We start from the raw sequence: 44,987 nt of genomic DNA, 5'->3' as shown, positions 1-44,987 counted from the left end.
GTTACAGGATCGGCCAGGTTCAAGAAGCTGATCATGGAAGACCGCTATGAAGAGGCGGTCGAGGTCGCGCGCCAGCAGGTCGAGAACGGCGCGCAGATCATCGACATCAACATGGACGAAGGCCTGCTCGACGCGCATGCCGCGATGACGCGCTATCTCAAGCTGATCGCCGCCGAACCCGATATCGCGCGCGTGCCGTTCATGATCGATTCGTCCAAATGGTCGGTGATCGAGGCGGGGCTGAAATGCGTCTCGGGCAAGCCGATCGTCAATTCGATCAGCATGAAGGAAGGCGAGGAAGAATTCCTCAAGCACGCGCGCATCTGCATGGACTATGGCGCGGCGGTCGTGGTCATGGCGTTCGACGAGGTCGGCCAGGCCGACACCAAGGACCGCAAGGTCGAGATCTGCGAGCGCGCCTACAGGCTGCTCACCGGAATCGGCTTTCCGCCCGAGGACATCATCTTCGACCCCAATATCTTTGCGGTCGCCACCGGCATCGACGAGCATCGCCGCTATGCGATCGACTTTATCGAGGCGTGCCGCGAGATCAAGCAGCGCTGCCCGCACGTGCATATCTCGGGCGGCGTCTCCAACCTGTCGTTCAGCTTCCGCGGCAACGAGCCGGTGCGCCGCGCGATGCACAGCGTGTTCCTGTACCACGCGATCAAGGCGGGCATGGACATGGGCATCGTCAATGCCGGCCAGCTCGACATCTATGACGATATCGACCCCGTGCTGCGCGAAGCGTGCGAGGACGTGATCTGGGACCGCACCGAGGACGCGACCGAAAAGCTGATCACGCTCGCCGAGACCTTCCGCGGCAAGGACGAGAAGGCCGAGAAGGAAGCCGCCGAATGGCGCAGCTGGCCGGTGGTCAAGCGGCTCGAACACGCGCTGGTCAAGGGTATCGACGCGCATATCGTCGAGGATACCGAGGAAGCCCGGCTCGCCGCCACACGCCCGATCGAGGTGATCGAAGGTCCGCTGATGGACGGCATGAACGTCGTTGGCGACCTGTTCGGCGAGGGCAAGATGTTCCTGCCGCAGGTGGTGAAATCGGCGCGCGTGATGAAAAAGGCGGTCGCGCACCTTTTCCCCTATATCGAGGCCGAGAAGGACCCCAATGCCAAGGGCAAGGGCCGGATCATCATGGCGACGGTGAAGGGCGATGTGCACGATATCGGCAAGAACATCGTCGGCGTGGTGCTGCAGTGCAATGGCTATGAGGTCGTCGATCTGGGCGTGATGGTGCCATGGCACGACATCCTCAAGGCCGCGAACGACAACCAGGCCGACATCATCGGCCTGTCGGGCCTGATCACCCCCTCGCTCGACGAGATGGTGACCGTGGCCGAGGAAATGCAGAAGGCCGGGATGCGCATTCCGCTGCTGATCGGCGGCGCGACCACCTCCAAGGTGCACACCGCTTTGCGCATCGCACCCGCCTATGAAGGCCCGGTGGTGCACGTGCTCGACGCGAGCCGCGCGGTCGGCGTCGCCTCCAACCTGGTCAGCGGCACGCTCGCCGAGCCGTTCATCGCCAAGGTGGCCGAGGAATATGAAGCGGTACGCCTCGCGCGTGCGAACAAGGGCCAGAACGACCTGTCGCCGATCGATGTCGCGCGCGCCAATGCGTTCGTCGCCGACATGAGCCAGAAGCCGCCCGCCCCGGTGCAGCCGGGAAGCCACGTGTTCGAGGACTGGGACCTGGCGGACCTGCGCGAATGCATCGACTGGACGCCCTTCTTCCGCGCCTGGGAGCTGGCGGGCAATTTCCCCGCGATCCTCGAGGACGAAATCGTCGGCGAGAGCGCGACCTCGCTGTTTGCCGATGCCAATGCGATGCTCGACCGGATCATCGAGGAAAAATGGCTCACCGCCAAGGGCGTGGTAGGCCTGTGGCCGTGCCAGCGCGACGGCGATGACGTGTTCATCCATGCCGATGGCCAGGAAATCCGCATGCCCTTCCTGCGCCAGCAGATCGCCAAGCGCGAGGGCCGCGCGAACATGTGCCTGGCCGATTTCATCGATCCGGCGGGCGACTGGATCGGCGGCTTCGCGGTCACCGCGGGCCATGGCATCGAGGAGCATCTGGCGCGCTTCAAGGCGGCGCACGACGATTATAACGACATCCTGCTGAAAGCGCTCGCCGACCGCCTGGCCGAAGCCTTTGCCGAACGGCTGCATCAATATGTCCGCACCACCCTGTGGGGCTATGCGGCGGGCGAGCAGCTGACCAACGAGGCGCTGATCAAGGAACAGTATCGCGGCATCCGCCCCGCGCCGGGCTATCCCGCCTGTCCCGATCACAGCCAGAAGCCGGTATTGTTCGACCTGCTCAAGGCGACCGACGCCACCGGCATCACGCTGACCGAGAGCTTCGCGATGCTGCCCACCGCGGCGGTGAGCGGCTTCTATTTCGGGCACCCCGAAAGCGCCTATTTCGGCGTCGCGCGGATCGGCGAGGACCAGCTTGCCGACTATGCCGAGCGGCGCGGGGTCGATCTCGATACCGCGCGGCGCTGGCTACGTCCCAATCTGGATTGATCGCAAGCGATTGACTCTGGACCGCTAAACCGCAAACTCCCACCGCAAGCCCGGCTGCGAGGGGTTTGCGGGAGGGGCATCGGCGCGTGACACCGTCTGAACTCAGCGCATATTTCTTCGTGCAGATGGCGCTGATCATCGGCACCTGCCGGCTTGTCGGCTATGCGGTGCGGCGCTGGCTGGGCCAGCCCCAGGTGGTGGGCGAGATGATGGCGGGCGTGCTGCTCGGCCCGTCCCTTTTCGGCTATGTCCTGCCCGATCTGCAGGCCGCGCTGTTCCCGCCCGAAACCAAGAACGTGCTGTTTGTCTGCGCGCAGCTCGGCGTGGGGCTGTACATGTTCCTCGTGGGACTGGGCTTTCGCTCCGATCATTTCCGCGCGCAGATCGGCAGCGCGGCGGCGGTCTCGTTCACCGGCATGGCGGTGCCGTTCATCGTCGCGATCCTGCTTGCCCCCCGGTTGCAGAATGTCCCCGGCCTGTTCGCCAGCGACGTCAACCAGTTCCAGGCGACATTGTTCCTGGGCGCGTGCATCGCGATCACCGCCTTTCCGATGCTCGCGCGGATCATCCACGAGCGCGGGCTGACCGACACGAAGCTCGGCAGCCTCACCCTGTCCGCCGGCGCGATCGACGATGCCGCCGCCTGGACGGTGCTGGCGATCGTGCTCGCAAGCTTTGGCGACGGGCCGGGCGTCGCGATCAAGGCGATCGTCGGCGGGGCGAGCTTTGCCGCGTTCATGCTGATCTTCGGCCGCAGGCTGCTCGCGCCGCTGGGCCGCATCACCGAGCGCAACGGCAAGGTGACGCACTCGATGCTGGCCGCCGTGCTGGTGCTGTTCATGCTTGCCGCCTTTGCCATGGACTATATCGGCATTCACGCGGTGCTGGGCGGCTTTCTGCTCGGCATCTGCATGCCGCGCGGGCTGCTGTCGAACGAGCTCCAGCGCCAGCTCGAGCCGATCATCATGGTGCTGCTGATCCCGATGTTCTTCACCTATTCGGGCCTCAACACGCAGCTGACCGTGGTCAACAATGCCGAGCTGTTCGCGATCGCCATGGGCATTCTCGCGGCGTCGATCCTCGCCAAGGGCGTTGCCTGCTACGCCGCCGCGCGGATCACGGGCCAGGACAATGCCACCGCGATGGCGATCGGCGCGCTGATGAACGCACGCGGGATGATGGAGCTGATCATCATCAATATCGGCCTTCAGCGCGGCATCATCGGCCCGGCCCTGTTCTCGATGCTGGTCATCATGGCGATCGTCACCACCTTCATGGCCTCGCCGCTGTTCGATCTGGTCTATGGCCGCAGGCACAAGACGGGCGCGGAGCCGGTAACCGAAGACCCCGCGCCTGTGCCGTGACGGGACGGCACCCACGTTAACCCTCTAAAATCCGGCATTTCCCAGCGAGCATGGTATGACATTGGGCATGACCACGCTTCGCATCATCCTTGTCGCCGCGCTGGCCCTGATCAGTGCCCTGCCCCTGTTCGCGCAGCAGCAGCGTCCCATGCCCTATCGCATCGCCGAGACCGGCAAGACCTATCGCTCGCTCTCCGAGGCGGTGAACAGGATCGGCGGTGGCACCGGCACGATCGAGGTCGCGCCCGGTATCTGGCGCGACTGCGCGGTGCAGGAAGCGGGCCAGATAACCTATCGCGCAGTCACGCCGGGCACCGCGATCCTTGACGGCGGCGTGTGCGAGGACAAGGCGACGCTGGTGCTGCGCGGCCGCAGCGCGCGCGTCGAGGGGCTAATCTTCCAGAACATCGCGGTGCGCGACGAGAATGGCGCGGGCATCAGGCTCGAGCGCGGCGACCTTGCGGTCTTCAACAGCCTGTTCCGCAACAGCCAGCAGGGCATCCTGACCGGCGAGGATCGCAACGGCCAGATCGTCATCGACAAGTCGAGCTTCTCGGGGCTCGGCCTGTGCGCATCGGACTGCGCGCATTCGATCTATATCGGCGATTACGGATCGCTCACTGTCACCCGCTCGCGCTTCGAGAAGGGCCAGGGCGGCCATTACGTCAAGAGCCGGGCGGGCCAGGTGTCGATCACCGATTCGAGCTTCGACGACAGCCAGGGCAATGGCAGCAACTACATGATCGACCTGCCCGGCGGCGCGAGCGGCGAGATCACCCGCAACATCTTCGTCCAGGGGCAGAACAAGGAAAACTGGTCCGCCTTCATCGCGGTGGCCGCCGAGGGCCGCGCGTACAGTTCGGCGGGCCTGCAGATCCATGGCAATGACGCCAGCCTCGCCCCCGGCGTCGAGCGCGCCACCTGGTTCGTCGCCAACTGGAGCCGCGACCGCATCCCGCTCGGCGAGAACCGGCTGGGCCGCGGATTGAGCGCTTACGACCAGCGGTAAGCCGAACGCTTCTCGCCCTCACCCTTCCCACACCGCTGCGCGGCGTGGGCCCCTTCCCTCTCCCGCCGGGAGAGGGAGGGAGGCGCAAAGCGCCGGAAGGGTGAGGGCGAGCAAGCTTTCGCCATTGGCGAGCGCTTCGAAACGCACTACATCCCGCCGCATGGTATCGGCCCTGCTCCGCGCGTTTCTGGCCCTGTTGGTGGCAAGCCTGGCCCTGCCCGCCAGCGCGCAGCCGCTCCAGCGCGGACCCAATAATATCGCCGCAGCCTTGGTCGCCGAAAGCGCCGCACCTGCCCCCGGCAGCACGGTCGATCTCGCCTTTGCCATGACGCCGAAGGCTGGCTGGCACGGATACTGGGAAAATCCGGGCGACGCGGGGCTGGGCATGACGCTCGAATGGTCCTTGCCCAGGGGCGTGACCGTTGGTCCCTTGCGCTATCCCGTACCGCAGACGCTGATCATCGCCGGGTTGATGAACCATGTCTACGAAGGCCCCTATGCGCCGCTGGTCGCGCTGAGGCTCGATCCCGCGCTCGCCCCCGGCACGGTGCTGCCGATCCGCGTCAAGGCCGATTGGCTGGCGTGCACCGACGAGATCTGCGTGCCCGAAAGCGCGACGCTGACCACCCGCCTGACCGTGGGCCAGGGCGGCATCGACAAGGCCGCGCGCGCCCGCTTCGACGCGTGGCGGCAGCGATTGCCCGCGCCGCTCGGGTCCGAGGCGACCTTTGCACGCGACGGCAAGATCCTGCGCATCGCCATCCCCTTCCCCGCTGCCGGCGCGATCGACACACCGCATTTCTTCGCGCGCACCGACAAGGCGCTCCGCTACGGAGCGCCGCAAGCCTTTTTCCGCGATGGCGACCGGCTGATCGTCGAGACCGAAGTCGCGGGCACTGACGCTGCGGAAATCGGCGGCCTGCTTCGCATCGGCGAGAATCTGGGGCTCGATCTGGTGGCCAGGCCTGGCGCCGTGGCCCCCGGTGGCACGCGGATCGACACTGCATCCGCCGCAGCGCCTGTGCAGGGCGATATGCTCGTTCTTCTCGCTACCGCACTGGGCGGCGCGCTGCTCGGCGGGCTGCTGCTCAACGTCATGCCCTGCGTCTTCCCGATCCTCAGCCTCAAGGCGATCAGCCTCGCCAAAGCGGGCGGCGACGAGCGTGCGGCGCGGCACGATGCTTTGGCCTATACCGCAGGGATCGTGCTGGTGTGCCTGGGGCTGGGCGGGCTGCTGCTCGCGCTCCGCGCAGGCGGAGAGCAGATCGGCTGGGCGTTCCAGCTGCAGGACCCGCGCATCACCCTGGGCCTGCTGCTGCTCGTCACCGCGATTGCGTTCAACCTGGCCGGGCTGTTCGAATTCGCGACCGTCTCGGCGGGCGGCAGCCTGACGCAGAAACAGGGCGCCGCGGGATCGTTCTGGACCGGTGCGCTCGCCGCGTTCGTCGCGACGCCGTGCACCGCACCGTTCATGGCCGCCGCGATGGGCACCGCGCTGATCCTGCCCTGGCCTGCCGCGCTGCTGGTCTTTGCCGGGCTCGGCCTGGGCCTGGCCCTACCCTTTCTGGCGATCGGTTTCATCCCCGCGCTCCGCCGGATGATGCCGCGTCCGGGTGCGTGGATGGGGACGTTCCGCCGGATCATGGCGGTGCCGATGTTCTTGACGGCCCTGGCCCTGGTCTGGCTGCTCGGCCAGCAGACCGGCAATAATGGCGTTCTCTTCGGTCTCGCCGCCGCGATGGCGCTGGCGCTGCTGCTCTGGTGGCTGGGCGCGCGGCAGAGCGCTGGCAAGAGCGGGTGGATCACACTCGCCCCCTCGCTGGCGGTAGCGGTCGCGGCGATCGTTGCGCTGCCGATCAATGCCGCGCCGTCAGCCTCGGCCCGCACTGCCGACGCGACGCTCCCCGCCCAACCGTTCAGCGAGGCGAAGCTCGCCGAATTGCGCGCTGCCAACAAACCCGTCTTTGCCTATTTCACCGCCGACTGGTGCATCACCTGCAAGGCGAACGAGGCCGCCGCGATCCAGCGCGAGGCGACCGCAGCGGCGTTCAGGAAAGCGGGCGTCGTGGTGCTCGAGGGCGACTGGACCCGGCGCGATGCCGAGATCAGCCGCTATCTCGAAGCGCAGGGCCGCTCGGGCGTGCCGCTCTATGTCTGGTATGCGCCGGGCCAGGAGCCGGTGATCCTGCCGCAGGTGCTCACCGTCGATACGCTCACCGCGCTGCCCGGTTGAAACAGCGCGTTATTCGCCCGCGCGCGCCAGCACTTCGGGCAGATACTGTTCGCCCAGCGTGCCGCAATTGTCGGCCAGCCCTTCGAGATCCTTGGCCATCGCCTTGTCATCGGAGATCATCGCGACCGCAAAGACCTGCGCCTGCTCCTCGAGCGCCTTTTCCGCTTTGGCGCTGTCGCCGCCCGGTGCCAGCAGCACCGCGCCGGTCATGAACGCGGTCGCGAGTTCGGTCGCCTCGCCGCTGGTCTTCTTGTCGTCCTCGGTCACCGCCGCTGCGGCGGAAAAGAACGCGGCGCAGCTCAGCAGCGAATCATAGCCGTCCTTGTCGGACAGGGTCTGGGCATGCGCCGGGGCAGCCAGCGCGCCAAGGGCGGCGGCACCGGCAAGGAGGCGGGACAGATAACGAGTAACCATGCAGGACGTCCGATCAGTCTTGCCCCGCCGGAATGCACGAGGCCACGGTGCGACCCGCTCGAACGATGCGTGCCGCGTTTCGCCGGCGATGGCAAGGGGTCAAGCAGCGTCGCGCGTGACCGTCAGGCGTAACCCCAGCGCCGAAAGTACAGCCAAAAGAGTTTCCAAGGTCGGATTACCGTGTTCTGACAGCGCAGTGTAGAGCGCCTGTCGGCCCAGGCCGGTGCGGCGGGCAATCTCGGTCATGCCTTTGGAACGGGCGACATGGCCAAGCGCGCGCGCAATATGCGCGGCATCGTTGCCCTCCATGGCGGCTTCCAGAAAGAAGACAACATCATCCTCTGTGTTCAGAAATTCGGCGGGATCAAAGGGGGTTATGTCCGCCATCCTGCTTCAACTCCATCGCCATACGCTTTGCCTGAGGGATATCCCGTTTCTGGCTAGATTTGTCTCCGCCCAGCAACAGAATGATCAGACGACCGTACATAATGAAGAACCTGATCTCCATTTTTGCGAGAATAGCAAATAGTTGTATCGCCACCCACATTGCCATGGCGTAGATTAAGACCGACACAGATCATCGTTGGAAGCTCAACCACCACCGGACTCACTTCACGCAAAAACTGATCACGTGGAATTTTTCCATTGCCGGAATAAATTGCCAGTGCGCGATCAACATACGGTTGATGTGACATCCGATAATCTATCGATATTTCCTCGTCTTCATCAGGCGGCGTAATCGTCGCGCTACGCGATCCACAAGCCGCAAGGAGCGTAGCGCAAAGCAAACAAGACGATAATTGACGTCGCATCACTGTAATCTACAAAAGTCAATCAGTATACCAACAAAGACGTCGTGATCTGTCCTCGATGACATCTGCGGGTCTGTGTTTTTTCCGAGTTTCGGTAATCGGCCACACGGCGGCGCCGTCGGTTAAGGAGGCAATTCGGGGTTCGGCGACGGCCGAGGGACAATCGTAACGACCCAACTAAAAAAGCCCCGGACATCGCTGCCCGGGGCTTTCTTTTTCGCTCAGGTCACCACCCGCTCACTGCACATCGAACCGGTCGGCGTTCATCACCTTCACCCAGGCGGCGATGAAGTCCTGCACGAACTTCAGCTCGTTGCCGCGTTCGGCATAGACTTCGGACACCGCGCGCAGCTGCGAATTCGAGCCGAAGACCAGGTCGGTGCGCGTCGCGTGCCAGCGGGTTTCGCCGGTGGCGCGGTCGGTGCCGATGAACTCCTCGTCGCCGCTCTCGTCGACGGTCTTCCAGGCCGTGCGCATATCGAGCAGGTTGACGAAGAAGTCGTTGGTCAGCAGGCCCGGACGGTCGGTGAGCACGCCCTTGCTGCTGTTGCCGGCATTGGCCCCCAGCACGCGCAGGCCCGCCACCAGCACCGCCATTTGCGGGATCGACAGACCGAGCAGATGCGCGCGGTCGAGCATGATCTCCTCGGTCTTCACCGTCTGCTTGGTCGCCAGATAGTTGCGGAAGGCATCGGCGCGCGGTTCGAGCGGCTCGAAGCTATCGGCATCGGTCTGCTCTGCGCTCGCATCGCCGCGACCGCCGAGGAACGGCACCGATACGTCGAACCCGGCGTCCCGCGCGGCCTTCTCGACCGCCGCGCTGCCCGCCAGCACGATGGCATCGGCCACCGACAGGGCCCCACGCAGCTCCTCGATCTTGCCGAGCACCGTCGCCAGCTCCGCCGGATCGTTCACCGCCCAGTCTTTTTGCGGGGCCAGGCGGACGCGCGCGCCATTGGCGCCGCCGCGGTGATCGCTGCGGCGATAGGTCGAGGCCGACGCCCAGGCCGCCTTGATCAGCGCGCTCATCGGCAGGCCGCTCGCCAGGATGGCCGCTTTGAACGCTTCGACGGCCGCGTCCGAAGGCATGGTGCCCGCAGGAACAGGGTCCTGCCAGATCAGGTCCTCTGCCGGGACTTCGGGGCCGAGATAGCGGACCTTCGGCCCCATGTCGCGATGCGTCAGCTTGAACCAGGCGCGGGCGAAGGCGTCGTCGAGCGCTGCCTGATCGTCGCGGAAGCGTTCGGAGATCTTGCGATATTCCGGGTCCATCTTCAGCGCCATGTCGGCGGTGGTCATCATCGTCGGCACCTTTTTCGAAGGATCGCGCGCGTCGGGCGCCATGTCTTCGGGGTCCGGGTTGATCGGCTGCCATTGCTGCGCACCCGCAGGGCTGCGCACCAGCTCATAGTCATACTTGAACAGCAACCGGAAATAGTCGCCGCCCCATTGCGTGGGGTTGGGCGTCCAGGCGCCTTCAATTCCGGAGGTGGTGATATGGCCACGCTCGATCTGCTCGGCATCGGTCGCCCAGCCGAAGCCCATCAGCTGCATCGCCTCTGATTCGGGCGCGCCGCTCAGCTGGTCGGGCGGCACCGCGCCATGCGCCTTGCCGAAAGCATGGCCACCGGCGGTGAGCGCGACAGTTTCCTCGTCGTTCATCGCCATGCGCTCGAAGGTGATGCGCATGTCGCGCGCCGATTGCAGCGGATCGGGCACGCCGCCAGGCCCTTCGGGATTGACGTAAATGAGGCCCATCTGGATCGCGGCGAGCGGCGCTTCGAGCTCCCATCCCTTGTCGGGCTGGATGCGGGTTTCCGCGCCGGTATCGACCCAGGCTTCCTCGGTGCCCCAATAGACGTCGCGCTCGGGCTCGAACACGTCGGCGCGGCCGCCGCCGAAGCCGAAGACGGGTCCACCCATCGATTCGATCGCGACATTGCCGGTGAGGATGAACAGGTCCGCCCAGCTGATATGCTTGCCGTATTTCTGCTTGATCGGCCAGAGCAGGCGGCGCGCCTTGTCGAGATTGCCGTTGTCGGGCCAGCTGTTGAGCGGGGCAAAGCGCTGCTGCCCGCTGCTCGATCCGCCGCGTCCATCGGCGGTGCGATAAGTGCCCGCGCTATGCCAGGCCATGCGGATGAAGAACGGGCCGTAATGACCGTAATCGGCGGGCCACCAGGGCTGCGAGTCGGTCATCAGCGCGTGCAGATCCGCCTTGAGCGCCTGGTAGTCCAGCTGCTTGAATGCCTCGGCATAATCATAATCCGGCCCCATCGGGTCGGGCGAGGTGCCGTTCTGCGTCAATATGTCGAGCTGCAGCGCATCGGGCCACCAGTCGCGATTGGTCCGCCCCAGCAGCGCGCGAACGCCGCCATCCTTGCCGGAAAACGGGCAATTGCCGCCGATGCCGCTTGTTTTCATGTCCATGGCTCGTCTCCTTCATCGAACGAATGACGCTAACATAGGAAAGTTCCGTAACCGACGGAAACGATCAAAGTGGGTTAGCTTAATCGAACTTGTCGATGAATTGGCGACGCGCCCTGGTCCTTGGCGGCGGGGTCAGGCGACGGCGGGAAGGGGGGCGGCTTCCAGCAGGATCGGGTCACCGATCTGCTCGCCGGCCGAATAGACCGAAATCTCGAGCCGGACCGAGAGCTGCGTCAGCGCCCGCACCATCCGATCGGACGTGAACTGGCTGAACTGGCCACGAAGCAGGCGCGACAGGTCGGGTTGGCTGATTCCGGTGATGGCGGCGGCCCGAACCTGCGTCAGGCCGAGGCGCTTGATCTGGTCGTGAAGATGCATTGCCAGCCCCGCCTTCAGCGCCATGCCATTGGGGTCTTCGACGCCGAGATCGGCATAGACATTGCCGGTACCGTGTTCGACGACGATCTCGTCTTCCCGGCCTTCTGGCCCGGTCCTGTGTTCAGACATTTTCATGAACCTTTCTTGAGTCGCCATTGCGATGAACGGCCCAGCCGCGCCTTGACGAGTTCGATCTCTCGCTTGGGGGTGGCAATGCCCCGCAGCGACTTTTTCTGGAAAACATGAAGCACATAGATCGCTTCGGGAAACTGGACCGTGAAGATGATCCGAAAGGCATTGCCGTCTTCGGAAATGGCCAGTTCCTGCACGGAGATGCCGGGGAAACCCTTCAGCACCTTTGCGTCCTCGTGCATCACGCCGTGCGCTGCCTGGGTCAGCGCATATGCAGCGGTCACTTTTACGTCATCGGGCAATTCCTTCAGAAGCTTGAGACACGGCGGAAGGTAATGGACCACCTTCGCAACCTGACGAGCGGGACTATATGGTGATTTTACCATAGACGTGCAAGTCCTAATTTTTGGCTAACGCAAGGGGTTCAGTCGGCCTCACCGCGATCGGATCGCGGCGTTGAGGCCTGCGGTTTCAGCGAAACCTCCCAGAGATGCGTGACATGGGCAGGATCGGACGGGCCCTTGCGGACGAGCGCCCTGCCGGCGGAATCGGCCTCGAGCCCCACCGCCTCTGCGGGCACGGGCGCCAGCACGTAATCGCTGCCCTGATGGTCACCATTGGCGATTTCCAGCATGCGCGTGCGAAACGAATCGTCGATCAGGATGGTGTCCGGCTCGGCCAGAGGCTCGATCCGGGCCGCGTATCGCAGTGGCAGCCCCATCGGGATATCGATGACGTAGGTGTCGTTCTCGCGCCTGCGGCTTGCGGTGTGGAACAGGATCGGCCCGGCCGAACCGCCGAAGCGGATCGAGATGCCCTTGTCGACGAATTCGTTCGCGCTCGAGATGAACTGCATGGCCATGTCGATCAGCCGGAAGGGGTTCCGGTCGACCAGAAGCAGCGAATCACCCCCCGACAGTTCGTAGAAATGGATATGTGTCGCGATGGTCTGCGCCCAGTGCTCGAGCCGCCCGATCAGCAGCGGATAATTGTCCGAGTCCATGATCTCGCTGAACTTGCAGACATCGCCCTTGATCACGAAGAACGACTTGAGCGGCTCGGCCCAGGGCAGATCGTCGCCGATCATGTTGCGAACTTCGAAATTGCGGTCGTAGCGGCTGCCGGAACGATCGAGGATGAACTGGTCGAGACAGGGGTGAATGAGGAAGAACTCTTCGGTTGGCGCAATTTCGGTGCCGTCCTCGAACCTCACCTGGAACGGCTTGCGAAAATGCTGGTGCGGCAGAAGCTGGCGCAGCCCGCGCTTGATGACACCCAGCAGCCCGATCCTGAACAGCACGGCCATCGGCGCGTGATCGAGCAGCCCCGGCCGGGGTTCGATCTTCTTGACCGCAAGATAATCGGAATTGATATCCTCGATCTCCTGCGCGGTCAGGGCATTCTTGGGAATCAACCGTGCCAGCGCTTCAATGTCGGGGATCGGGAAGAAGGGCCGCATCTCGCCGAGCAGGGCTTGGACCACGGTATCGGTCGCGCCGGCAATCGCGTTGTGCAATTCCATGGCAGTGCGCTGCTCGGGACGGATATTGGCGATCGCCTGACCAATCAGCATCAGGTCCCGGGGCCGGTAGACCGTATGCCGCAGGATGAAGTCGAAGGTCGGTTGTGGCGATCGCATCACCCGGTGCTTCAACTGGCAATTCTTCGATCCCACGAACCGCGCGATGGGATCGCTGGCCTTGGGTTCGACCAGCTCCGCGGCGGGCATCAGTTCGATATTCTTCTCGAATATCCGCTTGTAATCCTGGTACTTGTAGATGATCTGCAGCGTCGACCCGTGGATCTTCTGCAGCCTGTTGTCGAACTTGCCGATTTCCAGAAAGGCTTCATGACGGATCGTGCAGAATACCTTGACGTGGCGACTGGCATCGTTGAGTTCGAGCGCGGCGCTGACCAGGGTGCATTGCGCCATCGCCCATAGCCGGTTGCTGCCGATACTGTAGAACCGGCTGCCGAAGCTGTTCCGGTCTTCGGGTGCGGCTTCCGCCGCATAGTCCTGGAGCAGCGGCTGGAAATACTCCTCGACATTGTCGATGAACAGGTTGATCGGGCGGTTGATGGCGTTGAAATAGGCGCTCAATGCCCCGGTATTCTGGGTAATTCGCATCTGTTCGCGCGGCTTCTGGTTCATCAGGAACACGAAGAACTCGCAGGTCGACATGAAGACATTGGGGTTGCACAGCGCATCGTCGAGCAGCTTGTCGCACCCGATCTCCTGCGGTTGCAGCGGCGTCCCCGAACCCTTGGCATGGTGCTTGACGCAGGCAGCCTGGATGGCAATTCGCCAGAGCGTTCGCCAATAGTCGGCGTCGTCCTTCAGCGCTTCCACCCTGTCCAGCGACCAGTTGGGAAACTGATCGCTGGGCTTGTCGATGAACTGTCCGCCCGCGCCCGGGAAGATCGTGCCGGTGCGCTCTCGCACCTCGGCGCATTTCGCCAGCAGCAGCAACGTCTTGCCGAAACCACGCGGTGCCGAAATCACGAAGAATTCGCCGCGTGTGTCGTCGAGAAATCGCTGGATCGCCGTAGTTTCGTGGATCAGTTCGTTACGATAGGACTCGAATTTCAAGTCGGCCACGGTATCGGCCTGAAATCGCCATGCTTTCTGCTGGGGTTTTGTGCTGGACATCCCGACGCCCTCCTGTTTTCCAGGGGCATCTGCAAATATTGTCAGCAAGCCTGCAAATACAGATGTGTCCGAATTGCTCCGGACAGGCCGGTCCAATTCGGATCAGTCTCTGGTTGCAAACGGGCGATTGCGCTTCCGGCGCGGCAGGCCGTCGCGCTGGCAAGCCGCGGCGCCGCCTGTGCGTTCGCGATTTAGGAAATGGTCGGGGAGAGAGGATTCGAACCTCCGGCCCCTGCCTCCCGAAGACAGTGCTCTACCAGGCTGAGCTACTCCCCGACCCAGACTTTATGGTGCCTTGCGGCGCCTGGGAGGCAGGGGCGTGCCTATAGCCACGGGTTTCGCAGACTGCAAGCGGCGTTTTGACCTTTTCTTGAGGACCATGCGTTGGCGGCGATCGTATGCCCGTGCTAGGCAAGATGCATGGAAACAGCAGTGCAGAGTCGCCCGGCGGATATGGCCGCAGAAGATCATTTCGAGTGGCAGTATCTCGACCTGATGCGGCAGGTCTGGACGCGCGGGCACGAACGCTCCGACCGCACTGGGGTCGGCACGCGCTCATTGTTCGGTGCCACGATGCGCTTCGATCTTTCGGACGAGGCGATTCCGCTGCTCACCACCAAGCGCGTCTACTGGAAGGCGGCCGCGCGCGAGATGCTGTGGTTCCTCACCGGCGAGACCAACATCCGCCCGCTGGTCGAGCAGGGGGTGCATATCTGGACCGACTGGCCGCTCGATGCGTATCGCAAGGCCACGGGCGAGGCGATCGACCGCGACGCGTTCGAGGCGCGAATCATCGCCGACGCGGAGTTCGCCGAGCGCTGGGGCGATCTCGGCCCGGTCTATGGCAAGCAATGGGTCGACTGGCCGGTCTACGAACCGGTGGGCGAGGGGCTGTTCCGAAAGCGCGAACGGGGCATCAACCAGATCGCACCGGTGCGGAATTCGATGACAGCCGGTGGCAGCAGGTCAGCCTGCCGCACAGCTGGAACCGCATGGGCAATTACGCGCCTCAGCGTGCCCCGGAAACGGACGTGCGGCAGGGCAAGGGCTGGTATCGGCTGCGGCTCGACAAGCCTGCGCTGCCCAAAGGCAAGCGGGCAGTGCTGCAATTCGATGGCGTCGGCGCGATTGCCGATCTCTGGGTCAACGGCCAGCATGTCGGCCAGCACAAGGGCGCATTCTCGCGCTTCCGGTTCGATATCACCGATCATCTGAAGCCCGGCCAGGCGAACATCATCGTCGTGCGCGCGGACAACAGCAAGCCCGAGCCGGGCAGCAGCACCGAGCATGTCATCCCCCTGGGCGGTGACTTCTTCGTCCATGGTGGGCTGTACCGCGGCGTTTCGCTGATCGAGGTTGATGCGGCATCGATCGACCTGATGGATCATGGCGGTCCCGGCATCTACGTGTCGACGCCCAGCGTGACGCCCGAAAAGGCCGAGGTTGCGGTGCTGACCCGGCTGCGCAATTCAGGGAACAAGGCGCGCAAGCTCGCGGTAGTCGCGCGCATCGGCGATGCCGATGGCCGCACCGTCGCCAGCGCGACAGCGCCCGTGCGCCTCGCCGCTGGCCAGGCGAGCGAGCTGACCACGCCGCTCGCGCTGACCAACCCCCGTCTCTGGCAGGGCCGCGCCGACCCCTATCTCTATTCGGTCACGGTCGAGCTTCGCGAAGGGAACCGCGTGATCGACAGCGTGACCGAGCCGCTCGGCGTGCGCAGCTTTGCCTGGGACGCGGACAAGGGCTTCATCCTCAACGGCAACCCGATGCGGCTGCACGGCGCCTCGCGCCATCAGGACTGGCAGGACAAGGGATGGGCGCTCAGCGCCGAGGATCACGCCACCGACATGGCGATCATGGCCGAAATGGGGGTCAACACCGTCCGCCACGCGCATTACCAGCACGCGCAGGAATGGAGCGATCTGGCCGATCGCAATGGCATGGTGGTGAAGGCCGAATTGCCCTTCGTCCACCAGTCCGCCTTCGACGAATCGCTGCCCGCGCCCGAACTTGTCGCCAATGCACGCGCGCAGCTGCTCGAACTGATCCGGCAGAACACCAACCACCCCTCGATCATGCTGTGGTCGGTGGGCAACGAGATCGATATCGGCGCGGCGATCATGGCATTGATGAAGGGTGGCAAGGGCGCGCCCGCCAAGTCGCGCGACATGCTGGTCGAACTGAATGCGTTGGCGAAGCAGGAAGACCCCAGTCGCCCGACGCTCTATGCCGATTGCTGCGAAGGCACGCCTTCGCCGCTCGCCCGGCCCGGCGCGCAGGTGCTCAACGATGTCACCGACGTGGTTGGGCTCAACCGCTATTTCGGCTGGTATTACGGCCAGCCCCAGGACCTGACCCGCGCGCTGACCGGCTTGCACGCGCGCTATCCAGGCCGGGCGATCACGGTGACCGAATATGGCGCGGGCGGGGCGTTCACCCAGCATACCGACAATCCGCTCGGCGGTCCGGTCAATGCGAATGGCCGCCCGCATCCCGAGGAGTTCCAGGCCTGGGTGCACGAGGAGAACTGGAAGGCTTTGCAAAAGGCCCCGTTCCTTTCGGCAAGCTGGATCTGGAACATGTTCGACTTCGCTTCGACCTCGCGCGAGGAGGGCGAAGCCTATGACCTCAACGACAAGGGGCTGGTCAGCTATGACCGCAAGACCCGCAAGGACGCGTTCTATTTCTACAAGGCGCAATGGTCCGAGGAGCCGGTGCTGTATCTGACCGGCCGGCGTTATGTCGACCGCGCCTATCCGGTGGTCGATGTGCGTGCCTATAGCAATGCGCCGCGCGCGAGCCTCACGGTGAACGGCGAGGCGGTCGGAACGGTGGATTGCCCCGATCGCATCTGCGTCTGGCCCGGCGTGCGGTTGCGCGCCGGCGACAATCGGGTCGCCGCCTCGGCCGAGCGCGACGGCAAGGCGCTGACCGACAGTGTCAGCTGGACCGCGCCCGATGCCGCCGAGGGCCTGCATGTCCGCGCCGGGCATCTCACCGGCCTGACGACGTCTGCCGGGCTGCGCTTCGGTTCGGACAATTTCTTCACCGGCGGCAAGGCATCCGAGTTGCGCATGGGGGGGCGGACGAAGGTCGCGCCGAGCAACGTCACCGGCACCAGCGATCCGGAGCTCTACGCCTCCTATCGCCAGGGAGCTTTCACCTACGATCTGCCGCTGCCCGATGGTCGCTGGACGGTAACGCTGCACATGTTCGAGCCCGAAACCGATGCGGCCAAGGCCGCCGCGCGCAGCATCACCGTCCTTGCCAATGGCAAGCCGGTGCTGAGCGACTTCAACCCGGCCAGCGCAGCAGGCGGGTCGCTCAAGGCGGTAACCCGCAGCTTCGCTGTAACGACCCGCGACGGGCTGAAGCTCGATTTCAGCGGGGGCGGGGGCGGGGCGATCGTCTCCGCCATGAGCGTCGTGCCGGCCGGATGAGCGACCATTTCTTACTCCTCTTGGCCGGGCCACGCGCCCGGCCCTTTTTATTCATTGAAGGCACGACGCTATGAGCGGCAAAGGGGCAGGGCGCTTGCGCTGGTGGATCATCGGCCTGGTGACTCTGGGCACGATCCTCAATTATCTCGCCCGTTCGACGCTTTCGGTCGCGGCGCCCACGCTGAAGACCGAGTTTGCCATGACGACCGAGCAGTACAGCTGGGTCGTGCTGGCGTTCCAGGCGAGCTACACAGTGATGCAGACGGTCGCCGGCACCGTGCTCGATGCGCTGGGCACGCGGCTGGGCTTCTTCCTGTTCGCGATCGGCTGGGCGCTATCGAACATGGCGCACGCCTTTGCCACCGGCTGGCAGAGCCTCGCGTTTTTCCGCACGCTGCTCGGCGCGACCGAGGCGGCCGCGATTCCCGCCGGGGCCAAGACGGTCGCGACCTGGTTCCCACCGCGCGAACGCTCGCTCGCCACCAGCCTGTTCCAGATGGGCACCAGCGTCGGCAACATGATCGCGCCGCCTCTGGTCGCCTTCTGCATTCTCGCCTGGAACTGGGAAGCGGCGTTCATCGTCACCGGCTTGCTCAGCCTGGTCTGGGCGGGGCTCTGGTGGTTCGGCTATCGCGATCCGGCCGAGCATCCCCGGCTGTCGCAGGCCGAGCGCGAGCTGATCGAGGCGGGGCGTGCGGAGGATGTCGCGGCCAAGCCCGCGACCAAGCGCGACGTGCTGCGCAGCCGCTCGTTCTGGGCAATCGCGACCCCGCGCTTCCTTTCGGAACCGGCGTGGCAGACATTCAACTTCTTCATCCCGCTCTATCTGGTCTCGGCCTGGAATCTCGACCTCAAGGCGATCGCGCTCTGGGCCTGGCTGCCCTTTCTCGCGGCGGATTTCGGCAGTCTTGCCGCAGGCTTGCTCCCCGGCTGGCTGATGAAGCGCGGCGCAAGCCTGCTCGCCAGCCGCAAGATCACGATGACGATCGGGGCGCTGTGCATGGTGGGGCCGGCGTGCATCGGCCTGGCAACCTCGCCTGGCATGGCGATCGCACTGTTTTGCATCGGCGGCTTTGCGCACCAGATGCTCAACGGCGCGCTGATCACCTTGTGCGCCGACGTGTTCGAAAAGAAGACGGTGGGCACGGCGAGCGGCATGGCGGGCACGTCGGCCTGGATCGGCGGGATGCTGTTCACGCTGCTGATCGGGCAGAGCGCCGACAGCTTCGGCTATGATCCGCTGTTCGTCGCGCTGGCCGGGCTCGATCTGCTCGCCGCCATAGTGCTGTGGGCGCTGCTCAGGGATCTGGGTCGGGGATTGCACCGGGCCGCATGACGGTCCAGCCGGCGAGGAGGTGCCCCGCCAGGGCCGCCTCGACCGCTGTCGCACCGCGCATGCGGGCACCCAGATAGCCTGCATTGAAGGCGTCGCCCGCGCCGCTGGTATCCACCGGTTGCAACACCTGCGGCGGCGCGACGAGGCTGCCATCGGCCAGGCGGCAGCCTCGCTCGCCAAGCTTGACCACGGTTTCGGAGCAGCCAAGGCCCTGCCAGTGCGCGGCGACAGCATCGGCGTCGTTCTCGCCCGATAGCTGGGCTTCGTCGTCTAGCGTCGGCAGACCGATGGTTGCCAGTGCAATGGCCCGCTCGCGCTCATGGCATGCTGCATGGGAATCGGGCCAGAGGCGCGGCCGGTAATTGCCATCGAACGCCACCTGTCCGCCGCGCTGACGCACCGAACGGGCCACCGCCAACAGCGCCTCGCGCCCCTCGGGCGGCAGGATGGCCAGGGTGATCAGCGAAAAGGCGATCAAGTCGGCTTGCGCGGTCTGTTCCAGAGCTCGCGCCGAATCGGGCAGCGCAAACATCGCGCGCGCGGCGCTCTGGTCGCGCCAATAGGCAAAGCTGCGCTCGCCGCGTTCATCGGTGCTGATGGCGTAAAGCCCGGTCGCGCGGTCGGGGTGGTGGAGCACCAGCGCGGTGTCCAATCCCTCGGCGCGCCAGCGTTCGCGCAGCCCCATGCCGAGCGGATCGCTTCCCAGCGCGGTCAGATAGGCGACATCATGGCCCATCCGCGCCAGATGCAGCGCCGTGTTCAGCGTGTCGCCGCCATGGCCCAGATGCCAGGCTGGGCCACGCTGGCTCAGTTCCAGCATGGCCTCGCCGATCAGGACGATGCGCATGGCCTCACCAGTTCCACATCGTTCCGTCCTCGAGCCGCGCGACGGGCAGATAGGCGGGCTTGTACGGATATCTCGCGGCCAGCGCCTCGTCGATATCGACGCCATGGCCGGGCGTTTCGCCGCAATACATCAAGCCCGCGTCGAAATGATAATCGTGCGGGAAGACCGCGTCGGTCTCTTCCGTGTGGCGCATATATTCCTGGATGCCGAAATTGGGCACCCAGCTGTCGAAATGCAGCGCGCAGCCCATGGTGACCGGCGACAGGTCGGTCGCCCCGTGGCAGCCGGTGCGCACCTGGTAGAGGCTGGCGAGATCGGCAATGCGGCGCAGGTGCGTGAGACCGCCCGCGCCGACCACGGTGGTGCGGATATAGTCGATCAGCTGGTTCTGGATCAGGTCCTTGCAGTCCCAGATGGTGTTGAAGATCTCGCCCACCGCGAGCGGGGTGACGGTGTGCTGGCGCACCAGCTTGAACGCCTCCTGGTTCTCCGCGGGAGTGCAATCCTCGAGCCAGAACAGCTGATAGGGCTCGAGCATCCTGCCGAGGTTCGCCGCCTCCTGCGGGGTGTAGCGGTGATGGCCATCGTGCAGCAGATGATGGTCGAAGCCGTAGGTCTTGCGCAGCTCCTCGAACAGCTTGGGCACATAGTTGAGCGCCTTGCGCGTGTCCCAGCCGGTCACCGAAGGCAGGGCCGCATCGGCCGGCTCGTAATAGAGCTTGCCGCGGCCGACCCCATAGGCGTCCTTGATGCCGGGCACACCGGTCTGCGCGCGGATCGCCTTGTAGCCCATGTCGATATAATGCCCGACCGCTTCCACGGTCTCCGCGATGTCGCTGCCATTGGCATGACCATAAACCATCACGCCGTCGCGGCTGCGCCCGCCGAGCAGCTGGTACAGCGGCATGCCCGCCATCTTGGCCTTGATATCCCACAACGCCATGTCGACCGCCGCGATCGCGCGCATCGTCACCGGTCCGCGCCGCCAATAGGCACCGCGATAGAGATACTGCCAGATATCCTCGATCCGCTGCGGGTCCATGCCGATCAGACAAGGGATGACATGATCTTCGAGATAGGAGACGACCGAAAGCTCGCGCCCGTTGAGCGTCGCATCGCCGATGCCGTACACGCCCTGATCGGTCTCGATCTTGAGCGTGACGAAATTGCGCCCGGGACACGTCACGATCACCTTGGCCGATTTTATCTTCATGAGATACGCCTCTCCCCTGCTGGTATCATCTGGCACACATTGGTAACGTGCCCTGCTTGAATTGCAACAAAATTGGTAATACCTCTTCGCCGCGCCTCCCGTCAGATCCGTCTGATTATCTTCAACTCCAATTTTACGCGCAGCCAAATGTCAGGCGGCTGGTTGGCAGGTTTACGGCGCATTAGGCCTTGTCGAAAGCACCGTCGCTATGGCATGTCATTCAATCAGCAGATTGTCCGCAATTGGTCAGGCCTTTGTCCGGGAGTAGCAGCGCATGGCGCAACTGAAGAAAAACCTGAACTCTCAGGAGGCGGGAGTGCAGCCTGAGCGCCTTTATCAGAAGCTCGCGCGCGACCTGTTCTCGGATCTGGTGGCGGGCCGCTACGCCGTGGGCGATCGCCTGCCCGCCGAGCGCGAACTTTCGGTCCAGTACAATGTCTCGCGTCCTGCCGTTCGCGAGGCGATGATCGCGCTCGAAGTCCAGGGATTGATCGAGGTCCGCATCGGCTCGGGCGCCTATGTCCGCAAGCTGCCCGGCGAAGCCGACGCGCCGGGCTTCACCGTGACCGCGTTCGAGCTGATGGAGGCGCGGCTGCTGATCGAGGGCGAGGCGGCGGCCCTTGCCGCGGTGCATATCCGCGACGACGAGCTGGTCGAGCTCGAGCGGCTGGTGGTCGAGATCGAGCGCGAGAACCGTCTGCCCGGCGGCAGCACCGATGCCGACCATGCCTTTCACATGCTGATCGCCACCGCGACGCGCAATGCCGTGATCCGCAATCAGGTCGAGGAGATGTGGCGCCTGCGTTCGACCTCGCCCAATTGCGCGCTGCTGCTGGAAAAGGCGCGCACCGCCAATGTCCAGCCGGTGGTCGAGGAGCACAAGGCGGTGCTCGATGCGCTCAAGGCACGCGACCCGGCCGCCGCGCGCGCGGCGATGCGCGGCCATATGTCCGCCGTGATCAATCACCTGCTGTTCGCAACCGAGGAAGAGGCTATCGAGGCCGCGCGACGCAATGTCGCCTCCACCCGCGAACGCTATGCAAGGGCAGCGCAACTCTGACATGACCACAAGACCGTTACAGCTTCACCCCGACCGGCTCTTTCCGGTCGATCCCGAGGTTCGCAGCATCACGCGGCGGCTCTATGACATTGTCCGTGATCTGCCGATCATCAGCCCGCACGGCCATACCGATCCGGCCTGGTTCGCCAGCGATGCGCCGTTCGAGAACGCGACCGCGCTGCTGCTGCAGCCCGACCATTATGTCTTCCGCATGCTCTACAGCCAGGGGATCGCTTTGGAGTCGCTGGGCTTGACACCGGTGTCTGGGGCGGGTGCGCCGGCGGTCGATCCGCGCGAGGCGTGGCGCATCCTGGCGCGCCACTATCACCTGTTCCGCGGCACGCCCTCGCGCATGTGGCTGGACTGGGTGTTTGCCGAGGCCTTCGGGCTGAAGGTCCAGCTCGATGCGGGAACGGCGGACCATTATTACGACCACATCACAGAGCAGCTCGCGACACCCGCGTTCCGCCCGCGCGCGCTGTTCGAGCGCTACCGGATCGAGGTGATCACCACGACCGAATCGCCGCTCGACACGCTCGAACATCATCGCGCGATCGCGGAATCGGGATGGCAGGGCAGGGTGCTCACCGCCTATCGCCCCGACCCGGTGGTCGATCCCGAATTCGAGGGTTTCCGCGACAATCTGAGGCAGCTCGGCGAGTTGACCGGCGAGGACGTGTTCAGCTGGTCGGGCTATCTCGCCGCGCACCGCAAGCGCCGCGCGTTCTTCGCGCAGCATGGCGCGACTTCGACTGACCACGGCCACCCGACCGCGCAGACCGCGGACCTGGCGCGCGACGAGGCGGAAGCGCTCTTCGCCCGCGTGATCCGCCCCGATGTCACCCCCGGCGAAGCCGAGCTGTTCCGCGCGCAGATGCTCACCGAAATGGCGACGATGAGCGTCGAGGACGGGCTGGTGATGCAGATCCACCCCGGCGCCTTCCGCAACCACAATCCGGCGGTGTTCGAGCGCTTCGGGCGCGACAAGGGCGCGGACATGCCCAGCCGCACCGACTATGTGAACGCGCTGCGCCCGCTGCTGGCGCGGCACGGCAACAATCCGGACCTCACGATCATCCTCTTCACATTGGACGAGTCGGTCTATGCGCGCGAGCTGGCGCCGCTGGCGGGCCATTATCCCGCACTGAAGCTCGGCCCGGCCTGGTGGTTCCACGACAGCCCCGAAGGCATGCGCCGCTTCCGGCATGCGATGACCGAGACCGCTGGCTTCTACAACACCGTCGGCTTCAACGACGATACGCGCGCGTTTCTGTCGATCCCGGCGCGGCACGATGTCGCGCGGCGGATCGATTGCGGCTTCCTGGCGCAACTGGTCGCCGAACACCGGATCGAGGAATGGGAGGCGGCCGAACTCGCGCACGAACTCAGCTACAGCCTCGCCAAAAAGGCCTACAAGCTGTGAGGCTGAACCGCGAGACGGCAGCGCAGCTCTCCACCCCTGTCCAGCGTCCCGGCTATGATCCGGCGGCGCAGGACTGCGGCATCGTCCATTTCGGCATCGGCGCGTTTCACCGCGCGCACCAGGCTGCCTATACCGATGCGGCGATGCGGCTGGGCGATCGCGATTGGCGCATCACCGGCGTGTCGCTGCGCTCGGCCGATGTCGCGCAGCAGCTGAACCCGCAGGACGGCCTTTATACACTGGTCGAGCGATCGTCCGATGCCGTGGCGATGCGGCTGATGGGCTCGGTCGCCGGGGTCATCGTCGCGCCCGAGGCGCCGGACGATGTCATCTCCGCGATTGCCCGTCCGCAAACGCATATCGTCAGCTTCACCGTCACCGAGAAAGGCTATGTCCGCCGCGCCGACGGGACGCTCGATACCGAGCACCCCGCCGTGGCGGCGGACATGAAAGGCGAGGGCGCGCCACGGACGATCTACGGCTTTGTCGCTGCGGGCCTCGCGCGGCGCGAGGCGGCGGGGTTGCCGGGGCTGACGCTGCTCAGCTGCGACAATCTGGCCGACAATGGCCGCCAGCTCGCTATGCTGATGCGCGGCTATCTGCAGGCGACCGATCCCGCGCTGGCCGACTGGTTCGACGCGCAGTGCCGCTGCCCCGGGACGATGATCGACCGGATCGTGCCCGCGATGACGGCCGAAGACCGCGCCTGGGTCGCCGGGCAGATCGGCCTGACGGACGAAGGCGCAATCATCACCGAGCGCTTCACCCAATGGGTGATCGAGGATGATTTTGCCGGTCCGCGACCGCGCTGGGAGGCGGTCGGCGCGCAGCTGGTTGCGGATGTGCAGCCTTATGAGGCGGCGAAGCTGCGCATGCTCAACGGCGCGCACTCGGCGCTGGCCTATCTCGGGCTCGATGCGGGGCACGAATTCGTCCACCAGGCCGTTGCCGATCCGGCGATCCGCCCGGTGATCGAGGCGATCATGCGCGACGAGGCCGCCGCGACGCTCGATCCCGCCGGCGGCATCGATACGGCCGCCTATGCCGACGAACTGCTCGAGCGGTTTGCCAATAGCGCCTTGCAGCATCGATTGATGCAGATCGCGATGGACGGCTCGCAGAAGATCCCGCAGCGCTGGCTCGAGCCGCTGGCGATCAACCAGGCCGCGGGGCGATCGAGCCCGGCCACGCTGCAGGCGCTTGCCGCCTGGGTGCGCCATGTGCGCGGCGATGTGCGCGCTGTGGATGACCCGCAGGCCGAGCGCCTGGCCACCTTGTGGCGCTCGGGCGGCCCGGACGGCGTCGTCGATGCGCTGTTCGGGGCGCAGGGCGTGTTCGCGGCCACCTGGATTGCTGCTGCTGCGGACAAGGCGCAGCTTCAGGCGGCGCTGGCCCGCTGACGCAAAAATCCCGGACCGGCGCCTTCCCCTCGGCACCGATCCGGGACCAGGCCCCCACGGCCTTCCGTTAACGCTTATGGCGTGCGCGTACCCGGCAGCAGGTCGCCATATTTCTTCTCGAGCTCGCGGGTGAATTCGTCGCGCTTGCGCAATGCATCCAGCATGCCCTGCGCATCGAACGAGGCGACCTGCGCCTCGATCATCGCCGCGCCTTCCTTGCCCCAGGCGGCGCGCTGTTCCTCGGTGATCGGTTCGACAAAGCCGCCATGCTCGGCAGGGTCGGCGTAGAAGCTGCCCGCGGGCGTGCCATTGTACGGCGGCACGAAGCGCGAGAGGTTGCTCGGATCGCGGACGATCTCGTGCTTCGGCTGGCTGAGCCCGACCGGAATGTCGTTCAGCCGACCGACCAGCTGATAGGCCCCGAAAATGGTGAGGTTGCGGCCATTGGGCAGGCCGCCGCCAAAGCCGGGGCGCGCCTCGCCCGGCTCGACCTTGCGCACCATGCCCGTGTCCATCCACAGCACCGGCACGTGCAGTTCGTCGAACGTCTCGCGCACCAGCGGCAGCATCGTGTTCGGCGAAGGGCCGTGCGAGGTCAGGAAGACGATGCGGCGAAAGCCCTGGCGGATCAGCGAACGCGTGAGCGCCTTGAGATAGGGCAGGCTGTCCGAGGTCGAGACATGCACCGTGGCGGGGCTGGTGGTGGTGCCACCGGGATAGAAATAGGCAAGATAGGGCATCACCAGCCCGTCCGACTTTTCGGCGAGCTTGATCGCATAGGCGAGCGGGATGACATATTCGACATCGGTGGGCGCGCCGCCGTTCACCTCGGTCGGCCCGACGGGCACGTAGAGCACGTCGTTGCGCTTGAGATATTCCGCCACCTCATAGCCGGTGAGCGAGGTCATCAGCCGCGTGCGCATCTGCGGGACGGCACGCGTGTCGGAACTGCCCGCGGCGGGGGCGTCGGCCGCAAGGGCAACAGGCGAAAACGAGGCGATGGCCAGACCGATCGCAGCCATGGCTGCCGCCAGCGGAACTTTGAAATGGGGCATGAAAAGACTCGTCAAAAAAAATGGGGCGGAGGTTGGTGCCTCCGCCCTCGAGAGGGGATATCAGAACTCGAAACGAACGCCGACGCGGTAGGACAGGCCGAGCAGGTCGTACCACGCGTTGTTGTTGATCGCGGGCAGCGGCGGTGCCTTGTTGAACAGGTTGTTGACGACGAAATAGAGCTGCTGCTTCGTGCCTTCCTGCCCATAATTGTAGCTCGCGCCGATGTTAACATAGCCGACCGCCGGAATGATGTTGTTGCTGATGCTGTTGACCAGCGCCGGGCTGTAGGCCGGATTGTCCGGACCGATCTGGGCGTTGTTCTGGCGGCTGCGGCTGATCCAGCGATACTGGACGTTCGCCTCGAACCGGCTGTCGCGATAGCCCAGATTGGCGTTGACCGCCCAGTCGGGAAGACCCGGGCTGCCGCCGAACAGCGCGCCGGTCTGGCCCGCACGGTTGACGCCATTGGGGAACAGCGGCGAGATGTCGAAGCTCGAGCGATACTCGATGACATGCGTCGCCTGGGCCGAGAAGACCAGGCGGCCGGGCAGGCTCGCCGAGAAATCGCTCAGCGGCTGGGTGTAGGACAGGGCAAAATCGAGCCCCTTGGTGCGGAACTGCGCGAAATTGGCATTCTGCGCTACGACCGACTGGACCGCCCCGGTGGTGATGTTGTTGTTGGCGAAGGTGATCAGCTGACAGAACGGATTGCTCGGATTGCCCACGCCCGTCCCCAGACAGTTGGTCAGGACGGTCGCAGCCGCATTCGAGCCGATCGCCTCGCGGATCTTGATCTGATAGTAATCGACAGAGAACTGCAGGCGGTTGAGGAAGCGCGGGTTGAAAACCCCGCCCAGCGTCGTCGTCCGCGCGATTTCCGGCTTCAGATTGACGTTGCCGCCGGTCACCACGTCATACTGATATTGCGGCTGGCCGGCAAAGGCGGGGCGAAGATCGGCGTAGAGCGGACGCGGCACGGTGGCCACCGCTGGTGTGAACAATTCGGGCAGGCTGGGCGCCCGAATGTCGCGCGACAATGTTCCGCGCAGCATGATGTCGGGGATCGGCTTCCAGGTCAGGCCTCCCTTCCAGGTGGTGACCGAACCCGAGGTGCTGTAATCGGTCAGACGGATCGCACCGTTGAGGTCGAGTGCGCCGGTGAACCAGTCCTCGCTGAGCAGCGGCACGATCGCTTCCAGATAGGCTTCCTTGACCGACTGATCGGCCTTGGGGAAGTTGCGCGGCGCGCGCGCCATGAACCCGCCGGCCTGGCTGATCGGATCGGCATTGGTGAGGAAGCTTTCCTCGCGATATTCGACGCCCGCGCCCAGCGAGACCGGCCCGGCCCAGATCGAGAAGGCCTCGCCGTTGATATTCGCGGCGGCCTCGAACAATGTGGTGATCGCCGTGGCATCCGAGGTGCCGAACGCATAGGCATAGGCCTCGGGCGAGAAGCTTGCCTTGCCCAAGACGTTGATCGGCTGGCACCCTGCGGCGCGCGCGGCGGCATTGGCGCAGACGATCTGGCCATTGAGCGAGATCGCGTTGACCGCGTTCAGGAAATTGGCGGTGATCGCGGTGTTCGCCTGGGTCTGCCGGCTGCGGTTGCGGCCATAAGCCACGGTCGCATCCCAGCGCCAGTTCGATCCGATCGTGCCCTTCAGGCCGCCGGCAAGGCTGTACAGGCTGCTCTCGTTCTTGATCCGCGGCGGACCGAAATCATTGCCGAGATAACCGATGGTCAGCGATCCATTGGCCGGGATCAGCGCAAGCTGCGCCGGGGTGAGTGCGGCCTGCAGATAGGGGTTGTTGCGGCTGAGCGAGAGGAAACCGGTGGTGCCGCCGGTCGCCGCGCGGATCTGCGCGCTGATATTCTCCGCTTCGGACACCGCATAGATGCCGCGCGCCCAGGCGGTGACATTGTCGCTGAAGTCGAATTCGAGATTTCCGGCAAGATTGTACCGCGTGGTTTCGGCACGCAGCACCTGATAGGGCAGCACGTTGCTGCCGCCGACCATGTTGGTGCCGATCTGACCCTGATAGAGCCCGGCATTGAAAGGGGCGGTGGTCGGCTGGCCATTGGCACCGATGACGAACTGCAGGTTGCGCAGGCCCGCGGGATTGCTTGCCGCGGTTGGCGTGATCAGGCCGCCGGGGGTGAGCGTGCCGAACAGCACGGGTTCCGCCACCAGATTGGCCGGCAGGCCCGCCGGACGGCCCGCACCGAACGAAACGGTGCTGACGTTGCGCAGGCCCCAGGGCCGCCGGTCGTTGAACAGCGCGGTGCCCTCGTTCATGCTGACCTCGCCGCCCATGATGAAGCGGCCGCGGCCATCGGCGAACTGGGTGCCAAAGGCGGCCGAGGCGAAATAGTCCTCGGCATCGCTGTACTTGGTCTGACCGCCCTGGACGTTGAACTTGAAGCCCTGCAGCCGCGTGTTGAGCTGGAGGTTGACCACCCCGGCGATCGCGTCCGAGCCATAGGCTGCCGATGCGCCGCCGCTGACCACGTCGACGCTGCCGATCAGCGCGGACGGGATGACGTTGAGATCGGTCGCGCCCGCAATGACGGCTCCCGGCAGGTTGACGGCGGGCAGCCGCATGCGATCGAGCAGCACCAGCGTACGGACTGGAGTCAGGCCGCGCAGGTCGATATTGTTGGTGCCAGGGTTGCCGATACCGCCGCTTTCGGGCGACTGAGTGCGGCGGAAGCTCGGAATTTCGTTGATCACGTCGGCGACATTGACCGCCGCGCGGTTTTCCAGATTGGCCGCAGTGACGACCACCGTGGGAGTCGGCGCAGTGAACCCGGCGCGGTCGATGCGCGAGCCGGTCACCACGATCGCCTCGACCTCGCTGGCCTCGCCATCGTCCGCCGTCTGGGCCTCGTCGGCCGGTTCGGTTGTCGTCTGGGCCACAGCCGGTATGGCCAATCCTTGCGCGGCAACGCCTGCCAGCAGCCACAAAGCCTTGCGCATCATTCTCTCCCCGAAGTGCTTATTGGTCATGCCACTTTGCACATCCCAAAGGGCTGTGCAAATCTATATGATCGATCAAAAACCATCAATGTCGTCTATTGGCTGAGCGATAGCCGCGTTTTAGCGTGTCTTGGCTCTAATCGTCATGGCCCATTTGACACCGGATCGGCCCGGCCAGGTCATGCCAGTCTGCCTTTCGGTCTCCCTGTAGTAGGTCGAGCGAGTTTCTCTCCAATTCTCACCGATCCGATCTTATAGGCCTCGCCGCCCTGTGCAATTCCTCGACATATCCCTTCAGTTTTCGCTGTGGCAGCGCGGACGTCGAGCAGGTTCAATATCTTAGGTGGACAACCGGTAATACCAATTGTAAAAAGACGGTAAAGGCCGTCGTGGTTCGATTGCAGCGCCCGCCCATCTGCTGTTTTCCGTTGGTACCCGCGAGGCAGCCGGGCCCAGGCAAGATCAGGTAGCCGGTTGGACACACTGGGGAGAGCGAGAATGATTTCACGTCGTGAGGCACTGGCCGCCATGGCCGCAGCTCTGGGCGATTACAGCACGGCCCGAGCCGCCGATGGCAGTCGGCCGAATATCCTGTGTCTCGTCAGCGAGGACAACAACCCCTTCCTGGGATGCTATGGCGACACGGTTGTGCGAACCCCGAATATCGATGCGCTTGCCGCAAAGGGGGTGCTGTTCCGCCACGCCTATGCCAGTGCGCCCGTGTGCGCCCCTTCGCGCTTTGGCCTTCTGACGGGCGTTCACGCGGAGAGCTGTTCGCCGGCTCAGCACATGCGCGCCACTGCGAAACTACCGCCGGAGATAAGGACCTATCCGGAATTGATGCGTAGTGCGGGCTATTACTGCACCAACAATGCGAAGACCGACTATAACTGCGATGTCGATCCTGCGCGGCTGTGGGACGAGACAAGCCCGACGGCGCACTGGAGGAAGCGGACGGGAGGCAAGCCATTTCTTGCGGTATTCAACTACATGGTCACGCATGAATCGCAGCTGTTTCGGCAAGTGCCGGGCCGCGTCAAACCCTCCGATGTCAGAGTGCCAGGCTTTCTTCCGGACACCGCAGAAATTCGAGGGGATTATGCCGGCTATTACGATCTGATGGAGCGGATGGACACGCAGATCGGCGAACGGCTGGCTGAATTGAAAGCCGATGGTCTGGCCGATGACACGATCGTGTTCTATTATTCCGATAACGGTGGCGTATTACCGCGCAGCAAACGCTTCTGCTTCGATGAAGGGCTGCGCTGCGCTCTCATCGTCCATGTTCCGGAAAAATGGCGTCATCTCGCGCCAGCAGGCCCGGGCACGGTGATCAATTCACCCGTGAGCCTGATCGACCTGCCTGCCACGCTGCTCTCGATTGCCGGCGTGCGAAAGCCGCCCTTGATGCAGAGCAACGCCTTTCTGGGCCGGGATGCCACCGGGCCGCGTCAATATGCTTTTGCGATGCGGAACCGCATGGATGAATGCATCGATTTTTGCCGCACGGTCACCGATGGCCGGTATCGCTACATCCGCAACTATATGCCTCACCGCCCCTGGGGGCAGCACCTTGGCTTTGCGTGGACGCTCAAAAGCTACCAGTCATGGGAAACCGAATATCGCGCAGGCCGGACCACGCCCGAACAGTCGCGGTTCTTCGAGACCAAGCCGTATGAAGAGCTTTACGATCTGCAGTCCGATCCGGATCAGTTGAACAACCTGATCGGTGACAGCGGTCAGCGGGCGAATGCGCGCAGTCTCCGCGCCGCGCTCAACCGCCACATGCTGGCGATCCACGACAATGGCTTCATTCCGGAAGGCGCCGACGCAGAAGGCTTTTACGCCAGCAGGAATCCCGCGCTCTACCCGCTCAAGCGCGTGATGATGATTGCCGATATCGCGGCCCGGCGCAATGTCCGCAAGATTGCGGTCCTGAACAGGTCGCTTGACGATGCAAACTCCGTCATTCGGTTCTGGGCTGCAAATGGCCTGGTGATGCTTGGCCGGCAGGCCGCACCGGCGCTGGCAAAGCTGCAACACTTGGTCCGCACCGATCCGTCCGATCATGTCCGCGTGGCGGCTGCGGAGGCGCTGGCGTTGCTGGATGAGCCGCAGGGTGTCGCCACGCTGGGCGCCATGATTGTCAGCAAGTCTCCTGTAGCCGTTCGGCTGCTGGCCTTGAACGCGCTGATCGCGCTGGGCGAGCGCGCCCGGCCTGCCCTTGCCGAAATTGCGGAGGCATCAACCGACAAGGAAGAGTATATTTTCCGGTCTGCCAGCTATCTGAAGGCGCTGCTCGATGGCAGCTACCGGCCCGACATGTCGACGATGCGCGGCACGACGGCCGGCTGAAACGCACGGCCCGTCTCGCGACGTAGGCGCGGCGCATCGGGAACAGCGCCATGACGCTGGACGGGAAGGCCGGGATGATGCGGATCGCAACGACAATCCGCGGTGCGGTGGCGGGTTGACCGAACGCGGTCGCGAACTGAGTGACCAGCAGCTGATGATCTGTTTCATCCTGCGCGCGAAGGGCAGCACCCCGCCAGACGCCCGTAGCCCTGGTGGGTGCCTGGGCAAGGACCGGAAACCGGACTTCCAACGCAGGCCCGGTTGGTTCATGAACCTCCTTTGCGTTCAAAGGAGCCTGCATGCAATTTGACGAGGTCATTCTGGGTCGCCGAAGCATCCGTGGATACAAGCCCGATCCGGTGCCGCGCGCCCTGATCGAGGAAATCTTGCAGATCGCCATGCGCGCCCCGTCTTCGATGAATACCCAGCCGTGGAATTTCTACGTCATCACCGGCAAGCCCCTCGATCGGATCCGGCAGGGCAATACCGAGCGGATGATCGCGGGCGTGCCGCAGTCGCGCGAATTTCGCACCGGCAGGCCGTTTGCGGGGCCGCATCGCGACCGGCAGATCGGGGTCGCCAAGCAGCTGTTTTCCGCGATGGGCATAGCACGCGATGACGCAGATGCCCGCCAGGACTGGGTCCTGCGCGGCTTCCGTCAGTTCGATGCCCCGGTATGCATCATCATCACCTATGACCGGGACCTGGATGGCAGCGACGATACACCGTTCGATTGCGGCGCTGTCGCCACCGCCCTGGTCAACGCGGCATGGTCGCGCGGGCTGGGCACGGTCATCAACAGCCAGGGCATCATGCAGTCGCCCGTCGTGCGGGAACATGCGGGCATCGCACACGATCAGGTGATCATGAAGAGCATCGCTTTGGGGTGGCCGGACGAGAGCTTCCCGGCCAACGCCGTGGTCTCCGCGCGAAAATCGGTCGATGAGGCGGCCGTGTTTGTCGGCTTTGAGGAACCGGCGCAATAGCTGTGTTGCGTAGCTGCGCTGCGGACATCAGCCCTGATGGGCGAGCAAGGCCACTGCCGCAAATCTGGATGGCCGCGTCGCGATCGGTTCAAGATGGCCGGATTTGGCAAGCATGACACGATCAGTCTTGGCTCGCAGCCTGGGATCAGCCGTGTCGGCCGGCGACCCGATTATCGCGGGTCGATGCGGTTGCGAAGAAAGATAGAGCTGATGCCGGTCTTCCGCGGCGACATGAACGTCAAATATGGCCAGCGGACCGGCCGTGGCGCTGTTCGACCGTCGCGCGGGCAGGAAGCTATGCTACGGGGAGGGGCGATGTGCCGAGGTCGGCGCTGACCTGTTCCAACCGAAAGCAACTGGATATTGGCTGATGCCGTCTCACCGTGCCTCGTCTGCATGGCCCGCCCCAGCTCGCGCCGGCGCCTGGTGCATGTGGCCCATCAGTCCTGCCTCAAAGATCGGCGTCTTCTTTGGAAGGGTTGGCTGGGGTGGCAGGATTCGAACCTGCGAATGCCGGTACCAAAAACCGGTGCCTTACCACTTGGCGACACCCCAATGCCGAGCAGGCCAATGCCGTGCTGCTCGCGGCTGCCGGGCGAGGGGCCGGGGCAGCGCGGGAGCGGCCTATATACGGAAAAGCTCGGTCCCGCCAAGCGCCTTTTTGGGGCGCTGGGCGGCGCGCTGAGACTCAGCCGATGCGGTGGACCCAGCCGTGCGGATCGGCCGCATCGCCGCGCTGGATCGACACCAGCGCCGAGCGCAGGCTGGCGGTCACCGGGCCCGACTGGTTGCCGCCGATGGTGAAGCTGCCGTCAGGCCATTTGACCGTGCCGACCGGGGTCACCACCGCGGCGGTGCCGCAGGCGAAGGTTTCGCGCAGCTTGCCGCTTTCCGCATCGGCCTGCCACTGGTCGATCGAATAGGGCTCTTCGCGCACCGTCAGGCCCTGCGCACGCGCGAGGTCGATGATCGAGCTGCGCGTGATGCCGGCCAGGATCGTGCCGGTGAGCGGCGGGGTGACGATACTGCCATCGTCGAACACGAAGAACAGGTTCATGCCGCCCAGTTCCTCCACCCATTTGTGCTCGGCCGCATCGAGGAACACCACCTGATCGCAGCCTTGCGCGGTCGCTTCGGCCTGCGCCACGAGGCTCGCGGCATAGTTTCCGCCGCACTTGGCCGCTCCGGTGCCGCCGGGCGCGGCGCGCGTATAATGCTGCGACACCCAGATCGTCACCGGGGCGATGCCGCCCTTGAAATAGGCGCCCACCGGCGAAGCGATGGTGATGAACAGATATTGCCTGGCCGGGCGCACGCCGAGGAACACCTCGCTCGCGAACATGAACGGGCGCAGGTACAGCGCGCCGCCTTCGACCTTGGGGAACCAGTCCGCATCGATCCGCACCAGCTGCTCGACCGCTTCGATGAACAGATCCTCGGGCACATGCGGCATCGCCATGCGCGTGGCGGATTCGTTGAAGCGGCGCGCGTTCGCATCGGGGCGGAACAGCGCGGTGCTGCCGTCGGACAGCTTATAGGCCTTCATCCCCTCGAAGATTTCCTGCGCGTAATGCAGCACCGACGAGGCCGGATCCATCGGGATCGGCGCGCGCGCGGTCACCCTGGCATCATACCAGCCGCCATGCGCCTCGTCATAGCGCACCACCACCATGTGATCGGTGAACAGCTTGCCGAAGCCGGGGTCGACCAGAGCCGCATCGCGCGCGTCGGCGGGGGTCGGGTTGGTCGTGGGCTCGATCGCGAAAGGCAGCATGTCATCCCCTCAAAGGCGCAAGGATTGGAACTGTTGGTCTCGGTCCCGACGGCTGGCCTTGCTGCAACGCGGGCTTGCCAAGACCTAATCGTGCTGGCAATCAAGGTCAACATGCCTGTCCCATCTTCCCCTTCCGCGTCCGCGCTTTTCCTGCGCGAGGATGAAATCCGCCATGGCGTGGAGCTGCTGTTCTTCGGTTACACGCGGCTGACCAAGTCGATCGACGATCATCTCGCCAAGCAGGGGCTGGGACGCGCGCACCATCGCGCGCTCTATTTCATCGCGCGCAATCCCGATCTGACGGTAAGCCAGCTGCTGCGCGCGCTCGCGATCACCAAGCAGTCGCTGGGCCGGGTGCTGACCGAGCTGCAACGCCGCGACCTGATCGAGACGCGCAGCGGCGAGACCGACCGGCGGCAGAAGCTGCTGCGGCTCACCCCTGCCGGCGCGACGCTCGAGGCAGAGCTGTTCGATGCGCTGCGCAGCCGCCTGTCCCAGGCCTATCGCCGCGCAGGGCAGGAATCGGTCACCGGCTTCTGGCGCGTGCTCGAAGGGCTGGTGCCCGATGCCGACCGCGCGCTGCTGGCAGAACTGGGCAACGATCGCCGCCCCGGCTGACGGTCCGCGCTGACACCAATGTCAGCATTTGCGCTTTGCTATTGGTATCGGTTATGCAATCAAGTGCACAACGATAACAGGGCAGGAGCGGGAAGAGGTCATGGCGACGATGCGCAGCGTGGTGCTCAAGGCACCGATCGACGGCCTGCCGCAGCCCCATGACTTCGCTATTGTCGAACGCGAGATCCCTGCGCTTGAAGATCAGCAATTCCTGATCGAGCACCGCATTGCCTCGGTCGATCCCGGCGTGCGCTCGCGGCTGCACGCCACCGGGGCGAGCTATGCCCCGCCGATCCCGCCGGGCGGCACGATGGACGGGTTCATGGTCGGTGTGGTGGCCGAAAGCCGCAACACGCGGTTTCCGGTCGGCACCTGGGTGACCGGGAGCGGCGGCTGGACGACGCATTCGATTTCCAATGGGCGCGGCTATGTGATGCCCATCGTAGAAAACGGCCTGCCGCGCACGCTGTGGCTGGGCGTGCTCGGTATTCCCGGCATGACCAGCTGGTTCGGAATGAAGCGCGTCGGCGAGTTTCGCGAGGGCGCGCATGTGCTGATCAGTTCGGCCGCAGGCGTGGTCGGCGCGACTGCGGGGCAGCTCGCGCGTGCCTGGGGCGCGGCGAGCGTCACGGGAATCGCGGGCGGACGCGAGAAATGCGACTGGCTGGTCGAAGCGTGCGGCTTCGATGCGGCGATCGACTACAAGGCGGTGGACGATCTCGGCGCGGCGATCGCGGCGGCCTGTCCCAAGGGGGTCGACATCTTCTTCGACAATGTCGGCAATGCGATGATCGACACGGTGCTGCCGTTGATGCGGCTGCACGGCCGCATCGTCATGTCGGGCCAGGTCGCCGATTACAACGTTCCGCAGGGCCAGCGCGCCGGGATCACCAACACCGGCGAGATGATCGCCAAGCGGCTGACGATGCGCGGCATCCTGGTGTTCGACGACATTCCGCAATTTGCCGAAGCGCAGGCCGCCATAGGGCAGATGATCCGCGATGGGCAACTCATCTATCGCGAGGAACTGTATGAAGGGCTCGAGGCCATGCCCGAGGCGTTTTGCGGACTGTTCACCGGCGCGAGCTTCGGGCGGCGGCTGGTGCGTTTGGGAGATATCGGATGAGCCACGAATTCCGCATCGAGGACCAGAGCTACACGCGCTTCACCTTCGAACGCGACGGCAGGGTGCTGACCGCGTTCATCACCTCGGATCACCCGGTCAACGGCGTCGACGGCCCGATGCACGACGAACTGGCGCGGGTGTTCACCGATCTGCAGCGTGACAGCGAGAGCGACATCATCGTGCTGGCCGCGAAGGGCGGGGCGTTCTGTGCGGGCGGCGATTTCCAGTGGTTCCAGCAGCAGATCGACGATCCGGCGAGCTTCCGCGCCATTGCCTGGGATGCCAAGCGCATCGTCTCCAGCCTGCTCGAGATGGAAAAGCCGCTATTGTGCCGGCTGAACGGCGCGGCAGCGGGACTGGGCGCAACTATCGCGCTGCTCTGCGACATCATCGTTGCGGACGAACGGGCGGTGATCGGCGATCCGCATGTCAAGGTCGGGCTGGTCGCGGGCGATGGCGGCGCGCTGATCTGGCCGCAGCTGATCGGCTATGCCAGGGCCAAGGAACTGCTGATGACCGGCGACATGCTGAGCGCCGCCGAAGCCAAGGCGCTCGGGCTGATCAACCATGCGGTGCCGGGCGATCAGCTTGATGCCAAGCTCGGCGAGATCATCGCCAAGCTGCAGGGCAACCCCAAATGGGCGGTGCGCTGGACCAAGAGCGTGACCAACATCCCGCTGCGCGCGCTCGCCGCGCAGATGATGGATGCGGCGATCGGCTGGGAGAGCGTGAGCAACTATCTGGGCGACCGGCGCGAGGCGGTGGCGGCGATGGCCGAGAAGCGCGCGCCGAAGCTGACGGGGGAGTGAGGATGTTTTCCTTCTCCCTGCGGGAGAAGGATCGGGCAGGCTCGCCCTGGATGCAATCCAGGGCTTAGCCGAACCAGGATGAGGGCGATGGATGCAAAAACGGAGGGGCAATCCCCTCACCCAGCTTCGACTAGGCACTGCTGCGCAGCAGCAAGTCTGCGCAACCCCCTCCCGATGGGAGAGGGAAGGAAAGCGGCCCCATGACCCTCCAGACCTTCACCGACGAGCCCGAACACGTCTCCGCGCTGCGCGCCACGATCCAGCGGTTCATCGCCGACCACGCCCCGCGCGAGGCGCGGCAGGCCTGGGACAGGGCGGCAGAGTGGCCGCGCGATGTCTACAGCAAACTCAACGATCTGGGGCTGACCGCTCTCACCGTGCCGGAAGAATATGGCGGGGCGGGGCAGGACCTCGTCGCCGCCATCGCGGTGATCGAGGAACTCGCCACCGCCGGGCCGTGCCTAGCCGGTCCCTTCATCCATACCAGCTTCTACGGCGGCATGAACCTCAGCGAGAACGGCTCGCCGGAGCAGAAGGCCGAATTCCTGCCGCGTCTCGCCAAGGGCGAGCTGTTCTTCGCCTATGGCCTGTCCGAACCCAATGTCGGTGGCGACCTGGCCAGCGTCGAGACGCGCGCGGTGCGCGAGGGCGACGAAATCGTGATCAACGGTGCCAAGCGCTGGTGCACCGGCGCCGACTGGGCCGATTACATCTACTGCCTCGTCCGTTCTGGCCCGGCGGAGGAACGCTATCGCAACCTTTCGTTCGTGCTGGTGCCGACGAAAGCGCCGGGCGTGACGATGCAGGACATAGAGCATGTCAACCTGCGCTATACGCACAGCCAGGACGTGTATTTCGACAATTTGCGGCTGCCGGTGAGCGCGATCGTCGGCGGCGAGGCGATGTGGAACCAGGGCTGGAAGCTGCTCGCGGGCCGCGCGCTCGATGTCGAGAAGCTGGAGATTTCCGCGGTCGCGCTCGGCATTGCGCGCGCGGCGATCGACGAGGCCTGGGCCTATACGCAGGAGCGGGTGCAATTCGGCAAGCCGATCAGCCAGCATCAGGCGATCCGGAACAAGCTGGTCACCGCACGCACCAAATGGCAGGCGGCGCGGCACCTTTTGTACCACGCCGCCTGGCTTGCCAACGAGGGGCGGCCCTGTTCGGTCGAGACCAGCATGGCCAAGCTGTTCGTCGCCGATACCGGGGTCGAGATCGCGCTGACCTGCCAGCAGGTGATGGGCTCCTATGCGCTCAGCGACGCCTACGAGGTGGAACGCCATGTCCGCGATCTGCTGGGCATGCCGATCGTCGGCGGGTCGAGCGACATGCAGCGCAACAATCTGGCGAGCCTGATGCGCTTGTAGGGTACGCCGAGGGGCGGTTTTTCGTCACCCTGAACTCGTTTCAGGGTCCATGGTGCTTCCAGGCAAGAATGGAGAGGCATCGAGAAATGGGTCCTGAAACACATTCAGGATGACAGTTGGGGAAGGGGCGAAGGAACGTGATGCAACCGCTTGAAAGCATTGAGCCGCTGGGCCATGCCATCGCCATGCTGCTGCCCGGCATCGCCGCGCGCGCGGACGAGATCGAGCAGACGCGGCATCTGCCCGCCGATATCGCGCAGTCGATGGCGAAGGCCGGCGCGTTCAACATCCTGCGTCCCAAGAGCCTGCAGGGGCTGGAACTGACGCCGATGGACATGATGGCCGTGCTGCACGCGATCGCGCGCGCCGAGGCGAGCGCGGGCTGGTGCGCGATGATCGGGTCGACCACGGCGCTTAATGCCGCCTATCTCGCGCATGACGTGGCGAAGGAGATTTACGCCGACCCGCATTCGATCACCGGCGGCGTGTTCGCGCCGATGGGGCGGGCGGACGACAAGGGCGACCATTATGTGGTCACGGGCCGCTGGCAATGGGGATCGGGCAGCGCCAATTGCGACTGGCTATCGGGCGGCGCGATGATCTTCAAGGATGGCGAATTGCAGCGCTTCGACAATGGCGCGCCCTATCACCGGATGATGATTTTCCCGGCAGATCAGGCAGAACTGCTCGATACCTGGCATGTCATGGGAATGAAGGGCACCGGCTCGGGCGACTTTACGGTCAAGGAAATCATCGTCCCCAAGGAGCGCAGCGTCTCGCTGATCGCCGACAAGCCGGTGGAGCCGGGTCCGCTCTACCAGTTCCCGGTCTTCGGCCTGCTGGCATTGGGCGTCGCCTCGGTGGCGCTGGGCAATGCGGCGGGCGCGCTCGACGAGATCGAGGCGCTCGCGAAGGCGAAAAAGCCGCAGGGGGGCCAGCGCAGCCTCGCCGAACGCGGCGTGGTGCAGACCGAGCTGATGCGCGCGCAGGCCAAGCTCGGCGGGGCCGAGGCCTATTTACGAGAATGCGTCGAGGCGTGCTGGGACGGCGCGAACGCCCGGGGCGAGTTGTCGCCCGAAGAGCGCGCGCTGCTGCGCCTCGCCGCGACCTACGCCACAGAGACCTCGGCCGAGGTGGCGAAGACCGCGTTCACGATCGGCGGCGGCAGCGCGGTCTACATGACCAGCAATCTGCAGCGCCGCTTCCGCGACGCGCATGTCGCGACCCAGCATATCGCCACCGCGAGCAGCGTCTACGAGCTGGTCGGCCGGGTGGCGCTGGGCCTGCCGACCGACATGGCGATGCTTTAGAGCCCTTTCCGACCAATCTGGATCACCGGGACGGAGCCGATTATGGCCGAGTGCAAGGATCGAGGAGGGAGCCATGCTGACGCATGGTGACCGACGAGAGACGCAGCAATCGGCCAAAATGGGCCCGCCCCTTCGGGGTTGCCGCAGGAGGCCTCTCGGACGGCGTCGCCTTGCTTGGACGGGCCACCAGCCCGCCCCGCGCAATGCTCTTTGCCGAGACGCCTCCTGCGGCAATCACGGTGACCCAGATTGGTCGGAAAGGGCTCTAGCCGCGCGCGCGCTCAGGCCAGCAGCGAGACATTGCCTCCGGCAGCGGTCGTGTCGATGCAGACATGCCGTTCGTGCACGCAGCGCGCAGCGAAGCTCGCTTCGGTGAGCAGCGGCAGCAAGGCCCCGTCGCGCGCGGCCAAAGCCTTGCGGATCGCGCGCTGGTCGTCGCTCTGGCTCCATGCGGCCACGGCATCGAAGCCCTGGATCCGCTGCAGATCGGCGCGCTCGACAAAGCCGTCGATCGCATGCGGCCCCTTGGCGCCCGGCACCACGATCAGCGCGGCACAGCCTTCGCCGCGCGCGATCTCCGCCTGCTGCGTCGCCGCTTCGACCGTCGGCCCCAGACACAGCACGCGCCCGCGCGCGAAGGTCGAGAGTATGTTCGATTCGCCCGTCGGCCCCGGCATGGTCTGCGTGTCGAGCGGCAATTCGGTGACGCGGGGCAGCGCGGCGAGGGCGGCCTCGACCTCGGCCTGGCCCGCGATCCGGGTCAGCGGCGGCAGGTCGAGCTGCGGTCCCTCGGCAGCGGCAAAGCGCGGCAGATAGCGCGGTCCGCCCGCCTTGGGGCCGGTCCCCGAGAGCCCCTCGCCGCCAAAGGGCTGCGCGCCGACCACTGCGCCGATCTGGTTGCGGTTGACGTACAGGTTGCCCGCATGGATGCGCGCGGTGATCGCGTCGACACGGGCATCGATGCGCGTCTGCAGCCCGAAAGTCAGGCCATAGCCGCGCGCGTTGATGCGCGTGACCAGATCGTCGATCTCGCCCGCCTCGAAGGTCGCGATGTGCAGCACCGGGCCGAAGATTTCCTCGGCCAGGTCCTCGATACCATTCACCGCGATCGCGGCGGGGCCGACGAACCATCCGGCTTCGGGCGCATCAAGCTGCTTGAGCAATCGCCCGTCGCGACGCGCCGCCTCGATATGCGCGGCGATCTTCTCGCGCGCCGACTGGTCGATCACCGGGCCGACATCATTGGCCAGCCACCAGGGATCGCCCAGAGTGAGCGCATCCATCGCGCCGAACAGCATCTCCTTGAGCGAATCGGCGATATCGCGCTGGACGTAGAGCATCCGCAGCGCCGAGCAGCGCTGGCCCGCCGACTGGAAGGCCGAGGCGACGATATCGCGCACCGCCTGTTCGGGCAGCGCGGTCGAATCGACGATCATCGCGTTGAGCCCGCCGGTCTCGGCGATCAGCATCGCATCGGGCGCGCAGCCTTCGGCCATCGCGCGGTTGATCGCCTGCGCGGTGGCGGTCGATCCGGTGAAGCAGGTGCCGGCGATCGCCGGATCGCTGGTCAGGACCGCGCCGATCACCCGGCCCGGCCCCGGAAGCAACTGCAGCGCGGTAAGGGGGACGCCCGCCTCGTGCAGCAGCCGCGTGCCGAGATGCGCGATCAGCGGCGATTGCTCGGCCGGCTTGGCGAGCACGGCATTGCCCATCGCGAGCGCGGCGGCAATCTGCCCGGTGAAGATCGCCAGCGGGAAATTCCACGGCGAGATGCAGGTGATGATGCCGCGCGGGCTCGATGCGGGTGCGGCGAGCGCCTCGGCGGCATAATAGCGCAGGAAATCGACCGCCTCGCGCAGTTCGGCGATGGCATCGGGCGCGGACTTGCCTGCCTCGCGCGCAAGCAGCGCGAAAATCTCGCCATGACGCGCCTCGAACAGATCAGCGGCGCGTGTGAGCGCGGCGGCGCGCTCGGCCACCGGCGCGTCCCAGATGCGCGCGGCGGCGATGGCAGCCCTGGCCTCGGCCTCGCCCGCATCGGTGACGGTGCCGACCTGGCGTTCGGTCTGGGCGGGGCTGAACACCTCGCGCGGCGTTGCGTCCGATCCGACCTCGACCGCGAGGATCGGCGCGGCCTGCCACTGATGCTCGGCAAAGGCGCCGCGCGATTCGAGAAACGCGTTGAGATCGGCGCGGTTGGCGAGGTCCCAGCCGCGCGAGTTGACGCGCGATGGGGCATAGATCGCCGCAGGCCGGATGATCTTCGCATCGGCCTCGGCGCGCGCGGCCTCGAGTTGCTCGAACGGGTCGGCGGCAATCGCCTCGGCGGGCACGGCATGGTTGGCGAGCTGATTGACGAACGACGAGTTCGCGCCGTTCTCGAGCAGGCGGCGCACCAGATAGGCGAGCAGTTCGCGGTGACGCCCGACCGGCGCGTAGATGCGCGAGCGAACCTTTTCGTTGCGCAGCAAGGCGTTGTGCAGAGGTTCTCCCATGCCGTGGAGGCGCTGGAACTCGAAATCGTCGCGGTTGCCCGCCATCTCGAGGATCGCCGCGACGCTGTGCGCATTGTGCGTGGCGAATTGCGGGTAGATTCGGTCGGTGAGTTTGAGCAGCTGCGCGGCGCAGCAGATATAGGAGATGTCGGTCGCGGCCTTGCTGGTGAACACCGGGAAATCGGGCACGCCATCGACCTGCGCGCGCTTGATCTCGCTGTCCCAATAGGCGCCCTTGACCAACCGGACCATGATCTTGCGGTCGAGCGATTGCGCGAGGCCGTAGAGCCAGTCGATGACGAAGCTGGCGCGGCGACCGAAAGCCTGGACGACGACGCCGAGGCCATCCCAGCCCGCGAGCGTGGGATCGTTCAACACCAGCTTGATGATGTCGAGCGACATGCCGAGGCGATAGGCTTCCTCGGCATCGATATTGAGTCCGATCTTCGCGTCGCGCGCGGCGCGGGCGAGTTCGAGCACCCGGTCGGCGAGCGCGGGGACGCATTCATCCGCCTTGCTCATCTCGTAGCGCGGGTAGAGCGCCGAGAGCTTGATCGACAGGCCCGGATTGGTGCGCATGTCGTCGGTCTTGGCGGCCTCGGCGATCGCGCGGATCGCGTTCATGTACGATGCGAAATAGCGGTCGGCATCGGGGAAGGTCAGCGCCGCTTCGCCGAGCATGTCATAGCTGAAGGTCGCGCCTTCGGCCGCCCATTTGCGCGAGCGTTTGAGCGCTTCGTCCATATCCTCGCCAAGCACGAACTGGTTGCCCAGCTCCTTCATCGCGCGGCGCACGGCGGCGCGGATCACGGGTTCGCCCAGCCGCTTGATCGCGCCGCGCAGCGCATCGAGCGGACCCTTGCTTGTCGACCCTTCGAGCACCGACTGGGTCATGGACAGCGCAAAGGTGCTCGCATTGACCAGCGTGTTTTCCGACTTGCCGAAATGCTCGCGCCAGTTGGCGGGGCTGATCTTGTCCTCGATCAGGTCGTCGATCGTCTCGGCATCGGGCACGCGCAGCAGCGCTTCGGCCAGCGTCATCAGCGCCAGACCCTCGTCGCTCGACAGGCCATAGGTGCCGAGGAAGCTCTCCATCAGCGTCGGGCCGGAGGCGGCGCGGACATCCTCGACGACGCGCACCGCGCGCGCACGGATGCGCGCACGCAATTCGGGAGAGGGGGCATAGTTCGCGATCAGATAATCGAGCACCGCGCCTTCATCGGCACGGTGATGGGCGCGCACGGACTCGCGCAGCGCAAGCAGTTCGGTCATGGGTTGCGGCCTTTTCGGGGGAGGACCATGGCGGTGCCCATACAGATATTTGCAGGCAATTGAAGCCTTGCAAGGCGTCATGCGTCACAAAGCGGTGGGTAGCCGCACCGGATGCCCTCGAAATGGGCAGAAATCGCTTTGCACCGGCAATTGTTACAGATATGCGGCGATTTTGTGACAGGGGACAAGCCATTCGCCAGATAGCTGCACTGCCGTATCGCAATGCGCGCGACGATGTGAACGCACCGGTGACGATCCTGCTCGTCACCTCGCGCGAGACGCGGCGCTGGGTGCTGCCCAAGGGCAACATGATCGAAGGATTGCAGCCGCATGCCGCCGCCGCGCACGAGGCGGAGGAAGAGGCAGGGGTGCGCGGTGCGGCGTGCCCGACGCCGCTCGGCAGCTATCGTTACCGCAAGAAGCGCAAGAACGGCGCGATGCTCAACGTGACGGTCGAGGTGTTCCCCTTCTCGGTCACCGACGTGATGGACGAATGGGAAGAGCAGGACCAGCGCGACCGGCAGTGGTTCTCGCTGGAAGAAGCCGCGCAGATGGTCGACGAGCCCGAGCTCGCCGAACTGATCCGCCGCTTCCGCGCCAGCGATGCCGATCGTCGCATCGCCAAGGGCGGTTTTCTTCCGGATACGCAAAAGGCATCACCCAAAATGGCCGTTTTCTCGTGGGTTCAGGCGCTTCTGCCCAAGCAGGGCAATTTCTTCGAGCTGTTCGAGGCGCATGCGCTGACGCTGCTGTCGGGCTCGAACGCGCTGGCGCGGCTGCTGAACGGCGGGCCGGGCATGGCCGATCATGTCCAGGAGCTGGTCGAGCGCGAGCATGAGGCCGACCAGATCACCCGCGAGGTGCTGCAGACCGTGCGCCGCACCTTCCTGACCCCGTTCGACCGTAGCGCGATCACCAGTCTGATCGGCGCGATGGACGATGCCATCGACGAGATGCAGAAGACCGCAGGGGCGATCGACCTCTACGAGGTGACCGAGTTCAAGCAGGAGATGAAGGATATCGCGGCGATCATCGTCGATTGCGCGCGGATCACGGTCGAGGCGCTGCCGCTGCTGCGCAGCGTCAACAAGAACGCCCATCGCCTGCACGAGCTGACCGAACGGCTGGTGATCATGGAAGGCCATGCCGACGAGATCCATGCGCGCGGGCTGAAGGCGCTGTTCAAGGAGCATGGGACGGTCAGCCCCATCCAGTTCACCGTCGGGCGCGAGCTGTTCATGCATCTCGAGCGCGTGGTCGACCGGTTCGAGGATGTCGCCAACGAGATCGACGGTCTCGTCATCGACCACGCCTGACGCGCGGCGCTTCCCCCTATGGAAACCACCATCATCGCCATGCCGCTGCTGATCGCGCTGATCGCGCTCGCGCTGGCATTCGACTTTCTCAATGGCCTGCACGATGCCGCCAATTCGATCGCGACCGTGGTCTCGACCCGGCTGCTCAAGCCCGTGCACGCGGTGCTGTTCGCAGCGTTCTTCAACTTCGCGGCCTATTGGATCTTCGGGCTCAAGGTCGCCGAGACGATCGGCAAGGGCATCATCGATGCCGATATTGTCAATCCGCAAGTGATCTTCGGCGCGCTGATCGGCGCGATGTTCTGGAACGTGGTCACATGGTGGAAGGGCATTCCGTCCTCGTCGAGCCACGCGCTGGTCGGCGGGCTGATCGGGGCAGGGGTGATGCGCGCCGGGCTCGATGGGATCGTCTGGTCGGGCGTGCTCAAGACCGCCTCGGCGATCGTGCTGTCGCCCACGATCGGCATGATCCTGTCGATCCTGCTGGTGGTGCTGACCTCGTGGATCTTCCTGCGCGCGACCGCCAAGCGGGCGGAGGGCGTGTTCAAGAAGCTGCACCTGGTCTCGTCCGCCGCCTATTCGCTCGGCCATGGCGCCAACGATGCACAGAAGACGATGGGGATCATCACCGTGCTGCTCTATTCTCAGGGCATGCTCGAAGGCGAGTTCGCGGTGCCCGAATGGGTGGTGCTGAGCTGCTATGTCGCGATCGCGCTCGGCACATTGTCGGGCGGGTGGAAGATCATCGAGACCATGGGCACGCGCATCACCAAGCTGTCGCACCAGCAGGGCTTCTGCGCCTCTTCGGGCGGATCGGTGATGCTGTTTGCCGCG

31 protein-coding genes, 2 tRNA genes and 1 pseudogene are annotated in these 44,987 nt (G+C 65.0%); 19 read left to right on the top strand and 15 right to left on the bottom strand.

Going from position 1 to position 44,987, the window contains the following annotated elements:
* The 4 genes from metH to DM995_RS14170 all read left to right on the top strand — a co-directional run.
* On the top strand, window positions 1–2,550 hold a 2,550-nt coding region (metH, locus tag DM995_RS14185; RefSeq protein WP_116969842.1), incomplete at its 5' end, for a methionine synthase.
* A gap of 86 nt (window positions 2,551–2,636) precedes the next feature.
* Window positions 2,637–3,914, top strand: a complete 1,278-nt coding sequence (locus DM995_RS14180) for a cation:proton antiporter (RefSeq protein WP_023839326.1) — start codon at window positions 2,637–2,639, stop codon at window positions 3,912–3,914.
* A gap of 67 nt (window positions 3,915–3,981) precedes the next feature.
* Window positions 3,982–4,923, top strand: coding sequence for a right-handed parallel beta-helix repeat-containing protein (locus tag DM995_RS14175; RefSeq protein WP_116969841.1), 942 nt, complete (start codon window positions 3,982–3,984; stop codon window positions 4,921–4,923).
* 160 nt (window positions 4,924–5,083) lie between these two features.
* A complete protein-coding gene (locus DM995_RS14170; protein WP_116969840.1) occupies window positions 5,084–7,156 on the top strand; it encodes a protein-disulfide reductase DsbD family protein in 2,073 nt (690 codons plus the stop codon).
* Between the two features lie 9 nt (window positions 7,157–7,165).
* On the opposite strand, the gene DM995_RS14165 is transcribed toward DM995_RS14170, so the two are convergent.
* The 8 genes from DM995_RS14165 to DM995_RS14130 form a co-directional block, all read right to left on the bottom strand.
* On the bottom strand, window positions 7,166–7,570 hold the full coding sequence (locus tag DM995_RS14165; RefSeq protein ID WP_023839323.1) for a hypothetical protein: 405 nt from the start codon (window positions 7,568–7,570) through the stop codon (window positions 7,166–7,168).
* A gap of 99 nt (window positions 7,571–7,669) precedes the next feature.
* A complete protein-coding gene (locus tag DM995_RS14160) occupies window positions 7,670–7,957 on the bottom strand; it encodes an addiction module antidote protein (protein WP_116969839.1) in 288 nt (95 codons plus the stop codon).
* On the bottom strand, window positions 7,935–8,078 hold the full coding sequence (locus DM995_RS14155; RefSeq protein ID WP_232824401.1) for a type II toxin-antitoxin system RelE/ParE family toxin: 144 nt from the start codon (window positions 8,076–8,078) through the stop codon (window positions 7,935–7,937). Before DM995_RS14155 ends, DM995_RS14160 begins: the two co-directional genes overlap by 23 nt.
* 541 nt (window positions 8,079–8,619) lie before the next feature.
* The gene (katG, locus tag DM995_RS14150) at window positions 8,620–10,812 is read right to left on the bottom strand and encodes a catalase/peroxidase HPI (RefSeq protein ID WP_116969837.1); all 2,193 of its coding nucleotides are present in this window, start codon (window positions 10,810–10,812) and stop codon (window positions 8,620–8,622) included.
* 132 nt (window positions 10,813–10,944) lie between these two features.
* Window positions 10,945–11,319 carry a helix-turn-helix domain-containing protein gene (locus DM995_RS14145; RefSeq protein ID WP_232824400.1) on the bottom strand — a complete coding sequence of 125 codons (375 nt, stop codon included), beginning with the start codon at window positions 11,317–11,319 and terminating at the stop codon, window positions 10,945–10,947.
* A gap of 2 nt (window positions 11,320–11,321) precedes the next feature.
* Window positions 11,322–11,708: a type II toxin-antitoxin system RelE/ParE family toxin gene (locus DM995_RS14140; protein ID WP_023837725.1), complete on the bottom strand. Its 387-nt coding sequence runs from the start codon at window positions 11,706–11,708 to the stop codon at window positions 11,322–11,324.
* A gap of 38 nt (window positions 11,709–11,746) precedes the next feature.
* Window positions 11,747–13,972 (bottom strand): nucleotidyl cyclase domain-containing protein, encoded by a 2,226-nt coding sequence (locus tag DM995_RS14135; protein ID WP_157973215.1) that lies wholly within the window; start codon window positions 13,970–13,972, stop codon window positions 11,747–11,749.
* A 199-nt stretch (window positions 13,973–14,171) separates the two neighbouring features.
* Window positions 14,172–14,248, bottom strand: a tRNA-Pro gene (locus DM995_RS14130).
* Between the two features lie 144 nt (window positions 14,249–14,392).
* Here DM995_RS14130 and thyA point away from each other — a divergent pair.
* The 3 genes and pseudogenes from thyA to DM995_RS14115 all read left to right on the top strand — a co-directional run.
* Window positions 14,393–14,909: pseudogene (gene thyA, locus DM995_RS22785) on the top strand (thymidylate synthase); the annotation flags it as partial.
* Window positions 14,824–17,412: a glycoside hydrolase family 2 TIM barrel-domain containing protein gene (locus DM995_RS14120; RefSeq protein WP_116969834.1), complete on the top strand. Its 2,589-nt coding sequence runs from the start codon at window positions 14,824–14,826 to the stop codon at window positions 17,410–17,412. The pseudogene thyA and the gene DM995_RS14120, both read left to right, overlap by 86 nt.
* A gap of 70 nt (window positions 17,413–17,482) precedes the next feature.
* Window positions 17,483–18,748, top strand: coding sequence for an MFS transporter (locus DM995_RS14115; RefSeq protein WP_116969833.1), 1,266 nt, complete (start codon window positions 17,483–17,485; stop codon window positions 18,746–18,748).
* Here DM995_RS14115 and DM995_RS14110 read toward each other — a convergent pair.
* Complete coding sequence (locus tag DM995_RS14110; protein ID WP_116969832.1) at window positions 18,711–19,595, bottom strand: sugar kinase; 885 nt, start codon at window positions 19,593–19,595, stop codon at window positions 18,711–18,713. The genes DM995_RS14115 and DM995_RS14110 overlap by 38 nt on opposite strands.
* Before the next feature lie 4 nt (window positions 19,596–19,599).
* Window positions 19,600–20,808, bottom strand: coding sequence for a D-mannonate dehydratase ManD (gene manD, locus DM995_RS14105; RefSeq protein ID WP_116969831.1), 1,209 nt, complete (start codon window positions 20,806–20,808; stop codon window positions 19,600–19,602).
* A gap of 274 nt (window positions 20,809–21,082) precedes the next feature.
* Between manD and DM995_RS14100 the strand changes: the two genes are divergently transcribed.
* Genes DM995_RS14100 through DM995_RS14090 form a run of 3 tightly spaced genes read left to right on the top strand, consistent with a single transcriptional unit; the run spans window position 21,083 to window position 24,691 of the window.
* Window positions 21,083–21,868: a FadR/GntR family transcriptional regulator gene (locus DM995_RS14100; protein WP_116969830.1), complete on the top strand. Its 786-nt coding sequence runs from the start codon at window positions 21,083–21,085 to the stop codon at window positions 21,866–21,868.
* 1 nt (window position 21,869) lies between these two features.
* Window positions 21,870–23,291, top strand: coding sequence for a glucuronate isomerase (gene uxaC, locus DM995_RS14095; RefSeq protein ID WP_116969829.1), 1,422 nt, complete (start codon window positions 21,870–21,872; stop codon window positions 23,289–23,291).
* Window positions 23,288–24,691 (top strand): mannitol dehydrogenase family protein, encoded by a 1,404-nt coding sequence (locus tag DM995_RS14090; protein ID WP_232824399.1) that lies wholly within the window; start codon window positions 23,288–23,290, stop codon window positions 24,689–24,691. The genes uxaC and DM995_RS14090 overlap by 4 nt, the downstream gene beginning before the upstream one ends.
* Before the next feature lie 74 nt (window positions 24,692–24,765).
* Here the strand turns inward: DM995_RS14090 and DM995_RS14085 are convergent, their stop codons facing one another.
* Window positions 24,766–25,746: a creatininase family protein gene (locus tag DM995_RS14085; protein WP_116969827.1), complete on the bottom strand. Its 981-nt coding sequence runs from the start codon at window positions 25,744–25,746 to the stop codon at window positions 24,766–24,768.
* 60 nt (window positions 25,747–25,806) lie between these two features.
* Window positions 25,807–28,755 (bottom strand): TonB-dependent receptor domain-containing protein, encoded by a 2,949-nt coding sequence (locus tag DM995_RS14080; protein ID WP_116969826.1) that lies wholly within the window; start codon window positions 28,753–28,755, stop codon window positions 25,807–25,809.
* Window positions 28,756–29,223: 468 nt separating this feature from the next.
* On the opposite strand from DM995_RS14080, the gene DM995_RS14075 reads away from it, so the two are divergent.
* Both DM995_RS14075 and DM995_RS14070 read left to right on the top strand, forming a co-directional pair.
* Window positions 29,224–31,080: a sulfatase-like hydrolase/transferase gene (locus DM995_RS14075; protein ID WP_116969825.1), complete on the top strand. Its 1,857-nt coding sequence runs from the start codon at window positions 29,224–29,226 to the stop codon at window positions 31,078–31,080.
* A 299-nt stretch (window positions 31,081–31,379) separates the two neighbouring features.
* The gene (locus DM995_RS14070) at window positions 31,380–32,066 is read left to right on the top strand and encodes a nitroreductase (protein WP_116969824.1); all 687 of its coding nucleotides are present in this window, start codon (window positions 31,380–31,382) and stop codon (window positions 32,064–32,066) included.
* A 480-nt stretch (window positions 32,067–32,546) separates the two neighbouring features.
* Here the strand turns inward: DM995_RS14070 and DM995_RS14065 are convergent.
* Window positions 32,547–32,621, bottom strand: a tRNA-Gln gene (locus DM995_RS14065).
* 133 nt (window positions 32,622–32,754) lie between these two features.
* Window positions 32,755–33,840: a branched-chain amino acid aminotransferase gene (locus DM995_RS14060; protein ID WP_116969823.1), complete on the bottom strand. Its 1,086-nt coding sequence runs from the start codon at window positions 33,838–33,840 to the stop codon at window positions 32,755–32,757.
* 111 nt (window positions 33,841–33,951) lie between these two features.
* On the opposite strand from DM995_RS14060, the gene DM995_RS14055 reads away from it, so the two are divergent.
* The 5 genes from DM995_RS14055 to DM995_RS14035 all read left to right on the top strand — a co-directional run bounded on the left by DM995_RS14055 (window position 33,952) and on the right by DM995_RS14035 (window position 39,070).
* A complete protein-coding gene (locus tag DM995_RS14055; protein WP_116970482.1) occupies window positions 33,952–34,458 on the top strand; it encodes a MarR family winged helix-turn-helix transcriptional regulator in 507 nt (168 codons plus the stop codon).
* 100 nt (window positions 34,459–34,558) lie between these two features.
* Window positions 34,559–35,584: an NADP-dependent oxidoreductase gene (locus tag DM995_RS14050; protein WP_232824398.1), complete on the top strand. Its 1,026-nt coding sequence runs from the start codon at window positions 34,559–34,561 to the stop codon at window positions 35,582–35,584.
* Window positions 35,581–36,393, top strand: coding sequence for an enoyl-CoA hydratase/isomerase family protein (locus DM995_RS14045; protein ID WP_116969821.1), 813 nt, complete (start codon window positions 35,581–35,583; stop codon window positions 36,391–36,393). The genes DM995_RS14050 and DM995_RS14045 overlap by 4 nt, the downstream gene beginning before the upstream one ends.
* Before the next feature lie 200 nt (window positions 36,394–36,593).
* Window positions 36,594–37,760: an acyl-CoA dehydrogenase family protein gene (locus tag DM995_RS14040; protein ID WP_116969820.1), complete on the top strand. Its 1,167-nt coding sequence runs from the start codon at window positions 36,594–36,596 to the stop codon at window positions 37,758–37,760.
* 140 nt (window positions 37,761–37,900) lie between these two features.
* Window positions 37,901–39,070 (top strand): acyl-CoA dehydrogenase family protein, encoded by a 1,170-nt coding sequence (locus DM995_RS14035; RefSeq protein WP_116969819.1) that lies wholly within the window; start codon window positions 37,901–37,903, stop codon window positions 39,068–39,070.
* A 281-nt stretch (window positions 39,071–39,351) separates the two neighbouring features.
* Here DM995_RS14035 and putA read toward each other — a convergent pair whose 3' ends face one another.
* Complete coding sequence (putA, locus tag DM995_RS14025; protein ID WP_116969818.1) at window positions 39,352–42,837, bottom strand: bifunctional proline dehydrogenase/L-glutamate gamma-semialdehyde dehydrogenase PutA; 3,486 nt, start codon at window positions 42,835–42,837, stop codon at window positions 39,352–39,354.
* 161 nt (window positions 42,838–42,998) lie between these two features.
* Here putA and DM995_RS14020 point away from each other — a divergent pair, with 161 nt between their 5' ends.
* Together DM995_RS14020 and DM995_RS14015 are read left to right on the top strand one after the other, a co-directional pair.
* A complete protein-coding gene (locus DM995_RS14020; RefSeq protein ID WP_446325441.1) occupies window positions 42,999–44,153 on the top strand; it encodes a DUF47 family protein in 1,155 nt (384 codons plus the stop codon).
* 18 nt (window positions 44,154–44,171) lie between these two features.
* The coding region (locus DM995_RS14015; protein ID WP_157973299.1) for an inorganic phosphate transporter at window positions 44,172–44,987 on the top strand (816 nt) is incomplete at its 3' end.

Origin of the sequence: Blastomonas sp. UPD001 (assembly GCF_003426715.1) — a bacterium.
Classification (GTDB): domain Bacteria; phylum Pseudomonadota; class Alphaproteobacteria; order Sphingomonadales; family Sphingomonadaceae; genus Blastomonas.
The sequence above is the reverse complement of the archived record's forward strand: the minus strand, read 5'-3'. Positions and strand labels throughout refer to the sequence as shown.

What these genes read in the sequence shown, in the direction of transcription:
- DM995_RS14155 (WP_232824401.1), bottom strand. Translation starts at nt 8,078, where the DNA reads ATGGAGATCAGGTTCTTCATTATGTACGGTCGTCTGATCATTCTGTTG.
- DM995_RS14160 (WP_116969839.1), bottom strand. Translation starts at nt 7,957, where the DNA reads ATGGCGGACATAACCCCCTTTGATCCCGCCGAATTTCTGAACACAGAG.
- DM995_RS14070 (WP_116969824.1), top strand. Translation starts at nt 31,380, where the DNA reads ATGCAATTTGACGAGGTCATTCTGGGTCGCCGAAGCATCCGTGGATAC.
- DM995_RS14035 (WP_116969819.1), top strand. Translation starts at nt 37,901, where the DNA reads ATGCAACCGCTTGAAAGCATTGAGCCGCTGGGCCATGCCATCGCCATG.
- DM995_RS14120 (WP_116969834.1), top strand. Translation starts at nt 14,824, where the DNA reads ATGGGTCGACTGGCCGGTCTACGAACCGGTGGGCGAGGGGCTGTTCCG.
- DM995_RS14085 (WP_116969827.1), bottom strand. Translation starts at nt 25,746, where the DNA reads ATGCCCCATTTCAAAGTTCCGCTGGCGGCAGCCATGGCTGCGATCGGT.
- DM995_RS14145 (WP_232824400.1), bottom strand. Translation starts at nt 11,319, where the DNA reads ATGTCTGAACACAGGACCGGGCCAGAAGGCCGGGAAGACGAGATCGTC.
- DM995_RS14075 (WP_116969825.1), top strand. Translation starts at nt 29,224, where the DNA reads ATGATTTCACGTCGTGAGGCACTGGCCGCCATGGCCGCAGCTCTGGGC.
- DM995_RS14050 (WP_232824398.1), top strand. Translation starts at nt 34,559, where the DNA reads ATGGCGACGATGCGCAGCGTGGTGCTCAAGGCACCGATCGACGGCCTG.
- DM995_RS14055 (WP_116970482.1), top strand. Translation starts at nt 33,952, where the DNA reads ATGCCTGTCCCATCTTCCCCTTCCGCGTCCGCGCTTTTCCTGCGCGAG.
- DM995_RS14020 (WP_446325441.1), top strand. Translation starts at nt 42,999, where the DNA reads ATGCGGCGATTTTGTGACAGGGGACAAGCCATTCGCCAGATAGCTGCA.
- DM995_RS14175 (WP_116969841.1), top strand. Translation starts at nt 3,982, where the DNA reads ATGACCACGCTTCGCATCATCCTTGTCGCCGCGCTGGCCCTGATCAGT.
- DM995_RS14040 (WP_116969820.1), top strand. Translation starts at nt 36,594, where the DNA reads ATGACCCTCCAGACCTTCACCGACGAGCCCGAACACGTCTCCGCGCTG.
- DM995_RS14115 (WP_116969833.1), top strand. Translation starts at nt 17,483, where the DNA reads ATGAGCGGCAAAGGGGCAGGGCGCTTGCGCTGGTGGATCATCGGCCTG.
- DM995_RS14165 (WP_023839323.1), bottom strand. Translation starts at nt 7,570, where the DNA reads ATGGTTACTCGTTATCTGTCCCGCCTCCTTGCCGGTGCCGCCGCCCTT.
- putA (WP_116969818.1), bottom strand. Translation starts at nt 42,837, where the DNA reads ATGACCGAACTGCTTGCGCTGCGCGAGTCCGTGCGCGCCCATCACCGT.
- DM995_RS14140 (WP_023837725.1), bottom strand. Translation starts at nt 11,708, where the DNA reads ATGGTAAAATCACCATATAGTCCCGCTCGTCAGGTTGCGAAGGTGGTC.
- manD (WP_116969831.1), bottom strand. Translation starts at nt 20,808, where the DNA reads ATGAAGATAAAATCGGCCAAGGTGATCGTGACGTGTCCCGGGCGCAAT.
- katG (WP_116969837.1), bottom strand. Translation starts at nt 10,812, where the DNA reads ATGGACATGAAAACAAGCGGCATCGGCGGCAATTGCCCGTTTTCCGGC.
- DM995_RS14100 (WP_116969830.1), top strand. Translation starts at nt 21,083, where the DNA reads ATGGCGCAACTGAAGAAAAACCTGAACTCTCAGGAGGCGGGAGTGCAG.
- DM995_RS14135 (WP_157973215.1), bottom strand. Translation starts at nt 13,972, where the DNA reads ATGTCCAGCACAAAACCCCAGCAGAAAGCATGGCGATTTCAGGCCGAT.
- DM995_RS14060 (WP_116969823.1), bottom strand. Translation starts at nt 33,840, where the DNA reads ATGCTGCCTTTCGCGATCGAGCCCACGACCAACCCGACCCCCGCCGAC.
- uxaC (WP_116969829.1), top strand. Translation starts at nt 21,870, where the DNA reads ATGACCACAAGACCGTTACAGCTTCACCCCGACCGGCTCTTTCCGGTC.
- DM995_RS14045 (WP_116969821.1), top strand. Translation starts at nt 35,581, where the DNA reads ATGAGCCACGAATTCCGCATCGAGGACCAGAGCTACACGCGCTTCACC.
- DM995_RS14170 (WP_116969840.1), top strand. Translation starts at nt 5,084, where the DNA reads ATGGTATCGGCCCTGCTCCGCGCGTTTCTGGCCCTGTTGGTGGCAAGC.
- DM995_RS14080 (WP_116969826.1), bottom strand. Translation starts at nt 28,755, where the DNA reads ATGACCAATAAGCACTTCGGGGAGAGAATGATGCGCAAGGCTTTGTGG.
- DM995_RS14110 (WP_116969832.1), bottom strand. Translation starts at nt 19,595, where the DNA reads ATGCGCATCGTCCTGATCGGCGAGGCCATGCTGGAACTGAGCCAGCGT.